Genomic DNA, 57,671 nt, shown 5'->3' with positions numbered 1-57,671 from the left:
ATCCGCGTTCAGGCCCCCGGAAGCATTCAAGGAGAAGTTCTCGGCTACAATGTCAGCTTTCGCTTTTTAGGAAACGTGCTCGGGCCTCTTCTGGGCGGAATCATATCGAGCCATTTTACAATTTCGGCCGCCTTTTATGTCACAGCGTTTCTCTTTTTCGCCGGCGCCTGCATGCTTTGGATCATGCAGAAATTCCGGAAAGATTCTTATGCCAAAGCTAGCTGATTCTCAGAAAAAACTGAGGATACTTCTAAATTTAACCTTCTCGTAAACTCAAAAGAATGGTACGATATGGCTAGAATTTAGGAGAAAAGAGAGTGACCATGTTACGAAAAATAATCGGATGGATTTTGCTCCTTTGCATAATCCCATTGTTTGCATTTACAGTTATCGCTTCCGGAAAAGAAGTAAAACAAATGAAGTCCCTGGATCAGGTGCTTGATAAAAATATTAATCTGAAAGATATCAGCCTTGTTCAGAACAGCTACATGTATGACAGGGACGGCTCCCTTGTCTCGGAAATCGTCAGCGATCACGAAAACCGTGTTCTCGTTCCATTTGACAAGATTCCCGAGGAAGTCAAACAGATTTTCTTAACGTCTGAGGACCGGCATTTTTACGAGCATAAAGGCTTTGACTTTATGGGAATGGTGCGGGCAACCGCTTCTAACGTAAAAGACAAGAAAATTGACCAGGGCGCCAGCACCATCACACAGCAGCTTTCAAGAAACCTGTATTTAAGCCACGAGCGCTCCTTCAGCCGCAAGCTGACTGAGCTCGCGTATTCTTATCAGCTAGAGAAAAAGTATACGAAAAATGAAATTCTTGAAGCTTACTTAAATACGATTTATTTTAACAATGGCGTTTACGGTGTCGGTTCAGCGGCTGAATTCTATTTCAGCAAACCGCTGAAATCTCTCACAGTGGGAGAAATGGCTTTTATCTGTGCTATACCTAATAACCCTACATTATATGATCCTCTCAAGCATTTTGACTACACGAAAAGCCGTCAAGAACGTTTACTTAAAGGGTTAAAAGAAGCCGGGGTCATTACGGATAAAGAGCTGAAAAAAGCCGTCAAACAAAAAATCAAGCTTGATGTTGAAAAAAGAGAAGACAAATATCCGGACTACGTTTCCTACGTCAATGATGAGTTCACTCAACTGGTGTCTGAATCAGAAGGCTATGATAAACGTCTTCAAAAAGCGTCAGGAAAACAAAAAGAAAAGATCGAAAATGAGCTGTCCGCTAGAGTCAGCACTCTGATGAAAGACGGCGTGAAAATTTATACTGCACTTAATCCGTACATGCAGAATCAGGTTGTGGCACAAATGAATGCCAAGCTCCCGTATGCGGATGTACAGGGCGGAGCGGCTGTGATCAATCACCAGACGCATCAAATCGTCGCTCTATCCGGTGGGAAAAACTATCAAAAATATGACTTTAACCGAGCCTACCAGGCATACAGACAGCCGGGTTCATCCATTAAGCCGCTTCTTGATTACGGCCCTTATATTGAACAGACCGGCGCGACAGCAAGCAGCACTATTGATGCCAGCAAGTTTTGCAGCAGAGACTACTGTCCGCAAAACTACAACAACCGCACGTACGGCACAGTGACGCTCGACACGGCATTTAAAAATTCATATAATACACCGGCCATCAGAATGCTGGACCGTGTCGGCATCCAAAAAGCATTCAGTTATATTGAGCCGTATCATTTTGCCAAACTTGTCAACAGCGACTATCTTCTCCCGGCGGCGCTTGGCGGATTTACAAACGGCATGACGCCTCTTGAGATGACAAAGGCGTATACGACATTCGGCAACAGCGGAAGCTATACGCCGAGCCATGCAATTACCAAAGTGACAGACCTTAATGGAAAAACGCTTTATAAATGGAATGATAAATCGACTCAAATATTCAGCGTCCGCACGAACATGCAGCTGAAAAAACTGATGTCTTCCGTTGTAAAAAGCGGGACAGGGAAAAAAGCATATTTTAAAGCGCCTTACATCGGCGGTAAAACAGGAACATCAAATGATTATCACGATATGTGGTTTGTCGGCCTGACAGATACGTACACAATGGGTGTCTGGGTCGGAAAAGATACACCGAGCAGCGTTGAATATCTTCACAGTATCAGCCCTCAGCTTTCCATCTGGAAAGGGACGCTGCAAGCGGCTTATTAAAGGATCGGAGGGGAGCTGGCGTGGCATCAGAACAAATTCCAAATCGCGTTTTGCTGTTTGACGGCGTGTGCAATTTATGCAATGGCGCCGTGCAATTTATCATTAAACGTGATCCAGACGGATTGATTTCTTTTACATCGCTGCAGTCGGAAACAGGACAGAGCCTGCTGAAAAAAAGCGGGCTCCCGACTGATCAGTTTGACAGCTTTGTCTTTATTGAAGACGGCCAAGTGTACACAAAGTCAACTGCAGCCATTAAGGTTTTCAGGCATCTGCGGGGCCCATGGCGGCTCTTCGTCCTGTTTTTTGCAGTGCCGAAGCCTTTGAGAGATATGATCTATTCTTTCATAGCCAAAAACCGCTATAAGTGGTTTGGCAAGAAAAATGAATGTATGCTTCCCTCCCCTTCTATTAAAAAAAGATTTTTACCGTAAACGAAAAAATGGCTAGCTTACACAGGTAAGCTAGCCATTATGCTATTATAAAGCTTGATAAATATGAACAGAATACCGATAACAAAGGTAAACCAAAACAGCAGTTCCAAAAGAATGAACCCGACTAATGACATAAGAGAAAGCGTTGAATAAATCCGGTATACAATAAACACAAAGTAAGCGAGCGTGACGACCGCAAACCAGATCACAATCCAGATCACATTTTGCAAGAGCACAAAGGATAAAATCCCGCCGCCTAAATAAATCATGGAACCCATTCTGATTTTTTTCAGATTGTTCCCTTCCGGATCATTAGCAAAAAACAGCAATGATAGCTCAGTCACGGTATTCGCAATTAATTTCAGAGCTGACAGAACCATAAAATATAAAAGTGCAAAGGCAGCAAATAACGCAAGCCTGATCCCTTTCTCTGAAAAATAATCGAGCATTCCATCATACATTCCAAATGAAGACAGCATCTTCAACGCATAAAGTGAAGTTGAAATGGATAACGACGAACTAAAAAGCAGGATCGCAATCAGCGGAAAGTATCCTGTCAAATAAGTATTTTTCATATAAAAAAGTCCCTTTCTATAATCTACCTCATTTATTATGGAGGACTTAAAACACATTGACAAGATAAATTATTCCATTTTTTCTCCTTTTTACGAATTACGATCCCAAATCTTCACAAAGCAGCATTTTGAGAGTAAAGTAGTACGCAGGAATCATAAAACGTAAGGAAGTTTTATATGAAAAAAACATTAAAACTGCAAACCAGACTTACCATATTTGTTTGTATCGTTGTGTTAATCGCACTGCTCATTACATTTTTTACTGTAGGTGCCCAAACCACCACACGGATTAGAGATCAGGAAAAAGCCACTGCGCTGCAGACTGCTGAAATGGTAGCCGAAGCGCCAATCACAGCCTCTGCCTTAGAAAGCGGAAAAAACCAGAGGGAGCTGCAAAGCTACACAAAGCGGGTTCAGAAAATCACCGGCACGGAATTTGTTGTCGTCATGGATATGAACGGCATACGCAAAACCCATCCCGACCCGAACAAAATCGGAAAAAAATTCATGGGCGGTGATGAATCCGAAGTATTAAAAGGACATGTGCATATCAGCACTGCCTCTGGCACGCTCGGGAAATCGCAGAGGGCTTTCGTCCCTGTCTACGCGGAGAACGGAAAACAGGCCGGTGCAGTCGCAGTCGGCATCACCGTAAATGAAATTGATGAAGTGATCAGCCACAGCTTACGGCCGCTCTACTTTATTATTTGCGTCAGCATTTTCGTCGGTGTGATCGGAGCTGTTATCGTCGCCCGTACGGTGAAGAATATCATGTACGGACTTGAACCTTATGAAATTGCGACTCTTCTTGAAGAACGGAGCGCAATGCTGGAATCGACGAAGGAAGGAATACTCGCTGTCGATGAACACGGGAAAATCAAACTTGCCAACGCGGAAGCAAAGCGTCTATTCGTGAAAATGGGCATCAACACAAATCCCGTTGATCAGGATGTAAATGACCTCTTGCCGAAAAGCCGCTTGAAAAAGGTCATTGAGACAAAAAAACCTCTTCAAGACAGAGACGTCCGCATTAACGGGTTAGAGCTTGTGTTTAATGAAGTTCCCATCCAGCTGAAAGGACAAACCGTCGGAGCGATTGCGACATTCCGGGACAAAACCGAGGTAAAACATTTAGCCGAACAGCTTTCCGGTGTTAAAATGTATGCAAACGCATTGAGAGCACAGTCTCATGAATTTATGAACAAACTGCATGTGATATTAGGACTCGTCCAGCTGAAAGAGTATGATGATCTTGGAGATTATATTAAAGATATTGCCATTCAGCAAAAGTCAGAAACAAGCGAAATTATAAATGATGTCAAAAGCTCCGTACTGGCCGGTTTTCTGCTCGGAAAACAGAGCTTCATCCGGGAGCAGGGCGCAAATCTTGATATTGAATGCAAAGGTGTCATCCCGAACGCGGCAGACCCTTCAGTCATTCATGAACTCATTACAATCATCGGAAATCTCATCAACAATGCATTGGACGCCGTTGCGAATATGCCTAAAAAACAAATTACCATGTCCATGCGTTTTCATAACAGCATACTGGACATTGAAATTACCGATACAGGAGCAGGCATGTCTGAAGAAGATCAAGCCAAAGTATTTGAACAAGGCTATTCAACAAAGGGCAAAAACCGGGGATTCGGCCTTTATTTTACACAGCAAAGCATCGAAAATTTAAAGGGCCAAATGATCCTCACAAGCGAAGAGAATGAAGGAACGACATTCAGTCTTCGCGTCCCGTACGAACCGAAGGAGGAAAATCATGATTAATGTACTAATAGTTGAAGATGACCCCATGGTGGGTGAATTAAATAAACGATACTTAAGCCAAATAGAAGGCTTTCAGTTGAAAGGCATCGCCTCTTCCTTTCAAAGCGCTCTTCATGTTTTAGGAGAGCATCACATCGACCTCATCTTGCTCGATATTTATATGCCGGGTAAAAACGGGCTGGAACTTCTCACGGAACTGAGAGCCCAAAATGAAGCGGTTGACGTGATTGTCATCTCAGCGGCCAGCGAGCTTGACGTTATCAAGAAAACACTTCGTTACGGCGCTGTCGATTATTTAATCAAACCGTTTGAATTTGAACGTTTCCAAACTGCCCTGTCAGATTACAGACGAAAACAAAAGGTTTATTCCACCCATCGCAACATGAGCCAAAAAGAACTGGACGCCGAGCTTTTTCAAAAGAAAGAAGCAACAGAAAAAGTGCAGCTTCCTAAAGGCCTGACAAAAAGCACGCTGAAGCTGATTTGGTCCAGTATCCAGTCATTTGAAAATGAATCTTTTACGACAGAAGACTTGGCAAACCACACAGAGATCTCTCAAGTATCCATACGAAAATACTTGAAGTTTCTTGAAGATATACAGGTTCTGAATGTAGAAATGGCATACGGCACAATCGGAAGACCTGTGTTTCAGTACAACGTGAATACAGGAAACCTTAACGGAATTAAACAATATCTATAAAAAAAACGCACTGTTCACTCCGAGCAGTGCGTTTTTTTCTGTCATATCTCTTGCCAAGCTGCTTGATTCTATTGATGATAAGTTATACAAGGATAATAAAGGGCTTTTTCACACGTTTGAACAAACAATTCTAAAAATAGATATTTTTTAAAAAATATGTGAAATTCTATTTATTTCTTGTGAGTAAAATGATAAATTATGATTGGTTAGTTGATCCCGAAACTAAGTCATAAGTCTCACTTCAGAAAAAGATGTCACGGTTTCCGCCCGGAACCTTCCGCATCCTTCCCTTCCCCTCCTTTCGAAGGAAACACTCACACCATGCTTATTCAGGGAAGACCAGAACTGTCTCAGCGCATTCCATTTGTTATTATCAGAAAATTTTATCGATTATAAGAAATTGTTCAGGACAGCCCATCACATGACTGGCCGGATCAGCTTTGAACCAAATTTTTCTGGGGGGTTATATCTTGAATAAACGAAAAATCGGATTGGCGATGTCACTTGTGATCGCAGCAAGCACCATATTAGGAGCATGCGGAAACAGCGAAAAAAGCAGCGGCTCCGGCGAAGAAAAAAATAAATTCAGTGTGGCGATGGTTACTGACGTAGGCGGAGTGGATGACAAATCCTTTAACCAATCAGCCTGGGAAGGCATTCAAGCCTTCGGGAAAGAGAACGGGCTTGAAAAAGGCAAAAACGGTTACGACTACCTTCAATCAAAATCAGATGCAGACTATACAACAAACTTAAATAAATTAGCACGTGAGAATTTCGACTTGATTTACGGGGTCGGCTACTTAATGGAGGACTCAATCAGCGAAATTGCTGATCAGCGCAAAAATACAAACTTTGCAATTATAGATGCTGTTGTTGATAAAGACAACGTTGCAAGTATTACGTTTAAAGAGCAGGAAGGCTCATTTCTCGTTGGAGTGGCCGCAGCTCTATCAAGCAAATCAGGAAAAATCGGATTTGTAGGCGGCATGGAATCAGAATTAATCAAAAAATTCGAGGTCGGCTTCCGTGCCGGCGTGCAGGCTGTAAACCCTAAAGCCGTTGTCGAAGTGAAATACGCAGGCGGTTTTGATAAAGCCGACGTCGGTAAAGCCACCGCCGAAAGCATGTATAAATCCGGGGTAGATGTTATTTATCATTCAGCAGGAGCCACTGGCACAGGTGTCTTTACTGAAGCGAAGAACCTAAAAAAAGAAAATCCGAAACGTGATGTCTGGGTGATCGGTGTTGATAAAGACCAATACGCGGAAGGCCAGGTAGAAGGAACAGATGATAACGTCACCCTCACTTCCATGGTCAAAAAAGTAGATACAGCGGTTGAAGATTTAACGAAAAAAGCAAGCGAAGGAAAGTTCCCAGGCGGCGAAACGCTCACCTACGGCCTTGACAAAGACGGGGTCGGCATTTCCTCATCTCAACAAAATCTATCGGATGATGTGATCAAAGCGGTTGATAAATGGAAGAAAAAAATCATCGATGGATTGGAAGTGCCAGCAACTGAGAAAGAGCTGAAAACCTTCAAAGCTGAATAAGAAGCGCAGGGATAAGGAGGTCGAGCCCTTATCCCTTGTTTTTCTTTTATTTTGATTAAAGGAGCGGTCGATCAGTGGAATATGTCATTGAAATGCTCAATATTCGCAAGGAGTTTCCTGGTATCGTCGCCAATGACAATATCAACCTTCAGGTCAAAAAAGGCGAAATACACGCGTTGCTCGGTGAAAACGGAGCGGGGAAATCAACGCTAATGAATGTCCTTTTCGGGCTGTATCAGCCGGAGCGGGGCGAAATTCGGGTGCGCGGCGAGAAGGTCCTCATCAACAGCCCGAACAAAGCGAATGACCTTGGAATCGGAATGGTGCACCAGCACTTTATGCTTGTTGACACCTTTACAGTTGCAGAAAACATTATTCTCGGGAAAGAGCCAAAAAAGTTTGGCAAAATTGATCGGAAGCGTGCTGTCCAAGAGGTGCAGGACATATCCGACCAATACGGCCTTCAGATTGATCCCGGAGCAAAAGTCGCTGACATATCAGTCGGCATGCAGCAGCGCACAGAAATATTAAAAACCCTCTACCGCGGGGCCGATATTCTGATTTTTGATGAACCGACGGCTGTATTGACCCCTCATGAAATCAAAGAACTGATGCAAATCATGACTAACCTGGTCAATGAAGGGAAATCAATCATCTTAATCACCCATAAATTAAAAGAGATTATGGAGGTTTGTGACCGCGTTACCATTATCCGCAAAGGAAAAGGCATCAAAACACTTGATGTCCGGGATACAAACAAAGACGAGCTCGCCAGTCTTATGGTCGGACGCGAAGTATCGTTCAAAACCGAAAAGAAGGCAGCTCAGCCAGGGGCGGAAGTGCTTGTGATTGACGGAGTGACTGTAAAGGATGGCCGCGGAGTAGAATCAGTCAGGAATTTGTCGCTTTCTGTCAAAGCAGGAGAAATTGTCGGTATTGCTGGCGTTGACGGAAATGGGCAATCTGAGCTGATTGAAGCAATAACAGGACTCCGCAAAACAGATTCAGGAACAATCACCTTAAACGGAAAACAGCTCCAAAACCTAGCGCCAAGAAAAGTCACCGAATCCGGAATCGGGCATATTCCCCAGGATCGCCATAAACACGGTCTCGTCCTTGATTTTCCGATCGGAGAAAATATCGTGCTGCAAAGCTACTACAAAAAGCCGTATTCAGCATTTGGCGTTTTACATAAAAGCGAAATGTACAAAAAAGCCCGCAGCCTGATCAGCGAGTATGACGTCAGAACGCCGGATGAATATACACACGCCCGGGCATTGTCAGGCGGAAACCAGCAAAAAGCGATTATCGGGCGGGAAATAGACCGGAATCCTGATTTATTAATAGCCGCCCAGCCGACTCGCGGCCTTGATGTCGGAGCAATTGAATTTGTCCATAAAAAACTCATTGAGCAGCGCGATGCCGGAAAAGCCGTTCTTCTCCTCTCGTTTGAGCTTGAAGAAATTATGAATCTCAGTGACAGAATCGCTGTTATTTTTGAAGGTCACATGATCGCCAGCGTCGATCCGCAGGACACCACTGAGCAGGAGCTCGGGCTCTTGATGGCAGGAAGCACACGGAAGGAGGCGGGGAAAGCAAATGGTTAAACGACTCTCTCATTTATTCGTGCCGCTCATTGCAATCATCCTTGGTCTTGTGGCCGGTGCACTGATTATGCTTGCGAGCGGATACAGTGTGATCAGCGGATATTCGGCTTTGTGGAATGGGATATTCGGAGAAATCTATTATGTCGGTGAAACCATCCGCCAAATTACGCCTTATATTTTATCCGGGTTGGCTGTCGCCTTTGCATTCCGAACCGGACTCTTTAATATCGGCGTCGAGGGCCAGCTGCTCGTCGGCTGGACAGCAGCGGTTTGGGTCGGGACGGCCTTTGATGGACCGGCATATATCCACATGCCGCTCGCATTGATTACAGCGGCAGCAGCAGGAGGATTATGGGGTTTTATTCCCGGTATTTTGAAAGCACGCTTTTACGTTCATGAAGTCATTGTCACCATTATGATGAATTATATCGCGCTGCATATGACCAATTACATCATTTCAAACGTCTTGACAGATCGTCAGGATAAGACGGAGAAAATTCATGAATCCGCCTCCCTCCGCTCGCCGTTTCTTGAACAGATAACCGATTATTCACGGCTGCATTGGGGGATCGTCGTTGCTCTTCTCGCAGCAGTTATCATGTGGTTTATCATCAACAAAACAACAAAGGGATTTGAGCTTCGGGCGGTCGGATTTAACCAGCACGCTTCCCAGTATGCCGGTATGAGCGTGCGCAAGAATATCATGACCTCCATGCTCATCTCAGGTGCTTTTGCAGGTCTTGCCGGAGCCATGGAGGGGCTTGGGACTTTCGAATACGCAGCCGTGAAGGGCGCATTTACCGGCGTAGGCTTTGACGGTATCGCTGTCGCTCTTCTCGGGGGAAACACAGCTGTCGGTGTTGTGCTGGCTGCATGCCTGCTTGGCGGCCTGAAAATCGGCGCTTTAAATATGCCGATTGAATCAGGTGTACCGTCAGAGGTCGTTGATATTGTGATTGCCATTATCATTCTGTTTGTGGCTTCAAGCTACGCGATTCGTTTTGTCATGGGCAAATTGAAGAAAAAGGGGGCGAACTAAGTGGACATTGTGCAGATTTTATCCATCATTGTCCCAGCTACACTCGTCTATGCGGCCCCGCTTATTTTAACTGCTCTCGGCGGCGTGTTTTCTGAGAGATCAGGTGTTGTGAATATCGGCCTTGAAGGTCTCATGATTATCGGGGCATTCACCAGCGTGTTATTTAATTTATTTTTAGGTCCCGAATTGGGTGCCGCTGCGCCTTGGCTTTCACTCCTTGCCGCCATGGCAGCAGGCGCGCTGTTCTCACTGATTCACGCCGCAGCAGCGATTTCGTTTCGCGCCGATCAGACAGTCAGCGGTGTCGCCATTAACATGCTGGCGCTTGGGGCAACTTTATTTATCGTAAAACTGATCTACGGCAAAGCGCAGACAGACAAAATCCCTGAGCCTTTTTATAAAACGAAGATTCCCGGCTTAGGCGACATTCCTGTATTGGGAAAGATCTTTTTTTCGGATGTCTATTATACGTCTATTCTTGCAATTGCACTGGCCATTATTTCTTGGTTTGTCTTGTTCAAAACACCGTTCGGCCTTCGTATCCGTTCTGTCGGAGAGCATCCGATGGCGGCCGATACGATGGGAATCAACGTATATAAAATGCGCTACATCGGCGTGATGATCAGCGGATTGTTCGGCGGTCTCGGCGGCGGCGTATATGCCTCCACGATTGCGCTTGATTTCACGCACTCTACCATCTCCGGGCAAGGCTTTATCGCACTGGCAGCCCTTGTATTCGGAAAATGGCATCCGATTGGAGCACTCGGGGCCGCCCTGTTTTTCGGATTCGCCCAAAGCTTGAGCATCATCGGCTCGCTGCTCCCTCTTTTTAAAGACATACCGAATGTGTATATGCTGATGGCGCCTTATGTATTAACGATTCTCGCTTTAACCGGCTTTATTGGGCGTGCAGATGCCCCAAAAGCTAATGGCGTGCCTTATATTAAAGGAAAAAGATAAAACCTTCTCCCTGGGAAGACGCTTCTCAGGGATTTTTTTCTAATCCAAATGTCCCTCTTAATTTAATTGTTTATCAGTTTTTTAACTTAAAAAAATATGAAGTGTTAACGCTTTCTTGTAGACTGTAACAAACAATACATGGGGGTGTATGACATGGGAGCAATTCCAAAAACGGGGACAATTTCACCTGAGCAAAAAGACCCACAGGAGAAAAACCTGTTTCAAAAAATCTGGACCTGGGAAATCGGTGTGATTCCTCTGCCATTATACACAGTGTTAGCTATTATTATTATTCTTGCAGCCTATTACAATGAGCTGCCCGCAAACATGCTTGGCGGGTTTGCCATCATCATGATTCTGGGTGTGTTTCTTGGAGACATCGGCCAGCGCATTCCGATATTGAAGGATATTGGCGGCCCTGCTATTTTATCTTTGTTTGTTCCTTCATTTTTAGTCTTTTACAATGTGCTGAACTCAACATCTTTAGACGCTGTAACCAACTTGATGAAAACATCTAACTTCCTTTATTTCTATATCGCTTGTCTAGTTGTAGGAAGTATCCTCGGAATGAACAGAACTGTTTTAATACAAGGGTTTATTAGAATGTTCGTTCCATTGGTTGCTGGAACAATCGCGGCAGTTGCGGCCGGCATCCTTGTCGGATTTATTTTTGGCTACAGTGCCTATGATTCCTTTTTCTTTGTTGTTGTTCCGATTATTGCCGGAGGAATAGGTGAAGGAATTTTGCCGCTCTCAATCGCCTATTCACAAATACTGGGTTCATCCGCTGATGTGTTTGTATCTCAGCTGGTCCCTGCGGCTATTATCGGAAACGTTTTTGCTATCATCTGTGCTGCCTTAATGAAAAAGCTTGGCGATAAGCGTCCAGATCTAAATGGAAACGGTCGCCTCGTAAAATCTAAAAAAGCAAACGAGATTTTCAACCAAAAAGAAGCCGAAGCAAAAATTGATTTTAAACTGATGGGAGCCGGTGTTCTGCTCGCGTGTACATTCTTTATTTTCGGCGGGTTATTGGAGAAATTCATCTTCATCCCGGGTGCGATCTTAATGATTATTTCAGCGGCGGCTGTCAAATATGCGAATATTCTTCCGAAAAAAATGGAGGATGGCGCTTACCAGCTCTATAAGTTTATTTCTTCAAGCTTTACATGGCCGCTGATGGTCGGTCTCGGCATCCTCTTTATTCCGTTGGATGATGTGGCGTCTGTGATTTCTATTCCGTTTGTCATCATTTGTATTTCAGTAGTTATCGCAATGATTGCTTCTGGATATTTTGTGGGCAAACTGATGAACATGTACCCGGTTGAATCTGCAATCGTTACCTGCTGCCACAGCGGTCTCGGCGGAACTGGTGATGTTGCAATTTTATCTGCGTCAGGAAGAATGGGCCTTATGCCGTTCGCCCAAATTTCCACCCGCCTCGGCGGTGCAGGTACAGTCATTTGCGCGACAGTTCTGCTTCGTTTTTTCACTTCATAATCAGAAAAAGAGTTCCGTTATATACGGAACTCTTTTTTTATCTGTTCACAATCCGAATATACTCTCGGGGGCCAAACGGCAGATCCTTTGATTCCATTTCACTCATTCTTGCTGACAGGTGGTGCTCCAATAAATACAGCTCCCACTCCTCACTAGCCTTCCCACCGCTGCGTCCGTCATATTGATTCAACATGAATGCCCCTGCAAATACTGAGCAGAATAAACCTGAGCACATCAATACCTTTCTTTTCACATGACCAGCTCCTTACATTCAGCTTGATCAGGAATGATTTTAAATATACAAATGACATTATTTTTGTTAGACTTATTTTAAGGTCAAAAGAACTCATAAAAGCTCATTGCGCAGTTCGAAGCATGGCAGCTTGCAGAAAAGTGCGATATAATTTGGACTAGGTCGTTTGACCGTATATTTGATACATAGCGCATTTTTCAATTGAGAAAGAGAAAAAGGAGGTCTTATCTTTGCAGCTCTTACACTTTGCTATTTTATCGCCTTTCTTATTTGCTTTTATCATTCCCTTCTTGGCAAAATACGCAAAAAGAGTGCACACGGGCTGGTTTGTGTTGGTCCTGCCCGTCTTGCTGTTTATATACTTTCTCCCAATGATCAGGATGACACAATCCGGAGAAACATTGCGGTCGGTATTTGAGTGGATTCCTTCACTTGGCATTAATTTTACCGTTTATATAGACGGTCTCGGATTATTATTCGCCTTGCTGATCACAGGCATCGGCTCTTTGGTCACTCTTTACAGCATTTATTATTTATCGAAAGAAAAAGAACAGCTTGGTCCCTTTTATGTCTACTTATTGATGTTCATGGGCGCCATGCTCGGTGTCGTTCTTGTAGACAATGTCATGGTTCTCTACATGTTTTGGGAGCTCACCAGCCTTTCATCCTTTTTGCTGATCGGCTATTGGTATAAGCGTGAAAAGTCTCGCTACGGCGCCGCCAAATCACTTTTGATTACGGTCAGCGGCGGGCTGTGCATGCTCGGCGGATTTATTCTCCTATATCTGATAACGGATTCCTTCAGTATTAGAGAGATGATTCATCAGGTTCAATTAATTGCCGGCCACGACTTGTTTATCCCGGCTATGATTCTCATTTTACTAGGGGCATTTACGAAATCCGCGCAATTCCCTTTTTATATCTGGCTGCCTGATGCGATGGAAGCTCCGACACCTGTCAGCGCTTATCTCCATTCAGCTACTATGGTCAAAGCCGGCATTTATGTGATTGCGAGATTTAGTCCTATTTTCGCCTTTTCAGCTCAGTGGTTTTGGATCGTTTCCCTCGTCGGGCTCTTTACGATGGTTTGGGGTTCATTCCATGCCGTGAAACAAACTGATTTAAAATCGATTTTGGCATTTTCAACCGTCAGCCAGCTCGGAATGATCATCTCCATGCTCGGAGTCAGTGCTGCGGCCCTTCATTATGGCCATACAGAATATTATACAGTTGCCGCTATGGCTGCCATTTTCCATTTAATCAATCACGCTACTTTTAAAGGAAGCTTGTTTATGGCAGTCGGGATTATCGATCACGAAACAGGCACACGGGATGTCCGGAAGCTCGGCGGCCTGATGGCGATTATGCCGATTACATTTACGATTTCCTTAATCGGAACATTTTCAATGGCCGGCCTTCCGCCGTTTAACGGGTTTTTGAGTAAAGAAATGTTTTTCACAAGCATGCTTCGCATCACACATTTCGATCTGTTCAACGTACAGACATGGGGCATGTTATTCCCTGTTTTCGCCTGGATCGGAAGCGTATTTACGTTTATCTACAGCATGAAATTGTTGTTTAAAACATTTAGAGGAAGTTACCAGCCTGAGCAGCTTGAAAAACAGGCTCACGAAGCACCGATTGGCATGCTCGTATCACCTGTCATACTTGTCGCTTTGGCTGTCAGCCTCTTCTTTTTCCCGAATATATTGTCGTACAGCTTGATAGAGCCTGCGATGAACTCGATCTACCCGACACTGCTGGACAGCCATGAGAAATTCCATGTTCACATTTCACAATGGCATGGGCCGACGACCGAATTGAAGATGACAGCTGGCATCATTGTTCTCGGCACACTTGGATATTTGGCAATGAATAAGTGGAAGGGAATCTATAAGCTGTTTCCTTCCAAGCTCACACTCAACCGGTTATACGACAAGCTTGTGACGCTGATGGAGAAAGGGTCTTATCGAGTCACCAAACAATATATGACCGGGTTTTTAAGAGATTATTTGCTGTATATCTTCGCTGGTTTCATCATTCTGATGGGCGGAGCTTTTGTCATCAAAGGCGGGTTTTCCTTTACAACGGAAGGCATGGCTAAAATCGGCGTATACGAAATCATTTTGACGGTTGTCATGATCAGCGCCACAGCGGCGACTGTTTTTGCCAGATCAAGACTGACGGCGATTATCTCGCTCGGTGTTGTCGGTTATACGCTCGCACTGTTTTTTGTGATTTTCAGGGCGCCGGACTTAGCATTGACTCAGCTAGTCATTGAAACCATTTCTGTGGCACTGTTCCTGCTTTGTTTCTACCACCTGCCGAAACTGAGGCTGAAAAAGAAAACGAGAACGTTCCGATTGACGAACTTTATCATTGCTTTAGGCGTCGGCATTATCGTCACCCTGCTTGGTATTGCATCTTCAAGCCAGCGGACAAAGGACAGCATTTCATCCTTCTTCTTAAAACACAGCCATGATCTCGGCGGAGGGGATAATGTCGTCAATGTCATCCTCGTTGATTTCAGGGGCTTTGATACAATGTTTGAAATTACGGTATTAACGATTGCCGCTCTCGGCATTTACAGCATGATTAAAACAAAAGTAAAAGAGGAGGGGAAAAGCGGTGAATGAACAAAAAACAAATGACTTGATTCTTCAAACCGTGACAAAACTTGTATCCTTTATCATTTTGCTTTTCTCTTTCTATTTATTTTTATCAGGGCATAACGCGCCTGGAGGAGGATTTGTCGGCGGGCTGATCACATCCTCTTCCATCGTTCTATTACTTCTGGCATATGATTTAAAAACCGTTCGTTCCATTTTGCCGGTTAATTTCATTTATATCGCGGGAGCCGGCCTTCTGCTCGCTGTTTTGACCGGGGTTGGCTCCTTTGTCTTCGGGGCTCCTTTTTTAACCCATACATTCGGATACTTTCAGCTTCCAATCTTTGGGAAAACGGAGCTCGCCACGGCGACGATATTTGATTTAGGCGTTTATCTTGTTGTCGTAGGCATTACGATGACCATTATTCAAACGATTGGAGAGGAAGAATAATGGAAATCTTAATGGCTGTTTTAGCCGGTATTATTTTTATGGCTGCTACGTATTTGCTGCTGTCTAAAAGCCTGCTTCGCGTCATTATCGGAACAGCACTGTTAAGCCATGGCGTTCATTTAATGCTTTTGACTATGGGAGGATTAAAGAAAGGTGCCGCTCCGATTTTGAGCGAGCATGCCAAATCATTTGTCGATCCGCTTCCGCAAGCCCTGATTTTGACGGCAATTGTCATTTCGTTTGGCGTCACATCATTCATCCTCGTCATGGCCTTCCGCGCTTATCAGGAATTGAAATCGGACGATATGGATCAAATGAGGGGAAATGATCAACATGAATAATTTTGTTATTTTGCCAATCCTGATCCCGCTCCTGTCGGCCATTCTGCTGATTTTCATGACGAAGAATCTTATGCTCATGCGGATCTTCAGCACTGCGGCATCGGCAATCGGGATTGTGATCAGTGGCATACTCGTACAGACAGTCTTTACAAATGGGATCCAGACACTCAGTTTGGGCGGCTGGAAAGCGCCGTACGGCATTGTGCTGGTCGCAGACCAATTCGCCAGCCTGCTCGTTCTCACAACATCGATAATCGGTTTATTGGTTGTGCTTTATTCCTTCCGTTCAGTCGGTGAAAAACGGGAGCGTTCCTTTTATTACTCCGGCGTTCAGTTTTTGCTTGCCGGTGTCAGCGGAGCGTTTTTAACAGGCGATTTATTTAATATGTACGTATTTTTTGAGCTTCTGCTCATCGCTTCCTATATGCTGATTGTATTAGGCGGCACAAAAATTCAGCTGCGGGAGTCCCTTAAATATATTGTGTTTAATATCGTATCGTCTGCCTTGTTTGTCATCGGTGTCGGCTTTTTATACGCTGTAACCGGTACGTTAAACATGGCGGACCTTAGTGTGAAAATCAGCGAATCAGGACAAACCGGGCTGATCACTGTGATTGGTGTCCTGCTGCTATTGGTATTTGGCATGAAGGGCGGAATCTTCCCCCTCTACTTTTGGCTTCCAGGGTCGTATTACGCTCCTCCGGCGGCAATCTCCGCGTTGTTCGGTGCATTGCTCACAAAAGTCGGTTTATATGCGATTACTAGGGTCTTCACATTGATTTTTATTCACGATACAGCCTTTACCCATCAGCTGATGATTTGGCTGGCGGCGCTGACTGTGATTTTCGGTGTTATCGGTTCACTCGCTTATTCGGATGTCATGAAAATTGTGATCTACAACATTATTACTGCTGTCGGCGTGATTTTGTTCGGTGTGGCAGTTCATACCCCCGCATCAATTCAGGGCGCGATTTACTACCTGATTCACGATATGCTGATTAAAGGCGCTTTATTTATGCTGGCGGGCACGCTGATCGCATTGACAGGAACAGCAAGCCTGAAAAAAATGGGCGGGCTGATCAAACGCTACCCTGTTCTTGGATGGATGTTTTTCATTTCAGCTATTTCTCTTGCTGGCATCCCGCCTCTCAGCGGATTTGTCGGCAAATTTAAGATTGCGGAAGGCGGCTTCGCAGAAGGTGAATTTACGATTTCCATGCTGATTTTGCTTTCGAGTCTGCTCGTACTTTACTCTGTGCTGAGGATCTTTATACATGCGTTTTGGGGCGAAGAAAAAGAAACACCAAAACCAAATCATAAAACAGCTAAAGGACTTCTTTATCCGGCAGCTATTTTTCTCTTACTGTCTCTTCTCTTCGGATTGGGTACAGAATGGGTGTCGCCTTACGTTGATCAAGCGGCCGAGACGTTGCTGAATCCGGAAAAATATATTGAAGCTGTTTTGAAGGAGTAGATCGCATGGCATTTCAAATTTTATTAAATGTGTTTCTCGCTTTTTGCTGGATGTTCTTGAGCAATAGTCCAAGCACCGCAGGATTCTTCACAGGTTATATTCTGGGAATGCTCTCTCTCTTTTTCTTCCGGCGCTTTTTTACTCGCCAGTTTTATCTTTGGAAAATGATTTCTATCATCAAACTCTTTTTGATTTTTTTAAAGGAACTGTACCTTGCCAATGTCAGTGTACTGAAATCAGTCCTATCGCCGAAACTGAATATCAGACCGGGCATTTTCGCTTTTAAAACAGAGCTCACGACGGATTGGGAAATCACCCTGCTGTCACTGCTCATTACGTTAACGCCGGGAACCTTGGTGATGGATATTTCAGATGACAGGACGATTCTATATATTCACGCGATGGATATCGAGGATGCGGAAAAAGCCATTTTTGATATTCGCGAGTCATTTGAAAAAGCCATACAGGAGGTGAGCCGCTGATGTTTACACTGATTCTGCAACTCGCACTCGGCATTGTGGCTGTGTCTACCTTTTTGTATGTCATTCGTGTCATTAAAGGGCCGACTGTGCCTGACCGGGTCGTGGCTCTAGATGCAATCGGCATTAATCTGATCGCAATCACGGCGCTTGTCTCCATATTGCTGAACACAAGTGCATTTCTGGATATTATTTTGCTGCTGGGGATTTTATCATTTATCGGAACGATCGCATTTTCCAAGTTCCTGGAGAAAGGAGAGATTATCGAAAATGATCGAAATCGCTAAGGTCGTAGTGGCTGTATTCATTTTGCTTGGCGCACTTGTGTGCCTCGTTGCTTCATTAGGAGTAATTCGCCTTCCTGATGTGTTTACACGTTCTCATGCTGCATCTAAAGGCTCAACGTTAGGCGTCAATATGATTCTGCTTGGTGTCTTCTTCTATTTGTGGTTTGTAACGGGGAACATTTCCGCTAAAATCCTGCTCGGGATTCTCTTTATCTTTATTACGTCGCCTGTCGGGGGACACTTGATCTGCCGTGCTGCGTACAACTCCGGCGTCAAGCTTGATAAGAGAAGTGTACAGGATGACTATAACGGGATCAGAAACTTTGTGATTAAACGAAAAGAGGATTCTTACTTATAAAAATAAGCAGCCGGACAGGCAGAGTTCCGGCTGTTTTTTTATTTCTTGATGACAGCCAGCGTGCATCTGGAGATACAGATCAGCCTCTCTTGCTCGTCATAAATGTGAATTTGATAGACAATAGTCGTTCTGCCTATATGAACGGGTTCGGCTACTGCCTTTACCGTTCCTTCCTTTACGGATTTTAAATGGTTGGCGTTAATCTCCAAACCGACACAAGCTTGTGCAGTGTGATCAATCAGGTTCTGCGCCCCTGCGCTAGCCGCGGTTTCCGCCAGAGCTACTGAAGCACCTCCATGCAAATATCCGAAAGGCTGCACCGTCCGATGATCCACCGGCATGACCGCAATGCATCGTTCCGCTGTGTTTTCAACAATCTCAATTCCAAGTGCTTCAAGCAATGTGTGTTTCATATCCATTATATACAACCCCCCTTTATCTAAAGTACACCGTCTGATTTCGCAATCAAAACCGCTTCCGTCCGGGAACCGACATTCAGCTTATTGAAAATAGATGTCAGGCTGTATTCAATGGACCGCTTGCTTAAATGAAGTGCATCTGCGATTTCTTGGTTTGTAAATCCCTTTTCAACTTCTTGAAGAATCAGGCATTCTCTAGGTGTGAGCACATCTTGTTCTTTTTGAGAGGAAGGAGCCGGCTTTGTTTTTTGCTGAGTCATTAGCTGTTTAAAGTAAGCAAAATCGACTAAAATTTCTCCGTTGAGTACGTGGTATATGTATTGGGTGATCTTTTCTTTAGATTCCGTTTTGCTGATGGCACCGTGCAGACCCGCACGAATCGCTTCCTCAAAATAATCCTCGACCTCATAACCGGTATAAACGATAATTTTACACTGAGGATTCTCTTGTAAAATCTGTTTAGAAAGCTCCATCCCATTAACCTCGCCGCCTAAATTCAGATCCATTAAAATGAGATCATATGACGAGAAATCATGCTGCTTAATAAACTGTTCGGTCGGTTCAGGACTGAGACAATCAACAGACAGATTCGAATCCGTTTCCAAAATTGTCTTGGTGCCTTCCATGACAGCCGGATGGTCATCAATCACTAGTATCTTTTTCATGTTTTCCTCCCTTTTACTCACTCTTTTCCATTTTATAAAAAAGACTTGGCTTGTGCCAAGTCGTTTCCGTTATAAAACCATTACAATTCGATTTCAATATCAGCCTTAAAGCCCTTTCCTTCACTTGTTTCAATCCGAAGGCGTCCATCTAAAGCCCTGACTCTCTCCTTAATGCCAGAAAGCCCCATACTCATGGAATGCCCATTATTTTTTTCTTGATCAAACCCTACGCCATCGTCCTCATAATGAAGAACGATTTTGTTTTGAATACTGATGAGCATAATCAGTACATCGGTCGCCTGAGAGTGCTTGACCGCATTAGACAGAAACTCTTGAATGATCCGGTACAAATTCAGCTGCGAATCCAGATCAAGCGAAGCCGTAAATCTGCCGGTATTTAAACGGATATGAAACGGAACCCGCTCCTGCTGCTGCGCCACAAGCTTCGACAGCGCCTTCACCAGCCCAAGATCATACAGAAGCTGCGGCCGCAATTCATGACACGTCTCCCTCGTCATTGAAATCACATCAGACATCTGCTCATTCATCTGTACAAGCTTGTCCTGCACCTCTTCCTGACAAGGATTATCGTCCTTCTTAAAATCAGCCAAAAACAGCTCACACTGGCGCTTTAATGAAATCAAATCCTGAAGAACGGAATCGTGGAGATCGCGGGCGAGATCAGAGCGTTGTTTTTCCTCGATGGTGTACATGAGTTTTTTGAGCCATACTGGGTTTGATTCTTGTTGTTTTATTTCTTCTAAATGACTCATCAGCTCTTCAATTTTCATGACGTTTTCGATCGATACGTTTGTATAAAAAGCCAAGGTTTTCAGCCAAGAAAGTTCTTCAAGTGTGAGGCGGGGCGTATTCATTTTAGATAAACAAAGAATCACAAATGATTTCCCACCGCGTTCACCTATCTTCATGACAAAGCCTTTATTAAATTCAACAATTTTCCCTATTTCGGATGTTACTTTTCTAAATTCTTTTTGATAGACTTTTTCGAATGAATTTACGGTCTCATCATCATATAGCTTAATCCTTCCGTCTGCTGAAACTTCATATACATATGCTCGGCTAACTAGAGAGACCTCAAGTATAGTATTTTTCAGTTCTTCAAATACTTGAGTCAGGGAAGTTGAGTCTCTAATCAGTTGCGTAAATTTATATATACTGTCTTGATAATTGAATTTTTCCGAAACCCTTTTTAATCTAAATTTAAAATCAAGAACTTCTTTATAATAAAACACTGCCACCATAATAATATACATCAGAATCGCAAGTCTGAAATAATAATAATCTCCAGTTGGACTTCCCATTAACTCAAATACAGTAACTAAAATAATTGTGGGCGTTAATGCTAAAATTCCATAATATTTTAACCTACTTAAAATAAAATCCACATTATAAATTTTATTTGTCATAAATTGATAAACCAAAGAAAATGGTATTAGGAACATAAATGAAGCAGCTATAAAAGAAGAAATCCCATCAGTGCTTAAGAATACATAAGGTACTATATATAAAAACAAAAACGGCGAAAAAGATAAAATATTAATTATGGTAAGAACTTTTAAAATATGCGCTTGTTCAGTATCCTTACTTTTAATTAAAATAGATCCAAAATATACGCTCACGATTATAAATGAAATAAAGAACGAAAGTAAATTTATTTTAGGCACATAATGTCTAAAGAAAAGGTGAGTTCGCAACAATTCAAAAACTAGATTTAGTACTGGAATTGCATATACTATGAAAACTTTTTTGTTAAATAACACAGTGCCTAGCTCTTTAAAATACTGATATAAGAAAAGAAGATAGTTAAACATTACAGATGTTAAAGTGAATACCATTATACATCTGCTTAACCAATCTCCCTTTGCAGATCCACCCGCACTTAAATAAGCTAAAGAAGCAGATAACAAAAAAATGATTAAAATCAAAGCAGAGAGTAGTTTTTTCGATTCATTTATTTTTAGAATGAAGAAACAACAAAATAGACAAGCTATATAAAATATTAGTGGGATCACAAAAGTAGTAAAATTTCCATCATTCATTAAATCAGGCTTAATTTTAACCTTTGCTCCATTTCTCTCGACGACTATTGAGCTCACATGGTTTGAATTATATTTTTGAACTTCAAGAGGACGTTTAACTTTATGATTATTGATACTTTTGATGACGTCCCCTTTTTGTAGTCCTGAATAATAAGCCGTAGAGAACTCCTCAATATTTGTTATTACAACTTCATTGTCTTGATTTTTGGCTACTGCTGCACCAACTAAAAGTTTACTCGAACTTATATACGTTAAATAACTTACATAGACTAAACTCACTAAAATCAAAAAAATTGAAACTTTGTTGTACCATGCCTTCATTTAATAAAGCCTCACGAAGGAACCCAATTACCATTAGTATAAATTTGCAATCCTCTAAAGGCATCAACTATACTTTTCAATTGATCCTTATCTATATTCAATAAAGAGGCTCTACCTTCCATGACCTCATCTAAAACTTCTGGATTTTTCACTAAGTAACCGACTATTTCCTGCATATAAATCCTCCTTTATTTTATGATTCCTGTTATTAATTCTTTTATTTTATTCTCTTGTAATTCTAATCTAGCAATTTCTTTTTTTAGTTTTTGTAATGACAAGTGTTTCATCACAAGTAAATATTGCACTACGCCTGCCTCAGTTAGTTTTTCTTTTATATGTTTGGGATTTAATGATAAGAACAACTCAGCATTTTCATACCAACTCAAGATTTCTACAGAAGCTTCATTAAAACGTTTATTTAAGTATAAGTATGCCAATGTGTTTTTCTTCTGAATAAAATCGTTATTTAAATAATATAAACCTTGGTAATCATTTTCAATTTGTGCAATAATGCCGAGTTCATAAGAATAAGAAGCCACGATGGGATGGTATTTGCCGGTTGCCAGCATTACTCCCATAACACAGGGCAGTGCTGTTAGCGCTCCTGATTTATTTTTGATCATTTCAAGACAGGCTTCTTCAGTTTTCGGCGCATTCACAATATCATCATGCTGGCCTTGAATTGATTGTAATGCAAAATTCAATATCTCTTGTGAAAATTCTGGTTCATGACTAGCTTGGCACATCACTTGTATACTTAGGGTGTAAAGAGCTGTAACTGCATTTAAAGCAATTGACGAGTCAATCTTCATCCAGACAGCACTTCCATTATCTTGATCCTCTAAGTCATCATAAATATCGAATGAGAGTATAAGCAATTCAATTCCGGCAGCTAGCAATTCGATTGCTTTTTGGTCCTGACCGTTAAAAGCTAAATAATGATGAAGAGCCAAATCGGCAAACTCAAACGTATCCTTAGACTCAATAAAATTCTGAAGATATCGTTCCAAGTCCTGATTCATTATTTTTTGGCTTACAATCTCCTTCATTTTCTCCTTGATCCGGACAGAATCTAAACATATCTGCTCAATAACGACTTCCCCCCTCCCATTCCATTTTACTAAATGGGACATTTAAAGGACAGCAGGTTTTTCGTTTTTTAACAATCATATAATACTTTATCCTTTTATTGTATGGGAAGAACGAAAAAAAAGACTTGTTTCCAAGTCTTTTTCACGAAATTTTCATTGCATAATTGTATTTATCGAGCTGATCAATGCTTTTGTTAATGTTTCGTAATGAATCTGTCGTTTCTTTAATATCAAGTTCGAGTCGGAATAACAATTGTTTTACTTCTTCAAGTTTCTTTTCCATCGTTTCCACACTCCTTTTTTTGAAAGATCAATGAATTGTGTATGGTGAACGAGTCCTAGGTATTTGATCTGTTACTAATAGTGTATCTGCTTTCGGCTTATTTTTCACCGAAAAGTATGCAAAAAAGTCCTGCGTGACACCGCAAATCTCAATAGGCCCTTATACTCAAAGGAATCACAACAAGAACGGGACTATCTTTCTATGCGAAAGAGCGTATATATCTGCTGAAATTGAGAAAGATTCTTAATCTCCTTGATTTTAACGTGTTTCGTATTTTTATTAAGTAAGACTATAGTCCTTCGTGCCTTATTTTCAAAATTGAAGATGCGATTCTTGGCGTATCCTGACCGACAAACACCGAAAAGACCGCAACGCTAAAGTTGTGGCCTTTTCGCTTTGTCATATTCGGCAATTAGGGATCTATACATATAGAAACATCCCTTTTATGTGAGGTGGTCCCATGAGATATCATTATCCTTGGTTTTACGCCTATCCGTATGAGATTCGCCGCCCTCCAGCTTCTCCTGCCAATACAGATAACTTTATCCGTTCAGCGAGGGAGGCGTCAGGGCTGTTCGCCGATGCCCAGCTTGTTCTTAACCGCATTGCGGGCTCGCGGGAGCTCTCGCACCGCATCCTGACCTCAGCCGAGCAGTCCGACAAACAATCTGTAAAGCGCCTGATCAAACAAATGGGCGTACGGCATGAAGTGGATACCGTTTTTAATCCCGACGGCATTTACATCAGCCTCATCGGGACGCAAAGCCGAATGATTCTTGCTTTGCGGTGGTCAGAGGACCGCAATCATTTTGCGTCCATCAGATTATGACACCACTCCAGAGCCTCAAGATAACATTCATACGCTTCTTCTTTGTCCAGTTCTTTGCCTAATTCTGTGCAGGTGTCCCAGTTGTTGCTTTCAATTAATTTCACAAGCTCAAGCATTTGATAGTAGTCGTTTTGATAGCCTAATAACGCTTGCCCGACTTCATCTTTTAAAGGCAATTCTTGAATAATCTCCTCTATTTCTCGGTGCAGCAGGGTGTCTATGAGAGAAAACATTCCAATCAGCATATAAGAAGCAGGCTGCGGCCTGGATGCTTTTCTCGCCAGCAGTTCACAAAGCTTTGCTCTCATCAAAGAAATCTTAATGATTTCGTGCTTGCTGGAGTGCCCTTTTCTGCTTAAATCCTTAAAGGAAAGAATATATATCCACCGTTTAATTTCATTAAACCCCAGCAGCATAATGGCCTGTTGAATGCTTTCAATTTTCTGGCTCAAACGGCTGTGGGATGAGTTTAAAAATTTTAAGATTTGATAGGACAGTGATAAATCCCGCTCTATGTATTCGGTCACACGCTGTATGTTGGGCTGTTCTTTGCTCAATTCGTTAAGCAGTTCATAGTAAGAATAGAAATGAGTCGACAGGTCATGGCCGCTGATGATGCGCGGTTCGCTGAAAAAGTAGCCCTGGAATAATTGAAAGCCGTCTTGTGCCGCTTGTTTATATTCCTTTCGGGTCTCTACTTTTTCCGCTAAAAAAATCAAGCCTCTGCAGCCGTAGGTTTGCAAAATTTTTCTGCGTTCCATTCGTGTTGTTTTGAGAAAATCAATTTTCAATATATCAATATAGCTCATGAGCTTTTCCAATAAGCATTCATTTTGCGGGTTTATTGCATAAAAATCATCAAGTGCCAGCATATACCCCATTTTTTTCAGCTCTTTGCATCTTGAGATGAGGGCCGGCGTGATCGGTATATCTTCAAGGATTTCAATGACAAGCTGTTTCGGATTGAAGGAGGTGGGAAGATTCGAATACATCAGGCTTTCCGTAAAATTAACAAAACAGCGTTTCCCTTCCGTCAGCTTCTCAATTCCGATATTTAAAAAGCTGTTGATCACCAAATCAGCCGTTGCCTGATCGCCGTCTTTAGCGCTATATACATTCTCTTCGCTTTCTCTATACAGCAGTTCATAAGCAACAACCTGTTCTTTTCTATTAAAAATAGGCTGTCTTGCAACAAACACCCTCATTGATTTATCCCCCCTTACAATACGCGCAGCTTTTCACCCCTAAGTATATCAAATAATTTGACGAAAATTGTCTAAACATGAAAAATAATATATTCAAAAAGAAACTGGCCCTTCGCGAACGAAAGGCCAGTTTTCTTTATTCTTCCTCAAGCTCTTCATCAAGTCTGCTTTTCACTTCGTGAATCCGCTGCATTTTATTGCTCCAGCAGTCCTCACTTAAATCAACCGGATATTCCTCCGGCTTGCTGATTCTCTTATATTCCTCCCACAGCAGGCTGAGGTTATCCTGCACATACTGCTGTATGTCTGAGATCTCAGGGTTTTGGTAGCAAAGAATACCCTTTTCAAAAATCAGCTCATGAAGATCCTTCGCATAAAAATTCGTGACAAATTTGCTGATAAATGTATGAACCGGGTGGAACATTCTGAGCCGCTTCTGATCATTCACCTGCTCATCATAAAGCGCAATATAGTCGCCTTCAGAGTGGTGATTGGACTGATTGATAATGCGGTACACTTTCTTTCTGCCCGGTGTCGTCACTTTTTCAGGATTGGACGAAATTTTGATCGTGTCGACCATTTTCCCGTCTTCTTCAATGGCTACGAGTTTGTAAACCGCTCCGAGAGCCGGCTGGTCATAGGCCGTGATCAGCTTCGTACCGACACCCCAGACATCAATACGCGCTCCCTGAGCCTTTAAATTCATAATGGTATGCTCATCCAAGTCACTTGAAGCAATGACTTTCGCATCTGTAAATCCTGCTTCATCAAGCATTTTCCGGGCTTTTTTTGACAGGTACGCCAAATCGCCGCTGTCCAAGCGGATGCCGATGAAATTGATGCGGTCTCCGAATTCCTTGGCCACTCTAATCGCATTCGGCATGCCTGAACGAAGCGTGTCATACGTGTCGACTAAGAAAACGCAATCCTTATGCGTTTCCGCGTATTTTTTGAAAGCTGTATATTCATCGCGATAAGCCTGCACAAGCGCATGTGCATGTGTGCCGGAAACCGGGATATTAAAGCGCTTTCCGGCTCTTACATTACTTGTCGCGCTAAAACCGCCGATTAAGGCTGCTCTCGCTCCCCACATAGCCGCATCCATTTCATGCGCCCGCCTTGTTCCGAACTCAAGCGCGACTTCATCGCCGATGACGCCTTTAATCCGGGCAGCCTTTGTTGCGATTAATGTTTGGTAGTTCACAATGTTGAGCAAAGCCGTTTCAATCAGCTGCGCTTCTACAAGGGGGGCTTCCACCCTCATAATCGGCTCATTGTTAAATACGAGCTCTCCTTCTTTCATGGAGTAAAGTGAACCTGTAAAAGTTAAACCGCGCAAATATTCAATAAAATCTTCATGATACCCGAGTTCTTCCTGTAAATAATTCAGGTCACTATCCGTAAACTTAAAGTTTTCCAGGTATTCGATGGCTTTTTCCAAGCCCGCAAATACCGCATAGCCGTTTTCAAACGGAAGCCTTCTGAAAAAAAGCTCAAAAATGGCTTTCTTTTCATGAATGCCGTCTCTCCAGTAAGTTTCTGCCATATTGATTTGATAAAGGTCTGTATGTAATGACAGGCTGTCATCTTTAAATCCATACTCTAACACTGTTTTTCCCCTTCCTTACTCTGCCACTTGCGCTCCGATGCTGTTTGCAAAATGGGAAAGAGCCCACGTGTGCCCCTCCTGATTAAAGCTGGCAACAGCCTGTTTGTGCACAACAATCCGGAAACCTTTGTTGTAAGCGTCAACCGCTGTATGCAACACACAAATATCTGTGCAGACACCCGCAAGATGCAGTTCGTCAATCTGCCGCTCTCTGAGTTTGAGCTCTAAATCAGTTCCCGCAAAAGCAGAATATCGCGTTTTTTCCATGTAGTAAACATTTGGTTCATGTTCATGTTTCTGATATAGAGGCAAAAGCTTTCCGTACAGATCTTTTCCTTCCGTGCCTTTCATATTATGCGGAGGAAAAAGACGGGTTTCAGGGTGATATTGATCCCCTTCATCATGAGAATCTACTGCTAATACGACGTAATCACCGTTTGTGATGAATGCTTCAGTCAAATTGACGATCGCCTCTTCAATCATTCTGCCGGGCTCCCCGCAGGTCAATTTTCCGTCACTCGCCACAAAATCATTCGTATAATCAATACAAATAAGTGCTTTTTTCATAGCCGGCCTCCCCGCCATCAGTATGAGAACATTATATCTTATCTCCAGTTGTAAGTGAATTGCCATGAATAAAAAGACAAACGGTCCGTTTGTCTCTTAAGGTTTCAGCACTGACCGGTTAAATATGTCGTCCTGAATATATATCAATTCACGATTCACAGCGATGTCAGCCGCAATGACAAGGCCTAAAGGCGTATGAAACTGAAGATCAGATACAATCTTGAAGTGCACTCCGTTCCGGTTCGCCATTTGGATATAGGGAGAGTAAGACTGATACTGAAGCTCTCCATTAATCAAAAGGGTTATGTTTTTGCTGTTTTTCAGTGCGTTCTCTACTTTTTCATACGGTTTGCTTCTGAGGACCTGTCCTTTCGTCAGTGCCAAAAGCACTCTTTCCCTTAATGAGCCTAAAAATAAATGGCGCTCGTCAGGCTTCGTCTCCAAGGGCCCATACATTCCTTGCTGCAAATAGAGATCCATTTTTTCATCACTCAAAAGCTTGTCCTCCCGTCTTGTTTGTCTTCATTATCACCTGATTAGGCAGGAGCTAAACTTTCAAGGGCAGTTACATTTCTGTTACCCAATGTATGATTTTTTTAGCCAGCTCACCAGCCGGTTCTTCCTCTGTATACCGGCGCAAAGAAGCCTCCAGCCGTTCAGGCAGAGATGCTTTATCTTCTTCATAAGAAATAATCGTGCTCCACTCCAGCTGCGGAACCGCTACAAGCGTGCGCAGTTCTTTTCTGTTTTCATGCAGATACACGTCCGTGATCATTCCGGTTTGCGTATTGATATTCGCTTTTCTGATTTTCATAACATGACCTCTCTATTCAAAGACTACCCATATTATACAATAAAAAAGCAACAGCCTCTCCTGAAAAGGCTGTTACCCGTTAAACGACACTGTTTCATCAATGATATCGGCATCATTAAAAATCGTTTTACTGTGTTTATTATCGACCTTCATATAATCACCTAATTGAAACGCACCCGATCCTGCGCCTGTGTGATCAACGCTCTTTGGCGAAATCGCAAACACATCCCCAAAGCTGGCCGCTGCATCACCTGATATTGACATAATATAAATCGGACCTACAATCGCAGGCATTTCCCCACCTCCGCATTGATTTACAGCATCATATGCAAAGAGGCGCAAATGGTGCCCGCCTATTCAGCGGACTTGGCTTTTTCTTCAAGGCGTGACCGCTGGCGTAGCTTGATTAAGCGGACAATATTCAGGAAAAATGCCTTCACTACCGCGTAGACCGGCACTGCTAAAATCATGCCGAGAATTCCGCCGAAGCTTCCCGCTCCGATCAACAGCAAAATAATCGTAAGCGGATGCGTATTCAGCCGCTTTCCAATCACGAGAGGAGACAGCAGGTTCCCGTCGAGCTGCTGAACAACGACCACCACAATAATCGCAAACAGCGCTTTGGCCGGAGAGTCCATAAAACCGACAATGACGGCCGGAGCAGCACCGAGAAAAGGCCCGACATAAGGAATGATATTGGTAATCGCCATGACAATCCCAAGAATCAGAGCATACGGCACCCCGGCAATTAAGTAGCCAATAAAACACGCTGTTCCGACAAAAAGACAGATCAACAGCTGTCCCTGAAAATAAGCTGCAAGCGTATCGGATAAATCTTTAAAAATCTTTAAGCCTTCTGTCCGATAAGAAGCCGGAAGAATTTTTACTGCCAGATGCGGAAAGCGGTGTCCGTCTTTCAGCATGTAAAAAAGGATAAATGGAACAGTGATAATAACAAGTGTGATGTTTGTCACGACACCAAACACCGCAGATAAACTGGACGTGATATTTTGCGGCAGGTTTTGGAGAAAGCTTGTCAACGACTGTTCAATTTTTGATATCGATACATAATCCTGATTCATCATCCAGGTAAACCATTGGGAATGGGACAAATCTTTTGTCAGCGACTGAATCTGTTTTACGTAATCAGGAAGATTGTTAAACAGCCCGGTCACTTGCGATGTAATAACAGGCCCGACTGACGCTGAAACGAAGGCCAGCAAACCGATAAATAGTAAATAGATCAATAGAATGGATAATGTCCGCGGAATTTTTTTCTCAAGCAGGCGGACGACCGGATTAAAAATGAAATACAAAATTCCCGCAATCAGCATCGGGAAAAACAATGTCGAGATAAAAACAATAAACGGCTGAAACACAAATGAAACCTTTGTTGCCACGTAAATAATCAGCAAAACAAATAAAATCTGCAATGTCCAAAAATGGACTTTTGATTTCAACAAGCTTTGTTCCTCCTAGTTTTTCTTTGTCTGTCAGATAAAAGGACTTATACCCCATCATTGTAACAAAAATGAACTCATATCAGAACTCTTAATATAATGAAAGGAGTGTTGGTGATGCAGGCTGTGAAATACGATCTAGATTCGGAACTGGCATCCTCTTTCTCCGAAAAAGAGCGGGAATGTACGGTCAGAGGATGAGACAGCACTGCTCTGTGCCCCGTTTTCCGGGAAACCCCAGGTATATGTAAAGAATGAGCCAAGCTATCACTTTCTTGTCCACCAACAGCTTTCAGTCCGTTCCGGCTATAGTGTACGGTGTCACTTTTTGTTTTTCAGATGCCTGCTATCAAGAATGTGCCGGTTTTGATCTTGGTGAAATGATCAGCGCTTAACTGAAAAATAGGACGTCTCGGTGTACGCCTATTTTTCATGCGCAAGCACTGTTAAACCCGCTCACTGTAATCTGGCGTGACGGAAATCATGTGCTGGATTCTGATCAAACAAACAGAATTTCGGGCACCTTCAATTGTGATATGGTCAGGTTTTACATCGATCAGTCTGCCTCTGACCGTATCTCGTACTGTCTGTATCACGAACCTTGAGCCGATGAGCTTTTTAATGGTCTGATAGACATAAGGATCGACTAAAGAGACCAGTTGCGGACTACCTTGGTTGACCATACTTCAATCCCCTTTTTATGTTTTATCTCAGTTTATGCCGCAATTATGGATAATGACACAGGCTTACCTGATAAAACCAGGGACGCGGGGATTTTAGGAGAATATGTTTGGTAGCGGGTGTAAAGGAAATGGTGGTGAAGCGGAGACAGCGAAGAAAGCTGGCGCTGTTCCGTGAAAAAACGGGACTTATACAGGCTTTATCATGGATGCCTGGGCTTGGTCGATTAATTGGTCCAGCTTTTCTATTTTTTTACGTGCAGTTGAAGGATCGATTTGGCGGTAATGATGGTGGCCGCCCGGCTCTTCATCAAGTTCGTCCGCTTTTTTGACTATCTGCTGAAGCGTGTTTTTCTCTAATTCGCCTTCGGGTAAATAGGAATCGGTATGAAGCAAAATGGCAAGGGCAATCTCTTTAGCAGCTTTCGGTTCCTCGCCCAGCCGAATCAGAAGCTTATGCGCCCGTTCCGCCCCTTTAATGGCATGAATGTCATTTCTTTTGTATTTCTCATAATCCCACTTTCCGTCTGTATACCATTCATAATGGCCGATGTCATGCAGCAGCGCCGCTTTTGCAGCTAAATCAGGGTTGATGTCAGCCTTTATAGACAGCCTGTACGCATGGTAAGCGCAGGCAATTGCATGTGCCACACCGGAACGCTGTAGATATTTTTGTGCAACTGGATGGGTGAAAACATCCATTAATGTAACCTTTCTCATGGAAACCCCTCCTTTAGATATTTTTAGAATCCTAACATAATTTGCAGAGAAACTCAATTCTTATGTCACATCATTTTGTCTTCTTGTCATCATTGTTATACCCTAAAAGCAGAGTTTCAGTCAGTATATGCGGCTGTTCAACATCGTGCGAGGGTGATTGCCTTTTTTATAAAAAAAAGAGCAGAAAATGTCTGCTCTATAAAAACTCTTTCATATCGTAAACGCGTCCGTTTTCCGTGCCTTGTTCTAATAAAGAAAGCAGCGTGCCGGCAATAAAGGACGGGCTGCGAAGGCTTCCTGTTTCATTTAATGTCCGGAAACGTTCAATGTCGTGGAAATCCTTTTTCGATGAAGAACGGATGACAGCTTGCATCTCAGTGTCCATAACACCTGGTGAGAAAGAAATCATGTGCACCGGCAATTCTTCATCCTCCTGTTCAAATCCAAATGTCCTCGTAAACATGTCGAGCCCGGCTTTTGAGCTGCAATACGCGCTCCATCCCTTATATGGATTTTTGGCGGCGCCTGACGTAATGTTGACAACCGTCTTTTTTCCGCTGTATAAAGCAAACCGTTTTGTAAACAGCTGACTCAAAAGCACGGGCGCAGTCAGGTTCAGCTGATAATGGCGCTGCAGCTCGTCAAGTGACGCTTCGCCGGCGCGTTTGATCGGCGATACCATTCCGGCGTTGTTGATCAGGGTAATACCTGAGTAATGATCTGGATTGATGGATGACAGCAATGTTTCAAATTGCTGTTCAGCTTGTTCAAGATTGATGAGGTCTATTTGATGCTGCGTCAATTTTTCATGAGAGACATCCGCTTTCGTTCTGGATAAGGCATGGACTTCATGACCCTTCTCTAAAGCCTGTAATGCAATGGCTTCACCCAGTCCTTTTGACGCTCCGGTGATGATATAAAGTTCCATTGGAAACCTCCTCCTTCCATTCCTATTGTACGGTACCGCTTTTGCACAACACAAGCACAGAGCCTATGCCTTTTTGTTCTCCTGCGCTATGACTTTTGGGATGAGGAACACAATGCCTGCAATGCCGAGCAGGATTAGCACAACATACATAATCGGAAGCAGCAATGAAGATGTTTCCTGCCTTTCTTCTGTCTCCGTGGATGACGTCTTTGTGATTGGTTTTTCAGCAAACGTAATCCCGAGCTGTTTCGACTGGGCCGCAATCGTGTTGGATTCTTCGGCATTTGTTGATGTAAACAAATCTTTTATCAGCTCGGCGTCCTTGTCCTCGGGCTTATCAAAAGTGATATCCTTCTGTTCCTCAGGCAGTTCTGTTTTCTCTTCATAGTAGGTATCTTCATGCAAATAATTCGTATCAATTTCGATGTCTTTCTTCTCATACTGGTTTGGCGCGACATCTGTATTTTCTTCGGTTTCGGCTGCTACAGCAGAGGGTATGAAAAGGGAAAAGGAGAGCATACAAATCATGATCCCCTTTTCCATGCTGCGATTACGCTTCATACGTTTCATCGCTTTCTGCTGTGTGTTCGGCCATCAGCCGGATGATCAGCGGCAGAGCCGCGGCAATAACCGTAATGATCAGCAGAACCGTTATTCCGATTGTAAACAAGTGTCCTGTACCGTACTGGATGTCGATATATACTTTCGAAACCGGATCTTCAAATGTAAAGTTCGGCATTATCAAATCAATAAGCGGTGCAACGTAGAATAGAATCATTGCCGCTGAAGCAACCCATCCAGGGATCGACCCGAATCTGAATGCCGCCCGGATAAAGGCAGAGCTTGCGACCAGCAATAGAATCGTAAACACCGACCACTTAATCGTCTGATCGTCCGGCAATGAATAAATATTCAAACCGAACAAGCTGATCATAAGCCCGACAAGGATATTCAGAATTCCGAATAGCGCTCCTTTGACGAGAAGCGGCGCATTTTGGTAATACGAGCTGAAATAGCCGATTAACAGACTGCTGATTAACACAATGACAAGGATGACAACCGGGGGCACCGTCTGGGTTTTTTCTTCCGGTACCTCTCCACTGATTTTAAGCGGATTCGCCAAGTAGTCATATACATAGCCATTGTTTTGCCCGTCTACTAATGTATTTCCCAATATGCCGTAAACGTCACTGCGGACAAGCTTTGTGGAGGCGACATTTTTCCCCCAGTTGTTGTTTAAGGTGTCGGCTTTCGCCTGAACATCATTGACGCTTTGCTGCATATTCGTCGTGTAATCAATAATGCCTGACTGGCGATCAGACAATGACCCCATCATATCTGACATTTGCAGCACTTCCTGGCCGACCGTATCTTGGACACTCAGTGCCATTGTGCCAGACAGCCCGTCATTACTGAACGTCGCAGCTTCTTGCGTTGTGCCTGTTACTAGCTGTTCTGACGCTTTTGCGGCACTTTCAGAGATTTTCGTCAGTTCGTCAAGAACACCTGCTTGAGAGTCACGGATGAAGCCGCTGTAGTCCTCCGTAAATTTGGTCATGCCATCGATGAAGCTGTTAATGTCTTCATCTGTTTGCATCGTGTTGTTTTTCAGATCTTCCCAGCTGGCTGATTCTGCAGGTGTGAGAGCCAGGATGGATTTGACGTTGCCCTGCTGGCCGTCGATGACATTGGTTTTTGCAGCGTTGTCTATCGTTCTGGATAATACAGAGTCATAAACTGATAAATATTTATAGTATCTCATTAAAGCAGAGATGCTTTCTGTATTGATTTCTCCGGAGAATTGAAGCTGATCTTTATTTTCCAGCTCGCGAATCGCGCTGTAAATCCCTTCGAACTCCCTCTTCCGTTTCGCTTCAAGGTTTTCAAGTTTGCCTTCTAGCTTTTTCACTTTGTCTTTCAATTCATCAATTTCATCATTGAGACTATTCATTTGTTCTTTTAGTTCTTCTAATTTCTTTTTCAGTTCTTCATTATGGGCATTTTCTTTTTCTTTGAGCTCTTCTTCAATTTGCTTGATTCTCTCAGACGCTTTGTTGAGCTGTTCTTTTGCTTTTGCGATATCAGAAATCTCATCGTTTCCTGTTTGACCTTCGTCCTCAGGCTGAGTCGTACCACCGTCGCCTCCGGTATCTCCTGAATCTCCGGTTCCGTCCTCATTTGCCAGCTGGATAAATCGAAGGGCTGAGTCAGATGAAGCAGTCTGTTCGACAGATGTGCCAGTGTCGGTTTGTCCGCTGTCTGACTCACCATCAGAGGCTTCGCCATTCTGCTCCTGACCGTCTGTTCCCTGCTGCTGGTCTTGATCCTGAGTATCGCCGTCAGTCCCGGCATCACTATTGTTATCGTCGTTTCCGGTGTCTCCCTGTGTATCATCGGGATCCGTGTTAGTTCCGTCATCAGGTTTTTCCGGGTTGTCAGTGGACGGCTCGTCTGTTCCCGGATTCTCTGGCTTCGGCTCTTCTTTTTCTGGCTCCTTTAGGTTGTCTGAAATGTCCTGAATATCCGCGGCGATGTTTTTCAGTTCTTCACGCTGTTTTTCAAGATCAATTTTCAGTTCTTCAGGATCCTCTTCTTTCGGGTCTTTATCTTTATCATTGTTGTCAGAGCCATCGTCTTCGACTGGGTCGTCCCCTTTCGCAACCGTCAGTGCCTGACGCGCTGGGACAAGCAGTTCATAAACCTGATTTAATGCTGTCTGTCTTGATGCGGCCTGATATTGATTAATTAAATCACTTTGTATCTTCGCCATGCCAAGTTCCTGCTGAGGAACTTGACCTTCCCTAAGTTGCTGGGCATTTGCCAGCACTGTACTTGTTTGTGCAAGCTGTGTTTTCGCTTGGCTGATCCCTGTTGCCAATCCGCTCATGCGTTCGCTGAACTGATTCGCCTTTTGCTGTGCTTGGATAGCATCCAGACCTGTCTGGATTTGCTGCTGTGTTGAATCCTGGGCTGCCATAAGCAGCTTTTTCTGATTTTCTTGATATTCTTTGTATCTTTCAACGGTATCAATGAAATCTTTCAGCGTGTTTTTGGCTTTCTCCGCTGTTGAAGCTTTTTCTTTTGTCGTGCCCTGCGCTTCGTTCATTGATTTCTTCAGCTCATCGATTAAGTCTTTTTGCTGTTTGATTTCACCTGCTAAATCATTAGAGCTTGGTTTGTAAAAGTTATACATGACATTCTGGAATTCAGATTCTTTATTGACGATTTTGTCAAATTCTCCTCTGATGTTGTCCACTTTTTGTGAAACAAAGTTCCAGTATAAGGCCGACATTTTTTTGTTCATTGTCTTTTGGGCATCCTCAAGCTCACGCTGAACTTTTTCTTTGTTGACCGCATTCAGGTTATCTTGAATGCTGAATTCGAGCGTTGCTTTTTGAGGATGGTCTTTGTCATAGCTCAAAATGTTTTTTGAGAAATCTGAGGGAATGTAGACGATCGCATCATATTTCTTTGATGCGAGGCCAGTCTCGGCCGCGCTTCGGTTTACGACCGTCCATGAATAATCAGGACGTTCACCCAGAACGGCCGCTACTTCCTTGCCGAACTGGGCGGATTTGTCCTCTTCATCAGATTTTACCTCATCACTCAATACGCCTGTGTCTTCATTCACCACCGCGATTTGCCGCGTGGAATTGACTGCTTTCTTCGTCGGATCGTCTCCGATAAATCGAAAAAACAAAACCGGCAGCAGCAAAATGATGATAACGGCGGATATTAACTTGATCAAGCTTTTTCGTTGTTCTGTCATCTAGCACTCTCCCTTTCAGCAGAACATAAAGGAATTTGAACTTTTTGCTCCTTCCCGTTTTCCACAACATATCCGAAGCCCGGCTGAATCTCAGGCTCCTGTCTTTGGTACGGGAGAGGAATGACATTTTGCTCAGATTTTTTCATCAGCAGAATCGCGTGGCGAATTTGCTTCATCTCTGTCGTCAAGGAGTCATAGCCTTTTGAGAATTCGCTGTGATTTCCGCCCGGGATAAAGCTGAAACCTAGGTGTGCATATGATTTCATGAAGTTTGCCAGACGGTCTTGTATTCTCGTATCAATCGTCTGCTGGAATCTCGTAATCCCGTCAATCATCAGCACCACTTGTGAGAATCGCAGATTTTGCGCGTCTCCTTGGCGGACGGCTTCCACATACATGGCTTCTCTTGTTTTGAAAATGTCTTCTGCTGTTTCGATCCACTGCTCAATATCTTCTTTCGTTTCCAAATATGAGACATCCGATTCCTTCGCATATTGGGATAAGCCGCGGTCAATCGAGTCAAACAGGCCGATCATTTCGGTTTCATCATCAATCAGATGTTCAAGCATTACTTTTAAGACATTTGTTTTCCCGCGCTGGGTCTGGCCTAAAATCAGGCAGTGCTTATGCTTGCCCAAATCAAAGTAGACTGGGCTGACTGTTTCTTCATGAAGCCCGATCGGGACAGATAAAGGCTTGCGTTCCAGCTTGAAGCGTAGGGAAAATTCTCTCGTCGACAGACTCTCAGGCAGCATCGGAATCGGTGCCGGCTGCTCCATAGAAGCAAAGCGCTCCTGAAGATGCTGAACGTCTGATTTCAATCCATTGAACATGCTGATATCATCATCGGCGTCAACAGGCAGGAACATTTGCGCGAAGTAAAGCTCTTCCTTTTGAATGATGACGCGCCCTGGGATCGGTTCAAGATTGAACTTCGGCCGTCCGTAAATGGAATATCCCTCAGATTGATCCATGAGATAATGGACAACCTTTGTTTTCAGGTTATTTAACAATGACTGGCGGACCGCATTAACCCGCGTCGCTGTCAGCATGAAATAGATGCCCAAGCTCTGTCCGTCTCTTGAAAGCTGGACAAATTCCGATTCAAGCTCATGCATCTCATCCTTCACGATGTCAAAATTGTCAATGGTGATGAAAATGAACGGAAGCTCTTCTTCGCTCAGCGCATTGTACATTTTGATGTGGCTGATTTCTTTTTCTCTGAACAGACGTTTACGGCGGTCAATTTCTTCTTTGATTCGAATCATGAACTTTTCAATTTTTCTTGATTGGTCCATCAGGAAGTAATCCGCGGTATGCGGGAGCTTCGCCAATGGCAGAAGCGTTCCGTTTCCGAAATCAAAGATATAGACATGGAGCTCTTCAGGTGTGTACACGTCCGCAAAGCTCATCAGGAACGTTGCGGCGGCAATCGATTTTCCGTAGCCGGAAGAGCCGAATATGCCGATATTTCCGTCTTCCATCATCTTATAAGCAATAGGAGCCTGTCTTTGCAGATCAGGTTCATCGACATACGCGAAGTGGAAATGATCTTTTTCGTCCGATGGGAAGAGTGTGCGCGGGATACGTTCCGCAAGCGGCGGCAACCATGGGCTTGACAGCTTCTCGATTCCCATTTCATCTTGGATGCGTTCAATTTCATCAACTATAGCTTCGATTTCTGTTTGTACGTCTTTTTTCGCGATATCTTCGGTATCCACCTCAGAAAGCGGGATCAGACCCGTATCCGTGACAATCGCAATTTCATCCTCTGTTCCGTAGACTTCCTCTAGGTAAGGCGCACCGCTCCAGGCGGATTGGAACAGCTCATACACTTCATTGTTGCCGACCTGCAAATAACCGCGTCCTGTCACGGTAATGTTTGCGGCATCGCTGTTTTTCAAAATCTCTTTACTGTCGGTGGCATCCTGAACCTTCAGCGCTACTTTAAAGCGCGAGTTACTCCAAATCTGATCGTCGATGATGCCGCCCGGCTTCTGTGTAGCCAAAATCAAATGAACACCGAGACTTCGCCCGATACGCGCGGCACTGACAAGCTCCCTGATAAAATCAGGTTCTTCGCTTTTCAGCTCGGCGAATTCATCAGAAATTAAGAACAAGTGAGGCATTGCCACTTCTGCTTTCCCCTGCTTGTACAGCTTTGTATAGTCATTGATGTGATTGACTTGATACTGGTCAAACAGACGCTGCCTTTTTTTCAGCTCGCTTTTAATGGAAGCAAGCGCCCGCATACTGAAGTTTTTGCTGCCTTCAATATTCGTGATCGTACCGAGTAGATGAGGAATGTTGCGAAACGGCTGTGCCATTCCTCCGCCCTTATAGTCAATTAATAAGAAAGCCGCTTCATGCGGGTGGAAATGCACCGCAAGTGACAAAATGTAGGTCTGGAGAAATTCACTTTTCCCTGACCCTGTTGTCCCTGCAAGCAACCCGTGCGGACCGTGAGCCTTTTCATGAAGGTTCAGATACACAATGTCATCTTTTCCCTTATAGCCGATCGGCACTGACAGCGACTTCGACGATTCACTCGTCAGCCATCTTTGTTGAATGCCGATTTCTTTTACTTCCTTCGCATGGAAAAGCTCCAGGAACGATACCGTCTCCGGAATGGAATTCGTAATGCCGACCTGGTGATTCAGCGTCCGCAGCGTGCGTGAGAACCGTTCGTTGTCCCCGCGCTGATGATGATCCAGGCTGAACGGAATTTTTACCGCTTTTTTCTTCTGTATTAAAATGTCGCCTTCATGCTCATTGATGTAGCGGACAAGAGTCGTAATGTTTTCCGACAAGCTTTCCTTTGTTTCTGCGGCAACAATTGTAGAGATGCCCAGATGCTCGTGCTGTCCTTCTAAATATTCGAGAATGACATGCTCTGAGATCAGCTGCTGATTCGTGATGACAAATACAAAATGCGGTTTGAACTGCAGTTTTTCTTTGTCATCTTCGAGATCGCGCTCTCTGATCAATTCATAAAGTGAAGACAGGAGCTGATCTCGGGTTTGCTCATTATATATAAAACCTTTCGCATAGATATGGGGCATTTGAAATTGCGGAAGCCACTTCATCCACTCCCAGTCTCTATACTCTTCTTCATGAAAAATAAAAACGAATCGCAGATCATGATAGCTGTTGAAGAACGACAGCTGTCCGATCAGCTGATGAATCTCATTTTTCACAATTTGCGATTTACCGACAAGCCCCATTGGACCTTCCGCCAAATCGACCGTAACCGGCGCATTGCGGATATCCTTATAAACACGCTGCATGTGCTGCGATTTTTCCATGAGGTCATCAATATCACGATTGGCCAAGTCTCCGCCACTCATATTGATTTCATAGCTGGAAGGGACTGTTCCCGTCCCCAGCCGCAGCTGGAGATAATCCTTGCTTTCAAGTGATTTTTCCCAGATCCGGTCACTAATTTCACTTGTTAAGTATTTCATTTGTTCAAACGAAGGGAAGTGAAATTCAAGTACCTGCTTTTGCTTTTCAGCTAGCGCCTGAAGCTCTTTCCGCTTATTGTCTAAGTAAAGCTTATACACGCGCTCCCGTTTTTCCTCTCGTTTTTTTCGCTGGTTTTTATCGCGGAAATATTGCACCGTCGAGGTAATCAGGGTCATCATAAACATCGCCAGCGAAACGAGTATGAATATGCCGCGCGGCTGAATGATGGCGACAACGCCCATCACGATCAGCATCACAAGCGGAGGCAGGATGACGAGCCACAGCCCTCTATTGGTTTGATCGCTCTCCTGAGAAGGAAAACTGAAGGATACGCGGTCATCCGGCAGGTCGTACACCATTCGCGGCGTTCTTCTGTACTGCGGATATTTTTTCTGCATCTCTGTGCTCGGTTTGACCGTTTCTGTTAATGCTGTTTCAAACGAGGAAAAATGAACAATTTCTAAAAGATCTTGTTCATTGACTCTCATTTGTGTAAAGTTCCAGAAAATTTCATCCCCCGGCTGGAGCGGTGTATTGGCGATGATTTTCTCTCCGTTCAAGAAGATCGTCCCGCTTTCAGGACGAACCGACCAGCTTACGCCGACACGGAGTAAAGAGAACGTACTTTGTTCGGCAAAAGATAAATCTTGCGGATTCAGATAAATATCTGCATTTGTCTTTTCTGAAGAGCATATGATTTCATCCCGATTCCCCGTAAAATAAACAGATTTCTGAGGCTCACTGCCCGTCAATATCAACCGTATATCCTGCTGATCTGTTTGGAGAGTAAATGATGCATCCGGCTCAATCGTGCCGAGACAATCATTTCCCAGGAAAACTTCGTATTGGCCGCCGGATTCCTTTTGAAGAGAAATCACTCCGCTTTCAAAGGGAATGGTGCCAATCGTAATGGAATCCTTTACATCAGGCCCTATGGTCACCGGATGGGACGACGGGAGGTCAGACAGTTTCAGTTTTTGAACGTTATTTTGGTAAAAAACCCATAATAGACTCAAATGGCGAACCCCCTAACGGCCGAATGGCAGCATGCGATGACCTGTGCTTCATGTCTCACGTTATTTGTCATCTTTTTTCTCATCTTTCTTTGCTGTTTCTTTTTTCTCTTGTTCTTCTTTTTTCTTCTGTTCTTCTTGTTTCGCTTTTTCCTCGGCTGCGGCTTTTTCTTCTGCCGCTTTCTCTTCAGCTTGTTGTTTTTCTTCGTCTGTTTGTGTTTGTTCTTCGGTTGTATCGACTAAAGATGTATCCTGTCCTTTATTTTCTTCATGTTCCTTTTTTGCTTTTTCAAGCTCACTATTTACTGAATCGAGTTCTTTTTGTATATCTTCATCATTTGTATCTTCAGATAAAAGCTGCTGTTTATATTTAGCTAGCCCAAAGTAAATATAATCATTGTATTCAAGTTTACGGCCGATACTGATAGCTTCTTTGTAATTCCCTCGACCATAATCAATCCAATACAAGAAATGCTGAGGGTCTGATTGCAGTGTGACTAAATTATTTTCAATATTTTTAGTTTTTGCACTCCCTAGATTTTCAACCTCAACATAAGACGTCGCCAGCTGATACTGCACCGATTCAGGCAGGCTTTCCGCATCGTACTTGGACAGTGTGCTGATAACCTCACTGTACTGTTTGTTTAGGAAAGCACGGTTGCTGTCCACTATCGCCTGGTGCTTTGGCTGTGCGAAAAATAAAGAGTACATCGAATAAATAAGGGCGGGTACAAGCAAAACAATGAGCCCCAGGCCGATGTACCGCTGGATGTTCCACTTCTTTCTCGGGATATGTATGTATGTTTTCGCTTTGGCTTCGAGCTCATCGATATGGGTTTGAATCAGCTCGAGCAGATCATCATAGGACGCCGCCTCCAATATCGCCTTAGCCTCTGCGGAGAACGTCAGCGTTTCATTGAATTTCAGGTAATCTTCAAACGCAAAAGCGCCGTCAACTGCCAAAGCCGCTGCCGCTTTCAGCTCCCCCCACACTCTTTCCTCATCATGCCCGTAAGGAGGAATGCTTTCTTTTACTCCATAATGGAGAAAATAAGGCGTCAGGCCTTTATCGAATACAATGTTTTCAGGAGCGACAATCAAATTCAGCCTAGACAGATTGTGCTGCTGTACAGCTTGGACAAGCTGATAGGCAAACTGCCATTTACTTTTTTTATCTTTAGCTTTCATGAAGCGGAATGCTTTATAGGAGGGAGGAGGTTGGATTGTGATGATCACTTCGTCATCCGTCACATCGATCTCTTTATGAAAAAATGGATTTACATCTTTGATCACGTTGGCTTCGAGACCGTCCAGAAGCTTTATTTTTTCCCGCTGAAAGGTAAATGTATAGCCGGCATCTGTTTTCTCGGCAACGGCTTCTAATTGGTTTTCTAAATATGATTTTTGTTTATCCGACATTCAACCAGATCCTTTCATAATATTTCAAGCCGGTCTCCGTTTGTAATGCCGCAATCAGACAGCTTGCATTCTCCGGAAAACACCGTATCCTTATTAACCACTCTGATCCAGTGCCCTTCGCGCGGAGGTATGGCTACGCTCTGGGCTTGCCAAGCAATATCAATTACTTTTTTCACCGGGTGGTAATCTGACAATCTGAGATCAAAGACACTGCCGTTATAATGTTTCAAATCTATTGTAATATCAATATACATTTTAGGATCACCCTTACATAGAAAGAGCGCCGTCTTCTCGTGAATCAGGCGCTCCTTCCCTTTCATACTGTTATCCGCGGATTTGATTTGCGATGTCTTGGTCAGTAGACTCAAGTGTATTTGCTGTTTGATCAAGCTGCTGATTCACATCTTGAAGCAAATCTGACATTTTGATAAATGAAGGTTTGAGCTGCTCGTATTGATCTGCGAACGCTTCGCTTGAAGCACCTTCCCACATGCTTTTCAAATCAGAGATCATGCGATTTAAACGATCAACCTGGTTTAATACTTCTTGGCTTTCAACGCCATATTGCTTCGCCATCGCTCTTAGCTCTTCGGGTGTGACACGAATTAATCCTGCCATATTCCTCATTACCTCCTGTGCCATCAGCCTAAATATGGGCTAATTCACTTATTTTTAGAACGTCATTATTATAAAAACAGTTTTTCGGTACAGTCAAACAAATATGTTTTAATTTTACAAAATGAGTCCAATGGTTTACCCCTGATCACTTAAAAATGACATATATTGTTAAACAAGTAGGTTCATTTTCTTAATCTTCTCTTCATTCTCCGAATAATCCAAAAGACCCAAATGATTCTCCAACTCCCAAAAAAAACCTTTCAGAAAATTTGATGCTACAGCACCATTTCTGAAAGGTTCAGTTTTTTCTTTCCTTAATCAAGCTTGCCCCCGATGACTTTCTTAGAAGAATAATAGGATAGGTTTCATATCATTTAAGGCATACAACTGTACTGTAAATGGGCGAATGCACCGCCAATCGTATATAAGACGTTTCTCTCAGTATGCCATGTAATTGCTTTTTTCGCTTCCGCTCTTTGTTGTTGATTTTCACAAACAACAACAATCATAATAAAAGGAAGGGGATGAGATGTCAAAAAGAAATCAAGCATGAAATGTAGGGAGATTTATGACCATGCCAAATGATCCGTTTAAATACAGTTTTGACAGACTTGAAGATGTTGCTGATCATATCAGTGACGTTCTGCGGTGCCCGATTACCATAGAGGATGTTAACCACAAGCTGCTTGCCTACAGCACACACAGCGACTGCACAGACCCTGCCCGGACGTCTACAATCATTGGCAGAAGAGTACCGGAGAAGGTCATTAACAAGTTGTGGAAAGACGGAACGATTCCTGCTCTTTTAAAAACGGACCAGCCGATCAGAGTAAAGCACATAGATGAAGTCGGGCTAAGCAATCGCGTTGCAATTTCCATTTGGAAAAACAACCAAGTGCTTGGCTTCATATGGGCGCTTGAGATCCAAAAAACATTGTCTGACGATGATCTGATGACATTGCAAATGGCCGCAAAAGCAGTGAGAAACAAGCTTCTTAAACTCCAAATCAGAAAAACGAAAAATGAAGAACGCAGCCAAGAATTTTTCTGGAAAATGCTGACCGGACACATTCATCAGGAGCATGACATGGCAGATGGCTTCCACAAGCTTGGAATGGTCGCCCCTTCTGAGTTTTCCGTTATGATTATCCGGATTAACGGCGAGCTGACTGAAAAAATCGAACAGCAGCTGCAATATTTGCAGGAAACGACCCAGCAGGTTCACGTGCTGCTGACGACCGTAGATTCCAACGAACTCATTATTTTAACCGCGCCTAAAACAGATCATCCTTTTCAAGATTTAAAGCAGTTTGCTTTAAGTACGCAAAAACAGCTGAAGGAACGTTATAAAATAGAAGGCGTTTCTATCGCTTTTGGCGGAATATACCATTCTATTTCTTTTGTCTCCCGCTCCTATCAGGAGGCATTGTCGGTCTTAAAAGCGAAGGAACGGTTCGCAGAAGAGACAAAACATCTTTTCAGTTTTTCTGAGTTAGGCATTTATCAATACTTGGATGTCTTAGATGAAAAACGGAAACAGACCGGATATTTTAATTATTCGCTTTCCAAACTTGAACAGTATGATCGGGATCACCAGTCAAATATGGTAGAAACGCTAGAACGTTTTATTGAAGCAGACAGCAACGTGAATACAGCCTCCAAGGTGTTAAATATACACGTTAATACGTTGAATTACCGTCTCAAGCGGATCAGCCAGATCGCTGAAATCGATTTAAAAAATGTGAATCAAAAATTTACCATCTATTTAGATATTAAGCTTCGTCACATGGATTTGTGAAATTTCACAAATCCATGTTTTTTTATTTTCTTTTTCAAACAAAGAATTTTCTAAAGAATCAAGCTACACTAAAAACATTACAGGTACAGGAGGAGACAGATATGATCATAGGGGTTCCTAAAGAGATAAAAAACAATGAAAACCGCGTTGCATTAACACCTGGAGGCGTTTCTCAGCTCATTTCAAACGGCCACCGGGTGCTAGTTGAAACAGGTGCGGGCCTTGGAAGCGGATTTGAAAATGAAGCCTATGAGTCAGCAGGAGCGGAAATTATTGCTGACCCGAAACAGGTATGGGACGCCGAAATGGTCATGAAGGTAAAAGAACCGCTGCCGGAAGAATATATCTACTTCCGCGAAGGGCTTGTGCTGTTTACGTACCTTCATTTAGCCGCTGAACCTAAGCTTGCACAGGCGTTGAAAGATAAAGGGGTTACGGCGATCGCATATGAAACGGTTAGTGACGGCCGGACATTGCCGCTTCTGACGCCAATGTCAGAGGTTGCAGGCAGAATGGCAGCACAAATCGGGGCTCAATTTTTAGAGAAACCTAAAGGCGGAAAAGGCATTCTGCTTGCCGGAGTGCCAGGCGTTTCCCGTGGTAAAGTAACGATTATCGGAGGAGGCGTCGTCGGCACAAACGCGGCGAAAATGGCAGTCGGCCTCGGAGCAGACGTGACCATTATCGACTTAAACGCAGACCGCCTGCGCCAGCTTGATGACATCTTCGGCCATCAGATTAAAACGTTAATTTCTAATCCAGTCAATATTGCAGATGCTGTGGCGGAAGCGGATCTTCTCATTTGCGCAGTCTTAATTCCGGGGGCTAAAGCTCCGACTCTTGTCACTGAAGAAATGGTAAAACAAATGAAACCTGGTTCAGTGATTGTCGATGTTGCGATCGACCAAGGCGGCATCGTCGAAACCGTCGACCATATTACCACACATGATCAGCCGACATATGAAAAACACGGCGTTGTCCACTACGCTGTGGCGAACATGCCAGGCGCTGTCCCTCGTACATCAACAATCGCGCTGACTAACGTTACTGTTCCATACGCGCTGCAGATCGCTAACAAAGGGACTTTGAAGGCGCTGACAGACAATACAGCACTGAGAGCAGGTTTAAACACAGCAAATGGACACGTGACCTATGAAGCTGTCGCAAAAGATTTAGGATATGAGTATGTCCCTGCCGAGAAAGCATTACAGGATGAGTCGTCTGTGGCAGGTGCTTAATTCACATAGAGCTTGCAGAAAGAATTCTGCAGGCTTTTTTATCTTTTAAAAGGAAAAAAGAGGCCATGTCACGAACTTAAACGATGAAAGTTGATCATAAAGGAGGATTCATATGGCTGTTCAGCAATATGGCGTGTTAAAAGGCATTGTCTTAGACATGAAGCGTGAAACCGATGATGACAGTCCTCATTTCCAAGTCAAAGTGCTCGGTGAAGAGAATACGTATTACAGGTGCGCCATCAATGTGATGTCCAGTTCTGAGGAATCTGAAGTATTGTATTTGGCTGACGATCAATTTGATTCAAGCTCGATTACCATCCTTCCGAACATGCCGTATGGATATACAAGGATCAATGAGGCAAACCGTGAAGTGGCGCTGGATTATGTGCGGGGCAATTTGTTTGACCCGGGAGAAATGAAGCCTTTGCCGCATGAAATCACGGGGCCTGATAATGATTTAAATGATTTTATTGAAACGTATATGAAGAAAGCAAAAGAAGAGAAAGCGCCAATTTATATATTCGGCTCAAAATTTGGGCCGGAACAAACTGCAGATAAAATATTCGGCTTTACCCCGACCAACGGCATGCACAATATCCATATGAATCAAGGGAATGCCATGGATAGCCGCTGGAAAAAAGACAACGGCTCTTGGCATGACGGAGGCATTCTGATTCAATTTGCCGATCAGTGGGCCGCTGTGTTTTTAGCGTTTTTATCCCAATCATGGTGTACGGATGAAAACGGAAACCCAGTCAGAGATTGTGATCATACCCAAACATCTGCGTGAGATAGAAAAAGAGACTGCGGCAAGCAGTCTCTTTTTTATGCGATTATACATTTTCAACAGGCTTTAGGCTGTTTGGCCTCATATCGCTCCAATGCGATTGGATATAGTCCAGACAAGCTTCACGCCCTTTTTGCTCATGAACGACTGTCCAGCCGCTCGGCACATCTATAAATCCGGGCCATAGGGAATATTGGCCTTCTTCATTGATCAGCACCAAATATATGCCATCCGCATTTTCAAAAGGATTTGCCATCTCTTTCTTCCCCCTTATTTATCATCTCTTCCAGTTTGACAGCGAGAACCTTGCCGATTTGAGCGAGCGGTTCCGGCTGACAAAGATCTTTATGGCGGCAGTCGATGTCAATTTGTTCAATTTGTCCGTTAATATAAGGTTTCCACGAATCCGGTTCAATCGGATCAAACCATTCGGGTATAATTGTTGATCTGAAAAACAAGACATTTCCACGGAAGGTTTTCGGCTTATATGAGCCTAAAATGCCGACAGAATTGACATACGTATTCTTCAGATTTAAAATGACCGATTCATCCAGGCTCGCTAGCGCGCTCCCGTCACGGCGAAGAATCTCAATCGCCGTTTCAAAATCTAGCGGTTTGTCCCCTAAGCTGTCTGGGTCGTACCCGCCTAACGCCAGAAGAGCAATAAGCGCTTCCTCATCATCCGGCGCATCTATTATAGGAAGGAAGTGGTTCGGATAGGCATCCAGCATCACCAATAAGGATACTTCTTCTCCTTGATTTTGCAGCTGGGTTGCCATCGCTTGAACGACATTTCCGCCCAGGGACCAGCCTAGCAGATGGTACGGCCCTTTCGGCTGGACCGTTTTGATTTGTTTAATGTAATCGGCTGCCATGTCATCAAGTGTTTTCGGAAGCTCCTCACGTTGCCCGATTCCCCGGGCTTGCAAGCCATAGAGCGGATAATCTGTTCCTATGTTCGTCATCAAACCGGCATAGCACCAGCTCAGACCCCCTGCCGGATGAACACAGAATAAAGGAAGCTTATCTCCGCTTGTTCGAAGCGGAAGCAAAACGTCGAGTGCGCTTTGGCTTGAACCCATTTCAAGTCTTTCTGCAAGCCCGGCCACAGTCGGCGCTTCGAACAAGTTTCCGATGCTAAGTTCTACGCCGAGCGCTTCGCGGATGCGGCTCATCAGCTGTACAGCAAGCAAGGAATGTCCGCCTAAATCAAAGAAACGGTCATCAATGCCGACACGCGGCAAGTGAAGCACCTCCATAAACAGGTCACAGAGGATTTCTTCCTGCGGCGTTCTCGGTCCGCGTCCTGTCACAGCCGCTGCGAAATCCGGAGCGGGCAGCGCTTTACGGTCAAGCTTTCCATTCGGTGTCAGCGGCAGTTCTTTCATCGTCACAAAGGCAGAAGGCACCATGTAATCCGGAAGCCTCTCAGCAGCATATTTGCGCAGTTCCGCCGTATCAAACGTTTCTTCCGAAGAAGGTATGACATAAGCTGCCAAACGTTTATCTCCCGGCTGATCCTCACGCACGATTACTGCTGCATCTTCAAGCTGCGAATGCTGAATGAGCGCCGCTTCAATTTCTCCCAGTTCAATCCGGAAGCCCCGAATTTTCACTTGGTGATCGGCACGGCCGACATAGTCAAGAGAGCCGTCAGCGCGGAGGCGGGCCACATCCCCAGTTCGATACATCCGAGTACCCGGAGGACCGAACGGATCGGCTATGAAGCGTTCCGCTGTTAATCCAGCACGGCCTAAATAGCCTCGTGCCAACCCCGCTCCTGATACATATAGCTCTCCGGCAACACCCGGAGGAACCGGCTGCAGGCGCTCATCCAGCACATAAACGCCAAGATCGGGAATACCGCAGCCGATCAAGCTGTTGGCCCGTAAAGCCGCAATGCCTCGGTCTAATTCGATATAGCTCACATGCACAGTCGTTTCTGTAATACCATACATATTGATAAGTTGCGGTCTATTTTCAGGATGACGGTTATACCAATCCTCTAGACGGCTGAGTTCAAGCGCTTCTCCGCCAAAAATGACATAGCGCAGACTGAGCGCCTGCCCGAGATCCGGCTGCTCCCGTTCCGCCTGCATCAACTGATAGAAAGCAGACGGTGTCTGATTTAGAACGGTCACACCTTCTTTGACAAGCAGGCGCAGAAACGCTTCTGGCGATCTGCTGACGTGATGAGGCACGATCACAAGACGCCCGCCATGAAGCAGAGGCCCCCAAATCTCCCACACCGAAAAGTCAAACGCATAGGAATGGAACATGGTCCAGATATCGTCTGAGCTGAAATGGAACCAGTGATCAGTCGATGCAAATAAACGCGTTACGTTTTGGTGAGGAATCATCACACCTTTAGGAACGCCTGTTGAGCCTGATGTATAAATGACATACGCCGTATTTAAAGGAGAAAGCGGCTGAATTCTATCCGTATTTTTTGGATTCTCAGCAGGGTATGTGTTTAGTTTCTCTGCCAGTTTGGTATCATCGAGCACGATTTTCGGCACGTTTTCCGCTGTCGGAATGTGCTCTGCAGCTTTTGTGTTCGTCATGATAAACGCCGGCTGTGCGTCCTTCAGCATAAAAGCGATTCGGTCAGCCGGATAATCTGGATCGAGAGGCAGATAAGCTGCGCCGGCTTTCAGCACCGCCAATAGCCCGACAGCCATTTCCAATGACCGAGGCAGTGCCAAGGCTACAAATTGCTCCGGTCCGACGCCTTCGCTGATCAGCATTCGGGCAAGCCGGTTTGCTCTTTCATTCAGCTCTGCATAGCTCAGTGACTGATCTTCATAAACAACGGCAATGGCATCAGGACTTAAAGCAGCCTGCTTCTCAAATTGTTCCGGCAAACATGCGTGCGGAATCTTTTCAGAAACACTTTGCCAATCTGTTACCATGCTGCTGCGTTCCTCCGGTGCAAGGATGTCCAGATTTCCGATTTGCTGGTCCGGATCAGATTCGGCAGCCTCCAGCAGGCGCATCAGACGGTCAGCAAGAGCCTGAGCAGTTTCCCGCTTGAAAAGATCAGTACTATACTCGAGCAGTCCTTCCAATCCGTTTGGAGTCCCGTCAGCAAGACGATTTTCACTGATTTCCAACGTCAAATCAAACTTGGCTGAACCGACACTGTGGATCCGCAGGCTGCTTTCCATGTCAGGTAGGTTCAGGTCAGCATCCGGTGTGTTTTGGAATGCAAGCATGATTTGGAATAAAGGATGCGTCGCACGCGAACGAGCCGGATTGAGCACCTCCACGAGTCTCTCAAACGGAAGATCCTGATTTTCATAGGCTGCCAGATTCACGTCCCGTACTCTGTCAAGAAGCTCACGGAAGCTTGGGTCACCGGACGTATCGGTTCTGAGCACCAATGTATTGATAAACAGCCCCACAAGATCGCCTAGCGCATCATCATTCCGCCCCGCAATCGGACTGCCGATCGGAATATCAGTGCCCGCCCCGAGCCTTGTCAATAAAGCGGCGAGACCGGATTGAAGCACCATAAACAGGCTCACCCTATTTGCGCGGGCCAGATCCTGCAATCGCTTGTGCAGCTCAGGCTCAATGTGGAAATGAATCGTATCCCCATCATGACTCGGCTCAGCCGGACGTGAATAATCGGTTGGCAGTTCAAGCTGATCAGGAAGATTCTTCAAGGTTTCTTTCCAGAAAGCAAGCTGTCCGGCAATCAAACTATTTGGATCATCTCCGCTTCCAAGCAGTTCTTGCTGCCAAAGCGCATAGTCTGCATATTGCACAGCAAGGGGCGCCCATTCAGGAGCTTTTCCGTGACAGCGAGCCGCATAAGCCGCTCCAAGATCGCGGGTCAGCGGTGTTAAGGACCAGCCGTCCCCGACAATATGGTGTACAAGGAGAAGCAGCACGTACTCGTCAGGACCGGTGACAAAAAGCTCTGCACGAAAAGCAGGTTCAGCTGCAAGATCAAAGCTGTAGCGCACAGCTTCAGCAAACCGCTCAGAAAGCTCCTTCTCAGCAATTTCAGTAACATGTAAAACAGGCCGTGCTTGATCAGCGTCTAAAATATGCTGATAAGATGTCCCCTGTGATTCAGGGAAGATCGTCCGAAGACTTTCATGGCGGCAGACGAGATCATAAAGTGCCGCTTGCAGCACTCCTTGGTCCAGCTCACCCGACAGACGGACAGCAACCGGAATATTATAGGTAGGACTAGGCCCTTCAAGACAGTGGAGGAACCATAGCCGGCGCTGGGCAAAAGAAAGTGGAATCCTTTCAGGCCGTTCAGCTCTCTGCAATGCGGGGCGTGTACTCTGCGCCTGATGCAGATGGACTGCGAGTCCGGCTACTGTCGGTTCGTCAAATAGATTCGCGATACCGAGTTCGGCTCCCATTACCTCGCGAATGCGGCTCATCAGACGGGCTGCAAGAAGAGAATGACCGCCAAGCTCGAAGAAACTGTCATCAATGCCGACCCGTGCCAAACCAAGAACTTCGGCAAACAAGTCACACAATATCTCTTCCTGAGGAGTCCGCGGTCCCCGATCGCTGACAGATGTACTCAAATCAGGTGCCGGCAGTGCTTTCCGATCGAGCTTGCCATTAGGTGTTAATGGCAGTTCGTCCATCTCTACAAATGCCGCCGGCACCATGTAATCAGGCAGACTGGCACCCACATAACGGCGAAGCTCGGCAGTATCAATAGCTGAAGCAGCGACTACATACGCTACCAATCGTTTGTCTCCCGGCTGATCTTCCCGAACGACAACCGCGGCCTGTTCGATGTCCGGATGCTTGGCAAGCACGGCATCAATTTCTCCAAGTTCAATTCGGAACCCGCGAATTTTGATTTGATGATCCGCCCGCCCGATATAATCCAAAGACCCATCAGTGCGCCAGCGGGCCTGATCTCCGGTCCGATACATCCGAGCCCCCGGCGGTCCGTACGGATCTGCAACAAAACGCTCAGCCGTTAAATCAGGTCGGCGGAAATAACCTCTAGCCAAGCCGGTTCCTGCAATATAAAGCTCTCCGACAACTCCCGGCGGTACCGGCTGCAAACCGTTATCAAGCACATATACCTGCGTATTCCAAATCGGTTTGCCAATCGGCGGAACGCCCTTCAGCCCTTCTTCAAGAAAAGCTGCTGCAGACCAAATCGTTGTTTCAGTAGGTCCATATAAATTCGTGACTGGACAATGAAGCTCTTGAAGCGCCTGCAAAAGGCCGCTCGGCAGCGCCTCGCCTCCGACAAGCACTCTGAGCCCCCGAAGTGTCTCAGGTTCATTCATCACCAATGCGTGCCATAATGTCGGTGTCGCCTGCATGATATTGATATCGAAATATTCAATCATTTGAGCTAATGCCTGCGGCTCACGGATCGTTTCTTTCTTTGCGATCACGATTTGCGCGCCGCTGATAAGCGGAAGATATAACTCCAATGCTGAAATATCAAAAGCGACAGTCGTCACAGCCAACAGCCTGTCTTCTTCTCCTAGAGAAAACGCCTCCTGCATGGACAGCAGAAAATTGCTTAAGCTTTTCAGCGTAACAACGACACCCTTCGGCCTTCCTGTTGATCCTGAGGTATAGATGATATACGCAGGATGGGCAAGAGAAACCGATACATTCGGATTGTCAGGCGAATAGCGTTTTAGAACCTCCTGCGTAACAGCCTGATCAAGCACAAGCTGCGGTACTGACAGGTCATTAGGCAGACGGGCTGCTATTTCCTCAGTCGTTATGATACATGAGGGGTTTGCATCCTCGAGCATGTAAGAAATTCGGTCGGCCGGAAACTCCGGATCAAGCGGAAGATACGCCGCACCAGTTTTTAGTACAGCAAGCATCGAAACCACCATCTCTGGAGAACGCGGCAGCGCCAAAGCGACAAATTGCTCCGGAGAAAGCCCTTTTTCGATCAACAGATGCGCGAGGCGGTTTGCCTTTTCATTCAGCTCTTGATAGTTTACTTGAACGTCATCACATATGAGAGCAATACGTTCCGGCGTAAGGATTGCCTGCTTCTCAAACATGTCCTGAAGGCTGAGCAGCTTCTCAGGCTTTGCCGTCTCATTCCATTCATTAATGACATGCTTTTTCTCCTCTGGCAATAGAAGCTCCATTTGCCCAATCAGCATGTCCTCCCCGGCTGAAGCCGTTTGCAGCAGCTGAAAGATCCGCTGCTGATGACGTTTAATATCAGACTCGCTGTATACCTCAGGATTCGCATCTACATCAATCCGCAGCCCGCTGCCGTCCGTTCTGTCATATACATTGATTGATAGATCATCGACAGGACCAGCTGAAAGGTTATGCGTTGTTCCTCGGGCCCCGGCAAAGTCAAGACCGTAATCAAACGGCATGAGATTGATTTGCGGGCCAAATAATCTATGATTTTCTCCTATCAGTTTCAGATCACGCCGAAGCTCTTCATGGCGATACTTATGATGTCGCCGAATACTGCGGATTTCCCGGGAAATTTGCTGAATAAGTTCTGAAAAGCTCATCGAAGAGCTTACAGACAGCCGAAGCGGGAGAAGGTTCATCACCATAGCTGGTACATTCAGTGATGCGGACCCTATCCGTCCCATCATGGGCAGACCGAGCACAACATCCTCAGAGCCGGTCATTCGGTGCACATAAACAGCTGACACCGCAATCACGACTTCATGCCAGCTTCCTGAGAAATAGCGCGCCGCTTCTTTTAACGCGTTTACATCAGATAGAGGCAGATGCGCCGTATGACGAAGAAAACTGTTCGATGTTCTTGGCGCTCGGTCTGCCAAACTTACAACCTCAGGTCCATCAGCAAAACGATCCAGCCAGAATTGACGATCCTTCTCATACTGCTCTGATGCACGATAATCTGTATCCTCCTCCAAAATGGCCTGGAGAGACCCAAAAGAACGATCTGTAGCTGATTGTCCTTTCACAAGCGCGGCATACGTACTTGCCACACGCTGGGCAATCAGGGAAAAGCCGAAGCCGTCAATCGCAATATGGTGAATGCGCTGATACCAAAAGAATCGATCAGGCCCGGCTATAAACAGAGCTTCATTGAACAAGGGGTCATAACTTAAATCTACCGGCTTTGCCAAATCTGCTTTCATCCAGTTTAATGCTGTTTGTTCCGGATCAGGCTCAGAGCTGACGTCAATGACGTGCAGCTGTACTTCCGGAGATGGTTTTATCATCTGCCAAGGCCCGTCCATATTTTCACCGAAGCGGACATGCAGCGATTCCGCTTCCTTTATCACGTGCCGCAAAGCTTCTTCAAAAAGAGCAGTGTTGATTGGTCCATTGATTTCTATATATTCCGCTGTATTGTAGATTGGATTCTCCGGGTCTAGCTGCTGAGCAAACCATATGCCGGTTTGCGCTCCGGTCAAAGAATATTGAAGGTCTTTTGTATCAGGCATCCGTTTGTTTACCCTCCTTTTATAAATAATCCGCGTTTGGCAGCACTTGCTGGCTGCGGGTTGTAAGCAGTTTCTGCCATTCTTCGATTGTCGGACGTTCAGCCAGTTCCACGAATGTCACCTCGGCTCCTTCACGGCGCCATTGTTCTACTAATGTCATAATCCTTACCGAATCAAGCCCCCGGTCGAGCAAATCTTCTTGATCTGTAATATCTTCAGGAGTTTCTTGAAGAATTTCAGCAATTTGTTTACGGATCTTCTCACATGTAAACACTTCTTTGCCAGTGTTTACTGACTTTTTTTGAGCGTCTGCCGGTGCATTTTTCAGCTGATCAAGAAGACTGTCAGTCATCACGGTAAATGCACAGCGCCCAGCCGCGTAGTCCAGCGCCATTTGATGTTTTTCTTTTGAAAAATCAGCAACTGCATCTCCCACAAAAAAGGCTTCGATATCCTCCATAAATGCTTCACATGCTGTAACGAGACAGCCAATATGGGCGTAAATCCCGGAAATGATCAGCTGATCGCGTCCCTCTTTGCGCATAATCTCAAGCAGATTCGTTCTTTTGAACGCGCTGTATCTCCATTTTGTCAGCACGAGATCATCATCTTCAGGGGAAAGCTCGGTTATAATTTTCTCCTCATAAGGGCCGCTGTTTAATCCCGGACCCCAAAAGTCTGTCAGCAGCGCCCGGTCTTCCGGATTTTGACTTCCAGGCTGCGCGGTATAGACGACAGGGATCCCAAGCTGGGCACATTGATCCTTTAGCTTGCGTATATTCGCTGAAAGCTCTGTTACCGGAGAGGCTCCCGCTGTGAAAGCATCGACAAAATAGTTTTGCATATCGTGTATTAACAGAACTGCCCGATTTGGATCAGGCACCCATGAAACTTTGTTTTTCGGCATATCAGACGCTGTCGGCATTTGATACGGCTGAATGGCAGGTATAGCCATTTGAACACTTCCTCTCAAATTGTTGTTTGTTTTATTTTTTTGATCCTGCAAGGAGCTTCTCGGAAATAGCTTCACGGAGCGCTTTTTTGCTGACTTTTCCTACCCCTGTCTGGGGGAAGGACTCGACAAATTCAATCCGGTCAGGGATTTTATATGCCGCCAGTCCGCGTTCTCTCAAAAACGTTTTGAGCTCTGCGGCTTTCGGGATTTCATCCCGGGGAATAATGAACACACAAGATCTTTCGCCAAGAAATTGGTCGGGCATTGAGACCATTGCGGCATCATGGACAGCCGGATGCGCCAGCAGATGATTTTCTACCTCTTCAGCCGCCACTTTTTCTCCCCCGCGGTTAATTTGATCCTTCGCCCTGCCTTCAACGACAATATAGCCGTCTGATGTCAGCCTGACAATATCTCCCGTACGGTAAAAACCATCCTCAGTAAAAGAAGCAGCATTATGCTCTTCTGCCTTATAGTAACCCCGAATCGTGTACGGCCCCCGCGTCAGCAAATGCCCTGTTTCACCAGGTTTTACGTCACGATCCTGATCATCCCAAACACGTACTTCATCATATGGGGACATCGGTTTTCCTTGGGTGTTGACAATGACTTCCTCAGGGTCATCCAGTCTCGTGTAATTGACGAGGCCCTCTGCCATTCCGAACACCTGCTGCAGCGTGCAGCCGAAAACAGCTTTAACCTTGCGCGCGGCTTCAGCACTGAACTTGGCGCCGCCCACTTGCAGCACTTGAAGGCTGGATAGATCATCATCGCGTGAGGCTGCCGCATCCATCCATACCATCGCAAGAGGCGGCACAAGAGCGGTGATCGTGACCTTTTCTCGTTCAATCAAAGGAAATGCGTCATCAGGACTTGGAGAAGGAGATAATACCACTCTTCCGCCAGCGTATAATACGCCGAGAACCCCAGGCGAGCTGAGCGGATAATTGTGCGCCATCGGCAATGCAGCCAAGTACACCGTGCTGTGGTCGAGCCAGCAGACCTCCACACTCCGCTTCAGGCTGTAAATGTAGTCATCGTGGGTTCTCGGAATCAGTTTCGATAGGCCGGTGCTTCCGCCAGAAAGCTGAAGGAACGCTACTTCCGAAGATTTGACTTCAGGCAGTTTTACAGGTTCTGTATGCAGATCCTCCAGCGGTAAAAATTCTTCTGCCTCACCTGCAACAATGACGTGTTTCAAAGACGGCAGCTTGCTTTGAACCTGTCTGGCAAGTGAACGGTAGTCAAAGCCGGAATAAGAGTCGGGAATGATATAAGCAGCCGCTTCGGCGAACTCGCAAAAATATGTAATTTCACTGCTTCGATGGGAAGGCAGTGCGAAGACTGGGAGCGCCCCCAGACGGAAGAGCGCGAAAATGACTTCAAAAAACTCTGCGATATTCGGCAGCTGCACCACGACACGATCCGTTTGTTGAATGCCGAGCTTCTGAAATCCGGCAGCCAGGCGATCAACCCTTGTGTCAAGCTCTTGATAGCTCCAATGGGTGTTTCCGCATGTAATTGCGATGCGATCACCATGTTTGGCAGCCCGGTCCCTTAACAAATCTCCAAACGTCTCGCCGGCCCAGCAGCCGTTCTTTCGATATGTCTCAGCTAACTCTTCAGGCCAAGGAGTAAATCCATTCAGCATGTTGTATCCCTCCAGCAATTCATTCTGATCATATATGATTCACGCCCATTGCCCGCAGCATTGTCCGAAACTTCGCGGATGTCTCCTGAAGCTCTTCCTCGGGTTTTGACCCGGCAACAACACCGGCTCCTGCATACAGGCGAAGTGAGCGTTCTTCTGCCTCTGCGCACCGGATCGTTACAATCCATTCTCCGTCACCCGCATCGTCACACCAGCCGACCATACCGGTAAAGAAACCGCGGTCAAACGGTTCAATGCTTAGAATCGCTTCTCTTGCAAGATCAGTCGGTGTTCCGCAGACGGCCGGTGTCGGGTGAAGCGCGGCTGCCAATTCCAATGCGGTCACGGACGGATCGGATAGCTCTCCTTTAATCACGCTGGACAGATGCCACATCGTCTCCGTTTTGATCAGTGAAGGCTTCTCCGGAACATCCAGCGTCCGGCAGAAAGGCCGCAGCGCTGCCGCAACCGCGTCAGCCACAACCGCATGTTCATGGAGATCCTTAGCAGAAGAAAGCAATTCAGCAGCCCGGCGCTGGTCTTCATCAGGATCATCACTGCGAGGCCTTGAGCCGGCTAATGGATTGGAAACGACCTGAGTTCCCATTCTAGACACGAGAAGCTCCGGACTTGCACCGAGCAATGTTCGGCGGGAAGACGTTTCCGCTTGGCCGGACACGTCCGCGGCAAACGTGTAGCCATGTGTGTTATGCTGCGCTAGATGGCGAAGCAGTTCATCCGTCTGAATCGGTTCAGACGATGTCAAATGCAGCGATCTGGACAGGACGATCTTGCTGAGTGTTCCATCGGCAATACGTGCCAGTCCTTTTTCCACACCATTTTTATACTCCTCTGGTGCAGGAACAGGTTCTATGTGGTATGTATGCGCCGGCTGCTGTTCCTTCTCCGCATGATCAAATTGAAGCGGTCCCGACCAGCGCACTTCTTCAGGAACAACGAGCCGAGCTGCTTTTACATGATCAAAAGGAACAGCTCCGACAACAAGCGGACGGCTTTGCCCTGATTGCTTTGCTTGATTCAGCGTCTCTGCAATACGGCCGGAAAGGGTTTCTATTTGGTTTGGCCCGTCTGCTTCCGGTACGATTTCACTAATGCCTTTCGCTAACAGTACGCGATGAGGAGAAGCTAAGAAAAAAGCCCCCGGCTGATACTCATGAAGCAAATGCTCCGCTTTTGTTTGTGATATAACGTTTTGTTCCAACATTCTCATGAACCTCCTTTAAATTGAGTTACACGCCTAAGGTCGCACCGCCATCTACGCATAAATTATGCATCGTAATATGCCCTGC

At 44.8% G+C, this 57,671-nt stretch carries 51 protein-coding genes and 1 pseudogene (2 of these 52 cut by a window edge); 22 read left to right on the top strand and 30 right to left on the bottom strand.

Annotated elements, in window-relative coordinates; translation table 11 throughout:
* From AC4CV5_RS05185 to AC4CV5_RS05175, 3 genes are all read left to right on the top strand, one after another.
* Nucleotides 1–225, top strand: the end of a protein-coding gene (locus AC4CV5_RS05185) for a multidrug efflux MFS transporter (protein ID WP_411809593.1). Its footprint begins 984 nt before the window's first position; the window shows 225 of its 1,209 coding nt (coding positions 985–1,209); the start codon falls outside the window, past its left edge; the stop codon is at nt 223–225.
* Nucleotides 226–317: 92 nt separating this feature from the next.
* Complete coding sequence (locus AC4CV5_RS05180; RefSeq protein ID WP_490922169.1) at nt 318–2,192, top strand: transglycosylase domain-containing protein; 1,875 nt, start codon at nt 318–320, stop codon at nt 2,190–2,192.
* Between the two features lie 20 nt (nt 2,193–2,212).
* Nucleotides 2,213–2,626, top strand: coding sequence for a thiol-disulfide oxidoreductase DCC family protein (locus tag AC4CV5_RS05175; RefSeq protein ID WP_166848941.1), 414 nt, complete (start codon nt 2,213–2,215; stop codon nt 2,624–2,626).
* Nucleotides 2,627–2,643: 17 nt separating this feature from the next.
* Here AC4CV5_RS05175 and AC4CV5_RS05170 read toward each other — a convergent pair whose 3' ends face one another.
* On the bottom strand, nt 2,644–3,201 hold the full coding sequence (locus AC4CV5_RS05170; protein WP_003220744.1) for a YufK family protein: 558 nt from the start codon (nt 3,199–3,201) through the stop codon (nt 2,644–2,646).
* A 177-nt stretch (nt 3,202–3,378) separates the two neighbouring features.
* Between AC4CV5_RS05170 and maeL the strand changes: the two genes are divergently transcribed.
* From maeL to maeN, 7 genes are all read left to right on the top strand, one after another.
* On the top strand, nt 3,379–4,980 hold the full coding sequence (gene maeL / locus AC4CV5_RS05165) for a two-component system sensor histidine kinase MaeL (RefSeq protein ID WP_490922168.1): 1,602 nt from the start codon (nt 3,379–3,381) through the stop codon (nt 4,978–4,980).
* Nucleotides 4,973–5,680: a two-component system response regulator MaeM gene (gene maeM, locus AC4CV5_RS05160; protein WP_166848917.1), complete on the top strand. Its 708-nt coding sequence runs from the start codon at nt 4,973–4,975 to the stop codon at nt 5,678–5,680. Before maeL ends, maeM begins: the two co-directional genes overlap by 8 nt.
* A gap of 470 nt (nt 5,681–6,150) precedes the next feature.
* The gene (nupN, locus tag AC4CV5_RS05155; RefSeq protein WP_166848914.1) at nt 6,151–7,230 is read left to right on the top strand and encodes a guanosine ABC transporter substrate-binding protein NupN; all 1,080 of its coding nucleotides are present in this window, start codon (nt 6,151–6,153) and stop codon (nt 7,228–7,230) included.
* Between the two features lie 74 nt (nt 7,231–7,304).
* On the top strand, nt 7,305–8,837 hold the full coding sequence (locus tag AC4CV5_RS05150) for an ABC transporter ATP-binding protein (protein WP_456520467.1): 1,533 nt from the start codon (nt 7,305–7,307) through the stop codon (nt 8,835–8,837).
* Nucleotides 8,830–9,876 carry a guanosine ABC transporter permease NupP gene (nupP, locus tag AC4CV5_RS05145; RefSeq protein WP_222141944.1) on the top strand — a complete coding sequence of 349 codons (1,047 nt, stop codon included), beginning with the start codon at nt 8,830–8,832 and terminating at the stop codon, nt 9,874–9,876. The genes AC4CV5_RS05150 and nupP overlap by 8 nt, the downstream gene beginning before the upstream one ends.
* A complete protein-coding gene (gene nupQ, locus AC4CV5_RS05140; RefSeq protein ID WP_326221984.1) occupies nt 9,877–10,836 on the top strand; it encodes a guanosine ABC transporter permease NupQ in 960 nt (319 codons plus the stop codon).
* Between the two features lie 153 nt (nt 10,837–10,989).
* Entirely contained in the window at nt 10,990–12,336 is a 1,347-nt protein-coding gene (gene maeN / locus AC4CV5_RS05135; protein WP_490922167.1) for a sodium/malate symporter MaeN, read from the top strand.
* A gap of 37 nt (nt 12,337–12,373) precedes the next feature.
* Here maeN and AC4CV5_RS05130 read toward each other — a convergent pair whose 3' ends face one another.
* Nucleotides 12,374–12,589: a hypothetical protein gene (locus AC4CV5_RS05130; RefSeq protein ID WP_166848899.1), complete on the bottom strand. Its 216-nt coding sequence runs from the start codon at nt 12,587–12,589 to the stop codon at nt 12,374–12,376.
* A gap of 230 nt (nt 12,590–12,819) precedes the next feature.
* On the opposite strand from AC4CV5_RS05130, the gene AC4CV5_RS05125 reads away from it, so the two are divergent.
* The 7 genes from AC4CV5_RS05125 to mnhG are packed head-to-tail and all read left to right on the top strand — an operon-like array spanning nt 12,820 to nt 18,588.
* A complete protein-coding gene (locus AC4CV5_RS05125) occupies nt 12,820–15,225 on the top strand; it encodes a Na+/H+ antiporter subunit A (RefSeq protein WP_222141945.1) in 2,406 nt (801 codons plus the stop codon).
* Entirely contained in the window at nt 15,218–15,649 is a 432-nt protein-coding gene (locus tag AC4CV5_RS05120; RefSeq protein ID WP_166848893.1) for a Na(+)/H(+) antiporter subunit B, read from the top strand. Before AC4CV5_RS05125 ends, AC4CV5_RS05120 begins: the two co-directional genes overlap by 8 nt.
* On the top strand, nt 15,649–15,990 hold the full coding sequence (locus AC4CV5_RS05115) for a Na(+)/H(+) antiporter subunit C (protein ID WP_003220730.1): 342 nt from the start codon (nt 15,649–15,651) through the stop codon (nt 15,988–15,990). The genes AC4CV5_RS05120 and AC4CV5_RS05115 overlap by 1 nt, the downstream gene beginning before the upstream one ends.
* On the top strand, nt 15,983–17,464 hold the full coding sequence (locus AC4CV5_RS05110; RefSeq protein WP_166848890.1) for a Na+/H+ antiporter subunit D: 1,482 nt from the start codon (nt 15,983–15,985) through the stop codon (nt 17,462–17,464). The genes AC4CV5_RS05115 and AC4CV5_RS05110 overlap by 8 nt, the downstream gene beginning before the upstream one ends.
* Nucleotides 17,465–17,469: 5 nt before the next feature.
* On the top strand, nt 17,470–17,946 hold the full coding sequence (locus AC4CV5_RS05105; RefSeq protein ID WP_166848885.1) for a Na+/H+ antiporter subunit E: 477 nt from the start codon (nt 17,470–17,472) through the stop codon (nt 17,944–17,946).
* Nucleotides 17,946–18,230: a Na(+)/H(+) antiporter subunit F1 gene (locus tag AC4CV5_RS05100; RefSeq protein ID WP_166848882.1), complete on the top strand. Its 285-nt coding sequence runs from the start codon at nt 17,946–17,948 to the stop codon at nt 18,228–18,230. Before AC4CV5_RS05105 ends, AC4CV5_RS05100 begins: the two co-directional genes overlap by 1 nt.
* Nucleotides 18,214–18,588 carry a monovalent cation/H(+) antiporter subunit G gene (gene mnhG, locus AC4CV5_RS05095; RefSeq protein ID WP_166848879.1) on the top strand — a complete coding sequence of 125 codons (375 nt, stop codon included), beginning with the start codon at nt 18,214–18,216 and terminating at the stop codon, nt 18,586–18,588. The genes AC4CV5_RS05100 and mnhG overlap by 17 nt, the downstream gene beginning before the upstream one ends.
* Before the next feature lie 38 nt (nt 18,589–18,626).
* Here mnhG and AC4CV5_RS05090 read toward each other — a convergent pair whose 3' ends face one another.
* The 6 genes from AC4CV5_RS05090 to degQ form a co-directional block, all read right to left on the bottom strand.
* Nucleotides 18,627–19,007 (bottom strand): hotdog fold thioesterase, encoded by a 381-nt coding sequence (locus tag AC4CV5_RS05090; protein ID WP_490922166.1) that lies wholly within the window; start codon nt 19,005–19,007, stop codon nt 18,627–18,629.
* Between the two features lie 20 nt (nt 19,008–19,027).
* On the bottom strand, nt 19,028–19,672 hold the full coding sequence (gene comA / locus AC4CV5_RS05085) for a two-component system response regulator ComA (protein WP_166848873.1): 645 nt from the start codon (nt 19,670–19,672) through the stop codon (nt 19,028–19,030).
* Nucleotides 19,673–19,752: 80 nt separating this feature from the next.
* A complete protein-coding gene (locus AC4CV5_RS05080) occupies nt 19,753–22,053 on the bottom strand; it encodes a histidine kinase (protein WP_166848870.1) in 2,301 nt (766 codons plus the stop codon).
* 11 nt (nt 22,054–22,064) lie between these two features.
* The gene (gene comX / locus AC4CV5_RS05075; RefSeq protein WP_015384519.1) at nt 22,065–22,229 is read right to left on the bottom strand and encodes a competence pheromone ComX; all 165 of its coding nucleotides are present in this window, start codon (nt 22,227–22,229) and stop codon (nt 22,065–22,067) included.
* A 12-nt stretch (nt 22,230–22,241) separates the two neighbouring features.
* Complete coding sequence (locus AC4CV5_RS05070; protein WP_166848867.1) at nt 22,242–23,102, bottom strand: polyprenyl synthetase family protein; 861 nt, start codon at nt 23,100–23,102, stop codon at nt 22,242–22,244.
* A gap of 184 nt (nt 23,103–23,286) precedes the next feature.
* Nucleotides 23,287–23,427 carry a degradation enzyme regulation protein DegQ gene (gene degQ, locus AC4CV5_RS05065; protein ID WP_003220708.1) on the bottom strand — a complete coding sequence of 47 codons (141 nt, stop codon included), beginning with the start codon at nt 23,425–23,427 and terminating at the stop codon, nt 23,287–23,289.
* A gap of 221 nt (nt 23,428–23,648) precedes the next feature.
* Between degQ and AC4CV5_RS05060 the strand changes: the two are divergent.
* Nucleotides 23,649–23,711: pseudogene (locus AC4CV5_RS05060) on the top strand (hypothetical protein); the annotation flags it as partial.
* Nucleotides 23,712–23,887: 176 nt separating this feature from the next.
* A complete protein-coding gene (locus AC4CV5_RS05055) occupies nt 23,888–24,256 on the top strand; it encodes a YuzC family spore coat inner layer protein (RefSeq protein ID WP_166848863.1) in 369 nt (122 codons plus the stop codon).
* Here the strand turns inward: AC4CV5_RS05055 and pdeH are convergent.
* The 16 genes from pdeH to AC4CV5_RS04975 all read right to left on the bottom strand — a co-directional run bounded on the left by pdeH (nt 24,232) and on the right by AC4CV5_RS04975 (nt 42,523).
* The gene (pdeH, locus tag AC4CV5_RS05050; RefSeq protein WP_248602150.1) at nt 24,232–25,461 is read right to left on the bottom strand and encodes a cyclic di-GMP phosphodiesterase; all 1,230 of its coding nucleotides are present in this window, start codon (nt 25,459–25,461) and stop codon (nt 24,232–24,234) included. The two genes, AC4CV5_RS05055 and pdeH, sit on opposite strands and share 25 nt — an antisense overlap.
* A 136-nt stretch (nt 25,462–25,597) precedes the next feature.
* A complete protein-coding gene (locus tag AC4CV5_RS05045) occupies nt 25,598–27,070 on the bottom strand; it encodes a nicotinate phosphoribosyltransferase (RefSeq protein ID WP_014114988.1) in 1,473 nt (490 codons plus the stop codon).
* A 15-nt stretch (nt 27,071–27,085) separates the two neighbouring features.
* Nucleotides 27,086–27,637, bottom strand: coding sequence for a cysteine hydrolase family protein (locus tag AC4CV5_RS05040; RefSeq protein ID WP_222141950.1), 552 nt, complete (start codon nt 27,635–27,637; stop codon nt 27,086–27,088).
* A gap of 96 nt (nt 27,638–27,733) precedes the next feature.
* Complete coding sequence (locus AC4CV5_RS05035) at nt 27,734–28,132, bottom strand: YueI family protein (protein ID WP_166848854.1); 399 nt, start codon at nt 28,130–28,132, stop codon at nt 27,734–27,736.
* A 70-nt stretch (nt 28,133–28,202) separates the two neighbouring features.
* Entirely contained in the window at nt 28,203–28,451 is a 249-nt protein-coding gene (locus tag AC4CV5_RS05030) for a YueH family protein (protein WP_166848851.1), read from the bottom strand.
* 72 nt (nt 28,452–28,523) lie between these two features.
* Nucleotides 28,524–28,745, bottom strand: a complete 222-nt coding sequence (locus AC4CV5_RS05025; protein WP_166848850.1) for a spore germination protein — start codon at nt 28,743–28,745, stop codon at nt 28,524–28,526.
* Nucleotides 28,746–28,804: 59 nt separating this feature from the next.
* Nucleotides 28,805–29,914, bottom strand: coding sequence for an AI-2E family transporter (locus tag AC4CV5_RS05020; RefSeq protein WP_166848847.1), 1,110 nt, complete (start codon nt 29,912–29,914; stop codon nt 28,805–28,807).
* Nucleotides 29,915–30,357: 443 nt separating this feature from the next.
* Nucleotides 30,358–30,594: a YuzF family protein gene (locus tag AC4CV5_RS05015; RefSeq protein ID WP_003220677.1), complete on the bottom strand. Its 237-nt coding sequence runs from the start codon at nt 30,592–30,594 to the stop codon at nt 30,358–30,360.
* Nucleotides 30,595–30,780: 186 nt separating this feature from the next.
* Nucleotides 30,781–31,311 carry an HD domain-containing protein gene (locus AC4CV5_RS05010; protein WP_166848844.1) on the bottom strand — a complete coding sequence of 177 codons (531 nt, stop codon included), beginning with the start codon at nt 31,309–31,311 and terminating at the stop codon, nt 30,781–30,783.
* Nucleotides 31,312–31,507: 196 nt separating this feature from the next.
* Entirely contained in the window at nt 31,508–32,239 is a 732-nt protein-coding gene (locus AC4CV5_RS05005) for a (S)-benzoin forming benzil reductase (protein WP_490922165.1), read from the bottom strand.
* A 63-nt stretch (nt 32,240–32,302) separates the two neighbouring features.
* On the bottom strand, nt 32,303–32,758 hold the full coding sequence (gene essA, locus AC4CV5_RS05000) for a type VII secretion protein EssA (RefSeq protein WP_326222460.1): 456 nt from the start codon (nt 32,756–32,758) through the stop codon (nt 32,303–32,305).
* A gap of 31 nt (nt 32,759–32,789) precedes the next feature.
* Nucleotides 32,790–36,008, bottom strand: coding sequence for a type VII secretion protein EsaA (gene esaA, locus AC4CV5_RS04995; RefSeq protein ID WP_490922164.1), 3,219 nt, complete (start codon nt 36,006–36,008; stop codon nt 32,790–32,792).
* A complete protein-coding gene (gene essC, locus AC4CV5_RS04990; RefSeq protein ID WP_248602154.1) occupies nt 36,005–40,489 on the bottom strand; it encodes a type VII secretion protein EssC in 4,485 nt (1,494 codons plus the stop codon). The genes esaA and essC overlap by 4 nt, the downstream gene beginning before the upstream one ends.
* A 60-nt stretch (nt 40,490–40,549) precedes the next feature.
* Complete coding sequence (essB, locus tag AC4CV5_RS04985) at nt 40,550–41,905, bottom strand: type VII secretion protein EssB (protein WP_248602155.1); 1,356 nt, start codon at nt 41,903–41,905, stop codon at nt 40,550–40,552.
* A gap of 14 nt (nt 41,906–41,919) precedes the next feature.
* The gene (gene yukD / locus AC4CV5_RS04980) at nt 41,920–42,159 is read right to left on the bottom strand and encodes an ESX secretion system protein YukD (RefSeq protein ID WP_010329928.1); all 240 of its coding nucleotides are present in this window, start codon (nt 42,157–42,159) and stop codon (nt 41,920–41,922) included.
* Between the two features lie 70 nt (nt 42,160–42,229).
* Nucleotides 42,230–42,523: a WXG100 family type VII secretion target gene (locus AC4CV5_RS04975; protein ID WP_003220661.1), complete on the bottom strand. Its 294-nt coding sequence runs from the start codon at nt 42,521–42,523 to the stop codon at nt 42,230–42,232.
* Nucleotides 42,524–43,091: 568 nt separating this feature from the next.
* Between AC4CV5_RS04975 and adeR the strand changes: the two genes are divergently transcribed.
* The 3 genes from adeR to AC4CV5_RS04960 all read left to right on the top strand — a co-directional run bounded on the left by adeR (nt 43,092) and on the right by AC4CV5_RS04960 (nt 46,349).
* Nucleotides 43,092–44,321 (top strand): sporulation transcriptional activator AdeR, encoded by a 1,230-nt coding sequence (gene adeR / locus AC4CV5_RS04970; protein WP_246303188.1) that lies wholly within the window; start codon nt 43,092–43,094, stop codon nt 44,319–44,321.
* Between the two features lie 101 nt (nt 44,322–44,422).
* On the top strand, nt 44,423–45,559 hold the full coding sequence (gene ald / locus AC4CV5_RS04965) for an alanine dehydrogenase (RefSeq protein WP_222141954.1): 1,137 nt from the start codon (nt 44,423–44,425) through the stop codon (nt 45,557–45,559).
* Nucleotides 45,560–45,671: 112 nt separating this feature from the next.
* On the top strand, nt 45,672–46,349 hold the full coding sequence (locus AC4CV5_RS04960) for a YukJ family protein (protein ID WP_222141955.1): 678 nt from the start codon (nt 45,672–45,674) through the stop codon (nt 46,347–46,349).
* A 43-nt stretch (nt 46,350–46,392) separates the two neighbouring features.
* Here AC4CV5_RS04960 and AC4CV5_RS04955 read toward each other — a convergent pair whose 3' ends face one another.
* The 6 genes in view from AC4CV5_RS04955 to AC4CV5_RS04930 are tightly spaced (at most 31 nt apart) and all read right to left on the bottom strand, a layout consistent with a single transcriptional unit that may run on beyond the window.
* Nucleotides 46,393–46,602 carry an MbtH family protein gene (locus AC4CV5_RS04955; protein ID WP_044158967.1) on the bottom strand — a complete coding sequence of 70 codons (210 nt, stop codon included), beginning with the start codon at nt 46,600–46,602 and terminating at the stop codon, nt 46,393–46,395.
* Entirely contained in the window at nt 46,586–53,755 is a 7,170-nt protein-coding gene (gene dhbF / locus AC4CV5_RS04950; protein WP_490922163.1) for a non-ribosomal peptide synthetase DhbF, read from the bottom strand. Before dhbF ends, AC4CV5_RS04955 begins: the two co-directional genes overlap by 17 nt.
* A 19-nt stretch (nt 53,756–53,774) precedes the next feature.
* On the bottom strand, nt 53,775–54,710 hold the full coding sequence (locus tag AC4CV5_RS04945; protein ID WP_222141957.1) for an isochorismatase: 936 nt from the start codon (nt 54,708–54,710) through the stop codon (nt 53,775–53,777).
* 31 nt (nt 54,711–54,741) lie between these two features.
* Nucleotides 54,742–56,361 carry a (2,3-dihydroxybenzoyl)adenylate synthase gene (locus AC4CV5_RS04940; protein WP_222141958.1) on the bottom strand — a complete coding sequence of 540 codons (1,620 nt, stop codon included), beginning with the start codon at nt 56,359–56,361 and terminating at the stop codon, nt 54,742–54,744.
* A gap of 28 nt (nt 56,362–56,389) precedes the next feature.
* The gene (dhbC, locus tag AC4CV5_RS04935; RefSeq protein ID WP_166848812.1) at nt 56,390–57,586 is read right to left on the bottom strand and encodes an isochorismate synthase DhbC; all 1,197 of its coding nucleotides are present in this window, start codon (nt 57,584–57,586) and stop codon (nt 56,390–56,392) included.
* A 25-nt stretch (nt 57,587–57,611) separates the two neighbouring features.
* On the bottom strand, nt 57,612–57,671 hold the final stretch of the coding sequence (locus tag AC4CV5_RS04930) for a 2,3-dihydro-2,3-dihydroxybenzoate dehydrogenase (RefSeq protein ID WP_166854601.1). It continues 726 nt past the right edge of the window; 60 of the gene's 786 nt are visible here — the last part of the coding sequence; the start codon falls outside the window, past its right edge; it ends in the stop codon at nt 57,612–57,614.

This window comes from Bacillus sp. NS1 (assembly GCF_058248265.1).
Note: the sequence above shows the minus strand (reverse complement) of the source record. Positions and strands in the feature narration are given on the sequence as shown.

Coding starts and splice junctions, on each gene's coding strand:
- AC4CV5_RS05170 (WP_003220744.1), bottom strand. CDS start 3,201: ATGAAAAATACTTATTTGACAGGATACTTTCCGCTGATTGCGATCCTG.
- maeL (WP_490922168.1), top strand. CDS start 3,379: ATGAAAAAAACATTAAAACTGCAAACCAGACTTACCATATTTGTTTGT.
- maeM (WP_166848917.1), top strand. CDS start 4,973: ATGATTAATGTACTAATAGTTGAAGATGACCCCATGGTGGGTGAATTA.
- nupP (WP_222141944.1), top strand. CDS start 8,830: ATGGTTAAACGACTCTCTCATTTATTCGTGCCGCTCATTGCAATCATC.
- maeN (WP_490922167.1), top strand. CDS start 10,990: ATGGGAGCAATTCCAAAAACGGGGACAATTTCACCTGAGCAAAAAGAC.
- AC4CV5_RS05115 (WP_003220730.1), top strand. CDS start 15,649: ATGGAAATCTTAATGGCTGTTTTAGCCGGTATTATTTTTATGGCTGCT.
- AC4CV5_RS05110 (WP_166848890.1), top strand. CDS start 15,983: ATGAATAATTTTGTTATTTTGCCAATCCTGATCCCGCTCCTGTCGGCC.
- AC4CV5_RS05105 (WP_166848885.1), top strand. CDS start 17,470: ATGGCATTTCAAATTTTATTAAATGTGTTTCTCGCTTTTTGCTGGATG.
- AC4CV5_RS05100 (WP_166848882.1), top strand. CDS start 17,946: ATGTTTACACTGATTCTGCAACTCGCACTCGGCATTGTGGCTGTGTCT.
- mnhG (WP_166848879.1), top strand. CDS start 18,214: ATGATCGAAATCGCTAAGGTCGTAGTGGCTGTATTCATTTTGCTTGGC.
- AC4CV5_RS05090 (WP_490922166.1), bottom strand. CDS start 19,007: ATGGATATGAAACACACATTGCTTGAAGCACTTGGAATTGAGATTGTT.
- comA (WP_166848873.1), bottom strand. CDS start 19,672: ATGAAAAAGATACTAGTGATTGATGACCATCCGGCTGTCATGGAAGGC.
- AC4CV5_RS05080 (WP_166848870.1), bottom strand. CDS start 22,053: ATGAAGGCATGGTACAACAAAGTTTCAATTTTTTTGATTTTAGTGAGT.
- comX (WP_015384519.1), bottom strand. CDS start 22,229: ATGCAGGAAATAGTCGGTTACTTAGTGAAAAATCCAGAAGTTTTAGAT.
- AC4CV5_RS05070 (WP_166848867.1), bottom strand. CDS start 23,102: ATGAAGGAGATTGTAAGCCAAAAAATAATGAATCAGGACTTGGAACGA.
- degQ (WP_003220708.1), bottom strand. CDS start 23,427: ATGGAAAAGAAACTTGAAGAAGTAAAACAATTGTTATTCCGACTCGAA.
- AC4CV5_RS05055 (WP_166848863.1), top strand. CDS start 23,888: ATGAGATATCATTATCCTTGGTTTTACGCCTATCCGTATGAGATTCGC.
- pdeH (WP_248602150.1), bottom strand. CDS start 25,461: ATGAGGGTGTTTGTTGCAAGACAGCCTATTTTTAATAGAAAAGAACAG.
- AC4CV5_RS05040 (WP_222141950.1), bottom strand. CDS start 27,637: ATGAAAAAAGCACTTATTTGTATTGATTATACGAATGATTTTGTGGCG.
- AC4CV5_RS05030 (WP_166848851.1), bottom strand. CDS start 28,451: ATGAAAATCAGAAAAGCGAATATCAATACGCAAACCGGAATGATCACG.
- AC4CV5_RS05025 (WP_166848850.1), bottom strand. CDS start 28,745: ATGCCTGCGATTGTAGGTCCGATTTATATTATGTCAATATCAGGTGAT.
- AC4CV5_RS05015 (WP_003220677.1), bottom strand. CDS start 30,594: ATGGTCAACCAAGGTAGTCCGCAACTGGTCTCTTTAGTCGATCCTTAT.
- AC4CV5_RS05010 (WP_166848844.1), bottom strand. CDS start 31,311: ATGAGAAAGGTTACATTAATGGATGTTTTCACCCATCCAGTTGCACAA.
- AC4CV5_RS05005 (WP_490922165.1), bottom strand. CDS start 32,239: ATGGAACTTTATATCATCACCGGAGCGTCAAAAGGACTGGGTGAAGCC.
- essA (WP_326222460.1), bottom strand. CDS start 32,758: ATGCTCTCCTTTTCCCTTTTCATACCCTCTGCTGTAGCAGCCGAAACC.
- esaA (WP_490922164.1), bottom strand. CDS start 36,008: ATGACAGAACAACGAAAAAGCTTGATCAAGTTAATATCCGCCGTTATC.
- essB (WP_248602155.1), bottom strand. CDS start 41,905: ATGTCGGATAAACAAAAATCATATTTAGAAAACCAATTAGAAGCCGTT.
- yukD (WP_010329928.1), bottom strand. CDS start 42,159: ATGTATATTGATATTACAATAGATTTGAAACATTATAACGGCAGTGTC.
- AC4CV5_RS04975 (WP_003220661.1), bottom strand. CDS start 42,523: ATGGCAGGATTAATTCGTGTCACACCCGAAGAGCTAAGAGCGATGGCG.
- adeR (WP_246303188.1), top strand. CDS start 43,092: ATGACCATGCCAAATGATCCGTTTAAATACAGTTTTGACAGACTTGAA.
- ald (WP_222141954.1), top strand. CDS start 44,423: ATGATCATAGGGGTTCCTAAAGAGATAAAAAACAATGAAAACCGCGTT.
- AC4CV5_RS04960 (WP_222141955.1), top strand. CDS start 45,672: ATGGCTGTTCAGCAATATGGCGTGTTAAAAGGCATTGTCTTAGACATG.
- AC4CV5_RS04955 (WP_044158967.1), bottom strand. CDS start 46,602: ATGGCAAATCCTTTTGAAAATGCGGATGGCATATATTTGGTGCTGATC.
- dhbF (WP_490922163.1), bottom strand. CDS start 53,755: ATGCCTGATACAAAAGACCTTCAATATTCTTTGACCGGAGCGCAAACC.
- AC4CV5_RS04945 (WP_222141957.1), bottom strand. CDS start 54,710: ATGGCTATACCTGCCATTCAGCCGTATCAAATGCCGACAGCGTCTGAT.
- AC4CV5_RS04940 (WP_222141958.1), bottom strand. CDS start 56,361: ATGCTGAATGGATTTACTCCTTGGCCTGAAGAGTTAGCTGAGACATAT.
- dhbC (WP_166848812.1), bottom strand. CDS start 57,586: ATGTTGGAACAAAACGTTATATCACAAACAAAAGCGGAGCATTTGCTT.